Raw genomic sequence first — 56,167 nt, forward strand, 5'->3', positions numbered from 1 at the left:
GCCGTCGAGCGCCGGCAGCCAGGCGCAGCCCGCCAGCAGGGCCGCGGCGCCGGCCGGCAACATCCAGCGCGCCCGGCCCGACGCGCCGTCGGCCCGCGCGGCCAGCCCCGAGACCACCGCGCCCACGGCCGAGGTGGGCATCAGCAGCAGCCCGGCGACCGCCGCCGTCAGCCCCCTGCCCTGCTCCAGCCACTGCGTCCAGCCGTACAGGAAGCCATAGGTGGCCATGAAGGTCACCGCGTTGCGCAGGTAGGTGACCAGCAGCGGCCGGTTGCCGGCCAGGTCGCGCAGGCTGCCGCCGCCGCCCGCGCCGGAACGCTCGTACGGCTCGTCGCGCGGCAGCCACAGCAGCGCCGAGACCACCCCGGCCACGGCCATCGGCAGGTTGACCAGGAAGATCCAGCGCCAGCCGCCGAGCGCGTCGAGCAGCCCGCCGAGCGGCGGCCCGAGCACCATGCTGACCTGCCCGGCCATGGCCAGCGCGCCCATCACCGAGGCGGGCGCGGCGCCGCCGGACCGCTGCGACCTGCGGCGGACCATGCTCATGGCGGCCGGGTAGGCGGCCGAGGTGCCGAGGCCGATCACCACGCGGGCGGCCACGAGCAGGCCGAGGGTCGGCGCCCAGTAGCCGAGCAGCCCGCCGGCCGCGACCGTGACCAGCCCGGCCAGGTAGACGCGGCGCGGGCCGAGCCGGTCGGCCAGCCGGCCCAGCACCGGCTGGCCGACGGCGGTGGCCAGGTACAGGGCCGACACCAGCCAGGAGGTGGCGTCGGCGCCCACGCCGAAATGGTGGGCGATGGGCACGAGCGCGATGGCGATGATCGAGGAGTTGATCGGGTTGAGCAGCGAGCCGACCGAGACCGCCGTGACGAAGCGGGGGCCGAAGGCGGCCTGGCCGGGCTCGCTGTCCGGCCGCGGCGGCGCGGTCACAGCTGGTACTTCTCCTCTAGCTTCTCGTAGATGTCGATCTTGTAGTCGATGGCGGCCAGGTCGTCCTTGAGCTGGTCGATGCGCTTGGCCACCTCCTCGCGGTGGGTGAGCAGGATCTGCTTGCGCTCGGCGGTGGTGCTCTCGCCGGCGCGGACCAGCTCGGCGTAGCGGCGGACGTCGGCGATGGACATCCCGGTGCCGCGCAGCCTGGTCAGGAAGCGGATCCAGGCCAGATCACGTTCGGTGTAGCGGCGGTGCCCGTTGCCGCCGCGCGGCGGCGTCTCCCGCATCAGGCCGGCTTTCTCGTAATAGCGCAGCGCGTGGGCGCTGAGGCCGGTCTCGGCTGCGACTTCCGCGATCGTCAGGCTCTGACTCATACCGATCATTGTCGCCCTTCGAGCGCGATCCAAGTCAAGTGCATTCGCCGGAATTCCGGTGAATGCGGGTTCGGACTTGACGGAATGGGACCGGCTACCTCCATACCGCCCGGTCACCGCCGGGCGGCGCGTTGACGCGTTTTCCGGCTGCTGAACATGATTCATCCGTAGCGCCGGACGAAATGGTGGTGCCAATGGCGAAGAGCGAATTCGTGAGATTCCTCGGCGACCTCCGGGAGAATCCGCAAAGACGCGCTGAGTATAGCGCGAGAAATCTCAGTCAATTGTTGTTCCACGCCTCCGACGAGGGCTTCCGGTTCACCGCCGAGGAGCTGGTGTCGGTGGTCGGGGCCCTGGAGATCGAGGTCATCGTCGCCAAGGACGGCGAGTCCGTCGACGGCGGCAGCACGCTCTGGCGGCACATGTGGGGCAGGCGTTACCTGGACTACCTGCTCGATCACGTGGTGGCCAGGTTCGGCGAGGAGGAGCTGCGCGGGTTCGCGGCCGACGAGAGGCGGCCGGTGGCATGAGCGGGACGAACCTGATCGCGTTCCTGCGCCTGGCGGGCTCGCGCGCCGACGTGCTGGAGTCGCTGAAGGACAAGAGCAAGGCGGAGGTCGTCGCCGCTGCGGCCGAGCACGGGCTGCCGTTCTCCGAGGACGACTTCAACGGCGTGGTGTGGGAGCTGGAGGAGCGCCTGGCCGACCTGCGCGGCGACGCCTTCGACGCCACCTTCCCGCTCTGGCGGACGATGTGGGGTCAGCACTACCTGGAGTTCCTGGTCGGCGACCTGCTGCCCGCGCTGGAGCGGGCCCGGCTGCTGGAGCCGTCGTGAGCGCCTACGACTACATCGTGGTGGGCGCGGGCAGCGCCGGCTGCGTCCTGGCCAGGCGGCTGCTGGACGCGCTGGGCTGCCGGGTGCTGCTGCTGGAGGCCGGCGGCCCGGACGACGCCGAGTGCGTGCACCGGACCGACGTCCCGTCGATCACGTCGATGTGGGGCTCGCCGGAGTTCGTGTGGGACTACGCCAGCACCCCGCAGCGGGAGCTGGGCGGCCGCGTCGTGCCCATCCCGCAGGGCCGCGTGACGGGCGGCGGCAGCTCGGTCAACGCCATGATGTACGTGCGGGGCAACCGGCGCGACTTCGACGGCTGGGCCGCGCTGGGCAACGACGGCTGGTCCTACGACAAGGTGCTGCCCTACTTCAGGCGCTCGGAGGACTACCCGGGCGGCTCGCCGGAGTACCGGGGCGGCGGCGGCCCGCTGAAGGTCGTGGACTACGGCTCGCCGTCGGACGCCTCGCGCGCCTTCGTCCGGGCGGCGATCGCCCGCGGCCGCGCCGACGGCACGGGCGACTACAACGGCCCCCGGCAGGAGGGCCTGGCCTTCTTCTACCAGTCCACCCGGGACAAGGACGGCCGCCGCTCCAGCACGTCGGAGGCGTTCCTGCGGCCGGTGCTCGGCGAGCCGAACCTCACGCTGGAGACCGGCGCCGTGGTCACCCGCCTCACCGTCGAGGGCGGCCGGGCCACGGGCGTGGAGTACGTCAAGGACGGCCGTACGCACCGGGCCACGGCCGCGCAGGAGGTCGTCGTGGCCTGCGGCGCGCTGGGCTCGCCGGCGCTGCTGCTGCGCTCGGGCCTCGGCCCGGCCGCGCACCTGCGCGAGCACGGCGTCGAGGTGGTCGCCGACCTGCCGGGCGTGGGCCGCAACCTGCAGGACCACGTGCTGTTCGGCATCGGCTACGAGAGCCTGCGCGAGCTGCCCTTCCCCGAGCTGCTGGCCGAGGCGGGGCTGTTCACCAACGTCCTGGGCGGCGACGGGCCGGACCTGCAGTTCTTCTTCGGCCCGGTGCAGTTCATCGACGACCGGTACAGGACGGACGGCCCGGGGTTCACCTTCGCGCCGATCCTGCTGCAGCCGGAGAGCAGGGGCGAGGTGCGGCTGCGCCCCGGCGACCCGCTGCGTCCCCTCGTCGACCCGCACTACCTGGAGGCCGCCGCGGATCTGCGGCTGCTGACCGAGGCCGTCGTCCTGGCCAGGGAGCTGGTCTCGGACGCGGCCTTCGACTCCCTGCGCGGGCGGGAGCTGGCCCCCGGGCCCGGCGTGACGAGCCCGGCCGCCCTGGCCGAGTACGTGCGGGCCAGCGCCTCGACCGTGTGGCACCCGGCCGGCACCTGCCGGATGGGCCGCGACGACGAGGCGGTCGTCGGACCCGACCTGCGGGTGCGCGGCGTGGACGGGCTGCGCGTGGCCGACGCCTCGGTCATGCCGGTCATCACCCGGGGCAACACCAACGCGGCCACGATCATGATCGCCGAGAAGGCCGCCGACCTGGTCGCCGCATCGGCGCGGAGGTGAGCTGAGATGACACAGAGCTTCGACTTCGTCGTCGTCGGCGGCGGCACGGCCGGATCGGTCATCGCCGCCCGGCTGAGCGAGCTGCCCGGGGCCAGCGTGCTGGTCCTGGAGGCGGGCGACACGAAGGTCACGGACGCGGTCGAGGACCCGAGCCGGTGGAACGAGGTGCTGCTGACCGAGCTGGACTGGGCGTACATGAGCGAGCCGCAGCCGGGGCTCGGCGGGCGCCAGGTCTACTCGGCGGCGGGCCGCGGCCTGGGCGGGACGTCGAACGTCTACCACATGATCCACACGCGCGGCCGTCCGGCGGACTTCGACGCCTGGGCCTACGACGGCTGCCCCGGCTGGTCCTACGCCGACGTCCTGCCCTACTTCCAGCGCCTGGAGGGCCAGCGGGACGCGACCAACCCCACGGCGGGCCACGACGGCCCCATCAAGATCGTCAACGCCCGGGACATGGGCAACCCGGTCTCCCAGACGTTCGTGGACGCCTGCGTGGAGCTCGGTTACCCGCAGGTCGAGGACTTCAACGCCGACAGCTTCGGCGTCAGCTGGCACCACGTCGACATCGACGTCGACAAGGGCACCCGCTGCGGGGTGCGCGCCTCCTACCTGGAGCCGGCGCTGGAGCGGCTGAGCGTCGAGGTGGGCGCGCTGGCCACCCGGCTGCTGTTCGAGGGCGAGCGCTGCGTGGGCGTGGAGTACCTCAAGGACGGCGAGCTGCGGACCGTCCGGGCCGAGCACGAGGTGATCGTCAGCGCGGGCGCGATCCAGTCGCCCAAGCTGCTGCAGCTGTCCGGCATCGGCGAGGCCGGGGCGCTGGCCGCGCTCGGCATCCCGGTGGTCGCCGACCTGCCCGGCGTGGGCGCCAACTTCCACGACCACCCGCTGGTCATCGGCCCGATCGGGTACATGGAGGAGGCCGCGCCCGACCCGCGCGGGCAGGTCACCGAGGTCGGCCTGTTCTGGGGGTCGGAGCCGGGGCTGCCGGTGCCCGACATGGAGATCTGCCTGGTGCACCGGGCGCCGTTCGGCGACCAGTTCTTCGCCAACGTCATCAAGCGGGTGGAGACCGGGCAGCCGCTCACGCCGGTGCGCGAGCTGGTCGACCCGAAGATCGTGCTCACCCTGCCGGGGCTGGTCCGCCCGCTGTCACGGGGCAGCGTACGGCTGGCCGGCACCGACCCGACGGCCTACCCGCGGGTCAGCGCGAACTACTTCGCCGAGCGCTCGGACCTGGAGCGCACGGTGACGATGGTGCAGATCGCCCGCGACATCTACGCCAGCTCGGCCTTCCGGCGCGACTGGGGGCTGACCGAGGTCGCGCCCGGCCCGGACGTGCGCACCCGGGAGCAGCTCAGCGCCTGGGTGGTGGAGAACGTCGGCTCGTACTACCACTTCGCCGGCTCCTGCAAGATGGGCTCGGACAGCCTCGCCGTGGTGGACACCCGGCTGCGGGTGCGCGGCGTCGAGGGGCTGCGCGTCGCCGACGCCTCGATCATGCCGACGATCGTCTCGGCCAACCCCCACACCACCACCGTGATGATCGGCGAGCGCGCGGCCGAGTTCGTCGCGGCGGACTTCCTCCCGGCCCGACAGGAGGCCACGCGATGATCCACCAGTTCATCTTCGGCGCCCCCAAGCCCGGCTTCACCGCCCAGCAGTTCCAGGACTACTGGGTCAACGTGCACGCGGTGAAGTTCGCCAGCAAGATCAAGCAGATCAGGCAGTACCTGGTCGACACCCGCATCCCCTTCGACGGCGACGTGGGCCGGCCGGCGCTGCCGCACCAGGGCATCGCCGAGATCTGGCTGGCCAGCGCCGAGGAGCAGCTCGCCTCGCTGCAGAGCGAGGAGTTCCTCCAGGGCGCCCGGCTGGACGAGCCCAACTGGGCGGCGTTCTGGTCGACGATCGTGGTGGACACCGTCGCCCACGAGCTGGTGCCCGGCCCCAAGCCGCGGCCGGACAGCTGGGTGAAGGTCACCACGCTGATCAAGCGGCGGCCCGGCCTGCCGCTGGACACCTACCGCAAGCAGTCCCTGGAGTCCTACGCCGCCGCGGTGGCCGGGCTGCCGGGCCTGCGCAGGCACCTGCACTGCCACACCGTGGACGGCGCGTACACCTTCGGCGAGGCCGGCTTCGACGCCGTGGACCAGCTCTGGTTCGACGACGTGGACGCGCTGCGCGCCGCGCTGGCCTCGGCCCACCACGCCCGCCGGGTCAAGCCGGAGCTGGAGGCGATCGCCGACCCGGCCCACGTGTTCTCCATGACCTGCAAGGAAAACTGGATCATCCCCGGGGAGTCGGCATGACCAAGCGCGTTCTCGTGATCCTCTCGGAGTTCGGCTACTGGGGGGAGGAGCTCGTCGGCCCGCTGTCGGCCTTCGACGAGCGCGGCTACGACGTCGTGTTCGCCACGCCGACCGGCAAGCAGCCGCACGCCCTGCCGCCCAGCATGGACCCCGACTACGTCGACCCGCCGCTCGGCCGCTCGGTCACCACGCCCGAGGTGGCCAAGCTGACCCGCGACCTGGACGAGTCGGGCCGCCTGGCCAACCCGCTCAACCTGTCGGCCTGGGCGCCCGAGCGTCCCTACACCAGCAGCCCCGACTACCTGCGCCGGCTGGAGTCCTACCACCGGGCGGTGGCCAAGCTGGAGGCCGAGCTGGTGCCCTACGACGCGGTGCTGATCGTGGGCGGCAGCGGGCCGATCGTGGACCTGGCCAACAACGAGCGGGTGCACGAGATCGTGCTCGCGTTCGTGCGGGCGGGCAAGCCGGTGGCGGCCGAGTGCTACGGCGTGGCCTGCCTGGCCTTCGCCCGCGACTGGGAGGACCGCAAGAGCATCATCTGGGGCAAGCGCGTCACCGGCCACTGCAAGGAGTACGACTACAAGGACGGCACCGGGTTCCTCGGCGTGCCCGACTTCAACATGGGGCCGCCGCCGTACCCGCTGGAGTACATCCTGCGGGACGCCACCGGGCCGCAGGGCCGCTACATCGGCAACTTCGGCAGGGAGACCTCGGTCATCGTGGACTTCCCGTTCGTCACCGGACGCTCCACGCCCGACTCGTTCCTGACCGGGCAGAAGATCGTCGAAGTGCTCGAGGGCGGCCTGCGCCGCTTCGGCTGGTGATGGCGGGCCATGGCCAGGGACGGCAACACCGCGATCATCGAGCAGTTCCTCAGCGACGGCATCACGTACATGTTCGGCAACCCGGGGACGGTCGAGCAGGGCTTCCTCGACGCGCTGGAGGGCTTCGAGGACTTCCACTACATCCTCACCCTGCAGGAGACGGTGGCGGCCGGCATCGCCGACGGGTACGCCCGCGCCACGGGCGGCCCCGCGCTGCTGCAGCTCCACAGCGGTGTGGGGCTGGGCAACGCGATCGGCATGCTGTACCAGGCCAAGCGGGGGCACTCCCCGCTGGTGGTGGTCGCCGGTGAGGCCGGGGTCGGCTACGACGCGATGGACGCCCAGATGGCCGCCGATCTCGTGGCCATGGCCCGGCCCGTCACCAAGCACGCCATGCGCGTGATCGACCCGGGCTCGGTGCTGCGGGTGCTGCGCCGGGCGGTCAAGATGGCGATGACGCCGCCGCGCGGCCCGGTGTTCGTGGCGCTCCCGCTCGACGTGCTGGACCAGCCCAACCACGAGCCGGTCCAGCCGTCGGTGGTGCCGCACTCGGCCGCGCTGCCCGCCCCCGAGCTGGTCCGCCGGGCCGCCGGGCTGCTGTCCGGCGCCCGGTCGCCGATCATCCTGGCCGGCGACGGCGTGTCGGTCTCCGGCGCGCAGGCGGAGCTGACCCGGGTGGCCGAGCAGCTCGGCGCGGACGTGTGGGGCGTGGAGTTCTCCGAGGCGAACATGGACGGCCGGCACCCGCTCTTCCGCGGCCAGCTCGGCCACATGTTCGGCCAGGTCAGCGCGGACGCCGTCAAGGACGCCGACGCCGTGCTGGTGGTGGGCACGTACCTGTTCCCCGAGGTGTTCCCGTCGCTGAGCAGCCCGTTCGGCGAGGACGCGCGGATCGTGCACATCGACCTGGACTCGTACGAGATCGCCAAGAACCACCCGGTCACGCTGGGCCTGGTGGCCGACCCCCGGCTCACGCTGGCGGCGCTGTCGGCGGAGCTGGAGGGCACGCTCAGCAAGGCCGACCGGCAGGCGGCGGCGGCCCGGCTGGCCCGCCGGACGGCGGCGCCGCGCCCGGCGCCGGCCGAGGACTCGATACTCAACGCGTTCATGCGCGAGCTGGCGGCGCGGGCCCCCGAGGACGTGATCGTCTTCGACGAGGGGCTGACCGCCTCCGGCGTGATCGGCTCCTACTTCCCGCCGCGCGGGCCGGGGAGCTGGTTCCTGACCCGCGGCGGCTCGCTCGGCGTGGGCATCCCGGGGGCGATCGGCGCCAAGCTCGCCCATCCGGACCGCACGGTGATCGGCTTCACCGGCGACGGCGGCAGCATGTACACCTTCCAGGCGCTGGCCACCGCCGTCCGGTACGACATCGCCGCCAAGTTCGTGATCTGCAACAACCACAGCTACCGGCTGCTGGACAACAACATCGAGGAGTACTGGCGCGGCCGGGGCATCCCCGGTCACCGCTTTCCTCGCTCCTTCGACCTCTCCTACCCCGACCTCCAGTTCACCGACCTGGCCAGAGGCTGCGGCGTGGACGGGCTGCGGGTGGAGAAGGCCGACCAGATCGAGGAGGCCGTCGAGCGGCTGCTCGGCCACGACGGCCCCTTCCTCATCGACCTCGTCACCGAACCGGGGAGGCCATTGTGAGCGGCATCGAGCCACGGGCCGGCGCGGCGCTGAACGGCCGCAAGATCGCTGTCCTGATGGAGAGCGACTACGTCGAGCCGGAGATCTTCTACTACGAGCGGCGCTTCGCCGAGGCCGGCGCCGAGGTGCACTTCATGACCCGCCTGTGGGGGCAGCCGTCGATCACCTTCATCGGCCACGAGTGGCGGGTGCCGTTCACCGTGGACCGCGGGTTCGAGGGCATCAGCGACCGTGAGCTGCGCTCCTACGCCGCGGTGATCGTGCCCTCGGGGATCGTCTCGGACCGGCTGCGCTTCACCGACGACGTCAACCGGCTGGCGCCGGCCACCGCGTTCGTGCGGCGGGCGCTGGAGGAGCCGTCGATCATCACGGGCGTGATCTGCCACGGCCTGTGGCTGATGGCCGCCGCCCCCGAGACGATGCGCGGGCGCAAGGTCGTCGCGCACAACAACCTCGTGGGCGACGTGCGGAACATGGGCGCCGAGTACGTGGACCAGGACGTGGTCATCGACGGCAACCTGATCACCGGGCGCAGCGTGTACCACTGCCATCTGTTCGCCCACACCATCATCGGCCAGCTCGCCGAGACGCTGTAGGAGCAACGATGAACTTCACCTTCATGGACACCGTGGCCGGGCGGGTCGAACGGTTCGACGCCGGCTCCGGCTCCTTCCGGCTGGCGACCATCGACGGCCGTACGGTCGAGGTGCGCCTGGACGGCGAGGTCTCGGCCGAGGTGCTGCGCAACCTGGGCGAGCCGTACGTGGACGCGGGCGACCACGTGCGCGACATGCTGACGCCGGGCCGCCACCTGTTCGTCTACGGGATCTTCTACCCCGAGGGCGAGGAGCCGGTCTTCTCGGCCAAGCGGCTGATCTTCCTGGGCCGCGGCTCCGGCGAGTACCGGTTCGAGCAGCCCGACTGGTGGATCAACCAGCTCGACGAGATCGCCGCGTTCTACCGCCGCGCCCAGTTCGGGCAGGGGCCGGTCGACTTCCGCGACTACCGGACGATCCTGCGCCTGGGCGGCGACAAGACCGCCAGCCACGTGCAGGAGACCGACACGATCTCGCGGCTGGTGTACGGCATGGCCTCGGCGTACCTGCTGACCGGCGACGACGCCTACCTGGAGGTCGCCGAGCGCGGCACCCGCTACCTGCGCGAGCACATGCGCTTCGTGGACCCCGAGAACGACGTCGTGTACTGGTACCACGGCATCAAGGTGGACGGCGAGCACGAGAAGAAGCTGTTCACCTCGGAGTTCGGCGACGACTACGACGCCATCCCGATGTACGAGCAGATCTACGCCCTGGCCGGCCCGACGCAGACCTACCGGGTCACCGGCGACAAGCGCATCGCCTCCGACGTCAATGCCACGCTGCGGCTGTTCGAGAAGTTCTTCCGCGACCACCGGCGCGGCGGCTACTACTCGCACGTCGACCCGATCCTGCTCAGCCCGCACCACGAGTCGCTCGGGCCGAACCAGTCGCGCAAGAACTGGAACTCCATCGGCGACCACGCCCCGGCCTACCTGATCAACTACTACCTGGCCACCGGCGACCAGCGCCACCTGGAGATGCTGGAGCGCACCTTCGACACGATCGTCGAGCACTTCCCCGAGCCGTCGAGCCCGTTCGTCAACGAGCGCTTCCACGACGACTGGAGCCACGACCTGACGCACGGCTGGCAGCAGGACCGCGCGGTCGTCGGGCACAACCTGAAGATCGCCTGGAACCTCATGCGCATGCACGGCGCCCGCCCCAAGGACGCCTACCGGGACCTGGCCGAGCACCTGGCCCGCACCATGCCGGCGGTCGGCAGCGACCAGCAGCGCGGCGGCTGGTACGACGTCGTCGAGCGGCACCGGGCCGAGGGGCAGCGGTGGCACCGCTTCGCCTGGCACGACCGCAAGGCGTGGTGGCAGCAGGAGCAGGCGATCCTGGCGTACCTGATCGTGGCCGGCGAGCTGGGCGGTGACGACCACCTGGAGCAGGCGCGCCAGGCGGCGGCCTTCTACAACGCCTTCTTCCTCGACCACGACGAGGGCGCGGTCTACTTCAACGTGCTGGCCAACGGCCTGCCGTACCTGCTCGGGACCGAGCGGTTCAAGGGCAGCCACTCGATGAGCATGTACCACTCCTCCGAGCTGTGCTATCTGGCGACCGTCTACACGCGGCTGCTGGTCACGCGGCAGCCGCTCACCCTGCACTTCAAGCCGGGCCCGGACGCCGAGCGCATCCTGCGCGTCGCGCCCGACCTGCTGCCGGCCGGGCGGGTGCTGCTCACCGAGGCCGAGGTGGACGGCAAGCCGTACGAGGTGCTGGACCCGGTGGCGATGACCGTGGAGCTGCCGGAGTCCACCGAGGCGCTGCGCGTCAAGGTGACGCTGACCCCGGTGCAGGAGTGAGCGTGCCGGCCATGGAGATCACGACGGACACGATCGGCCCGGTCACCGTGATCGGGCTCGCCGGCCAGCTCGACAGCAGGTCGGCCCCGGCGGCGCAGGAGCGCATCCTGTCGCTGCTGCCGGACAGCCGGCCGGTGCTGCTCGACCTGACCGGCGTCAGCTACCTGTCCAGCGCGGGCCTGCGCACGATGTTGCTGGTCTACCGGCAGGCGCGGACCCTGGACAGCTTCATCGCCCTGGTGGGCCTGTCGGACGAGCTGCGCGGGGTGATGGCGGCGACCGGGTTCCTGCGCTTCTTCGTCGTCGCCGACTGCGTGGCGGACGCGCTGGAGATCGTCCGGGCCGCCGAGCCGCGGGAGGAGGCCACATGAGTGTGGAGACGCAGGGCGTGCCGGGCCGGATCGACTCCTTCCCGACGGCCGAGCTGGCCGGGTTCGGGGTGCGGGCGGGCCATCCGATGCCGTTCGGCGCCACGCTGGTGCCCGGCGGGGTGAACTTCTCGGTCTACTCCAGCGGCGCGAGCGCGGTCTCGCTGGTGCTGTTCCGGCGCGGCGAGCGGGAGCCGTTCGCCGAGCTGCCCTTCCCCGGCGAGTACCGGATCGGCGGCGTGTGGGCCATGACCGTGTTCGGCCTGGACCACGAGGGCGTCGAGTACGGCTACCGCGTCACCGGCCCCGAGACGCCCGCCCCCGGCGACCGGTTCGACCCGGCCAGCATCCTGGCCGACCCGTACGCCAGGGTCATGTCGGGCCGGGACGTGTGGGGCGCCGAGGTGGACTGGGACGACCCCTACCCCTACCGGTCGGTGCTGGTCTCCGACGACTTCGACTGGGAGGAGGACCGGCCGCTGCGCGTCGCGCCGGAGGACCTGGTCGTCTACGAGCTGCACGTGCGCGGCTTCACGGCGGACCCGTCCTCGGGGGTGTCGGCGCCGGGCACGTACGCGGGGCTGATCGAGAAGATCCCCTACCTGAAGGCGCTCGGCGTCAACTGCGTGGAGCTGATGCCGGTCTTCGAGTTCGACGAGTTCGACATGAGCCGGGTCAACCCGGTCACCGGCGAGCGCCTGTACAACTACTGGGGCTACTCGACGCTGGGCTTCTTCGCACCCAAGGCCGGCTACGCGGCCACCGGCCGGTACGGCATGCAGTCCGACGAGTTCAAGAACCTGGTCAAGGAGCTGCACCGGGCCGGGATCGCGGTGGTGCTGGACGTGGTCTTCAACCACACGGCCGAGGGCAACGAGAACGGCCCGACCATCCACTTCCGCGGCCTGGACAACGCCACCTACTACATGCTCACGCCGGAGGGCTACTACTACAACTTCAGCGGCACCGGGAACACCTTCAACTGCAACCACCCGGTGGTGCGCGACTACGTGCTCGACTGCCTGCGCTACTGGGCCGGCGAGTACCACATCGACGGCTTCCGCTTCGACCTGGCCGCGATCCTGGACCGCGGCCAGGACGGCGCGCCGCTGGCCAACCCGCCGCTGATCGAGACGCTGGCCCACGACCCGCTGCTGCGCGACTGCCTGCTGATCGCCGAGGCGTGGGACGCGGGCGGCCTGTACCAGGTGGGCTCCTTCCCCGGCTACCAGCGCTGGTCGGAGTGGAACGGCCGCTACCGCGACGCGCTGCGCCGCTTCCTGAAGGCCGCCCCCGGCTCGGCCGGCGAGCTGGCCACCCGGCTGGTCGGCTCGCCCGATCTGTACGCCTCCCGCGGCACGCTGGCCTCGGTCAACTTCGTCACCTGCCACGACGGGTTCACGCTGGCGGACCTGTTCGCCTACGACGGCAAGCACAACGAGGCCAACGGCGAGGACAACCGCGACGGCAACGACGACAACCAGAGCTGGAACTGCGGCGCCGAGGGCCCGACCCAGGACGCCGAGGTGCTGGCGCTGCGCGGGCGGCAGGCCAGGAACGCGATGCTGCTGCTCCTGCTCAGCCAGGGCATCCCGATGATCCTGGCCGGCGACGAGGTCGGCCGCACCCAGCAGGGCAACAACAACGCCTACTGCCACGACGGCCCGCTGTCGTGGTTCGACTGGGGCCTGACCGAGCGCAACGGCGAGCTGCTGCGGTTCGTGCGCGAGTGCGTCGCCTTCCGCGCCGCGCACCCGATGGTGCGCGACCGCCGCCACCCGTGCGGCGACGAGGGCGCCGGCGGGCTGCCGCAGGTGTCCTGGCACGGCGAGCGGGCCGGCGAGCCCGACTGGTCGCCGGACAGCACGCTGGTGGCGATGCTGCGCAGCGGCCCGGCGGCCGGCGGCGGCGCGGAGCACCTGTACCTGGCCGCCAACACCCACTGGCAGGCGCGGGAGCTGGAGCTGCCCGCCCTGCCGGACGGCGCGGTGTGGCACCTGTTCGCCGACACCGCGGCCGCCGCCCCCGGCGACGTCCACTCACCGGGCCAGGAGCCGCCGCTGGCCGACCAGCGGCGGATCGTCGTCGGCCCGCGGGCCGCGGTCGCGCTGGTCGGCCGCGCCCCTCACTGAAATCCCCGAAGGAGATCCCATGTCGTTCAACGCGATCCTGACCCACGACGGCAGCACCGCACTGATCACGCTGGAGGGCGAGCTGGACGCCCTGACCGCCGAGACCTTCAGGAGGGAGGTGGAGCGCGCGGCCGAGGCCGCGGCCGAGCTGCTCGTGCTGGAGATGTCGCAGCTCAGCTACATGTCCTCGGCGGGGCTGCGCGGGCTGGTGTTCGCCCGGCAGAAGCTGGCCGACGACGTGCGCATCGTGCTGGTCGGCGCCAACGACGCCATCGAGCAGACCATCCGGCTGGTCGGCTTCCACCACAGCGTGGACTTCAGCGATGCGATCCCCGAGTAGGCAGGCGATGGAGCGGCTCAGGCGCCCCGCCGAGCCCGAGTCGCTGGACGAGCTGATGGCCTACGTGCAGACGCTGAGCGCGCTCGGCGGGCTGACCCGCACGCGCGCCCACTGGCTGCGGCTGGCCGCCGAGGAGCTGATCGTCAACATCATCACCCACGGCCACCGCGACCGGCCGGGCGAGCTGGAGCTGACCGGCGGGGTGGAGCCGGGCCGGGTGTGGCTGCGCCTGACCGACTCGGCGCCGCCGTTCGACCCGACCGCCTACGAGGCCGTTCCCGACCTGGACCGGCCGCTGGGCGAGCGGCGGCCGGGCGGGCTGGGCGTCTACCTGGCCCGTACGGTCGCCGACCAGGTCCGCTACGAGTACAGCTCGGGTCGTAACCAGACGACCATCATCATGAACCGCGTCTAGGAGGTACCGATGGATGCGGAGGTGACCCTCGTCGTCAGTGGCCCATCACCAGCAGCGGAAGAGCTGTGCCTGCTGCTGGCCGCCGACGGCGCTCCCGTGGCCAGGCGCACCCCCGAGCAGCTGCTGGCCGAGGCGCCTCCGCCCACCGGTCTGCTGCTGGTGAACGCGAGCCTCGACGTGGAGGTCGTGCGCGAGGTGACGCGGGTCGTCCAGGCCGGCGCGCGGCCGCCCGTGGTGGTCGCGTTCACCGACGGCGACCTGCGTCAGCTCGAACCGCACGTGCTGGCGGGGCTGGACTACGTCGTCCCGCCCTTCGTGCCGGAGCTGCTGCACCGCAGGCTGCGGGCGGGCCAGGTGTTCGGCCGTTTCCCGGGCGCCGAGGAGGAGGCGCTGCTGAAGTACGAGCGCGAGCTGCAGATCGGGCGGGAGATCCAGGCGGGCTTCCTGCCCGACGCGCTGCCGGCCCGCGCCGGCTGGCAGCTCACGGTCCGGTTCCAGCCGGCCAGGGAGGTCGCGGGGGACTTCTACGACGCCCTGGAGCTGCTGGGCGGGTCGCGGATCGGGCTGGTGGTGGCCGACGTGTGCGACAAGGGCGTCGGCGCCGCCCTGTTCATGGCCCTGATCAGGACCCTGCTGCGGCACACCGCCGCGCACGTGGGGACCGGCGAGGCCGACACCGTCCAGGACGACGCCACGCCGCTGCTGCGCGCGGTGATCGCGACCAACGACTACCTGACCGCCAACCACCTGCGCCAGGGCTACTTCGCCACGCTGTTCTTCGGCGTGCTCGACCCGGTCACCGGCGCGCTGGTCTACATCAACTGCGGGCACAACCCGCCCATCATCCGCCACGCGGGCGGCGGCCACACCCTGCTGCGTCCCACCGGGCCGGCGCTGGGGCTGGTGCCCGACTCCGTCTTCGAGGTCGGCAGGGCCCACCTGGACCAGGGGGACCTGCTGTTCGCCTACACCGACGGCGTGCCCGAGGCCAGGGACGAGTCCGGCCGCTTCTTCAGCGAGGAGCTCATGCTGACCCTCGTCTCGCAGCCCGCCACCGGCGCGGACGACCTGCTGGACAGGCTCGAACGGGAGATCAGCGCGCACATCGGGTCCGCCGAGCAGTTCGACGACATCACCATGATCGCTCTACGTAGGACACCCACGGGGAAGTACGGACAATGAACGAGATCGCCGGAATCGCATTGGCGGGCGGACAGGGTCTCAGGGCCCGGCCGCTCACCCTGGAGGCCCCCGGCCACCTGCGGAGCAAGGCCACGGTCTGCTTCGCCGGACGGCCGGTCATCGAATGGCAGATCATGGCCCTGCGCGACCAGGGGGTCAGCGACTTCTATCTGATCGCCAACGGCCGGGAGAACCGCTACCAGGCCAAGGACGTGCTCGGCCACGGCGAGGGGCTGGGCGTGCGGGTGCGCTACTCGCGGCCCCGGATGGACTGGACCAACACCGGTTCCGGCGAGGCGACGCTGAGCAGCCTGGACTACTGGGAGCTCGACGGCCTGGCGCTGGTCTTCCCGACCGACTCGCTGTTCGAGTTCGACCTGGACGAGCTGGTCCGCCGCCACCGCGACAGCGACGCGGTGGTCACCGTGGCCGTGGTCGAGCGGCCGGCCGAGGAGGTGGCGGGCAAGTACGGCACGATGGTCACGGACGCGTCCGGGCAGATCCGGCGTTTCGTGGAGAAACCACCGCTGGCCGAGGTGCACGCCCTGGCCGCCGACCCGGCCCGGGTGCCCGTCAACGCCGGGCTCTACCTGGTCGACTGCGGGCGGCTGCGGAAGCTGGCCGGGGAGCCGGCGCTGGCCGAGCTGGCCCGCCACCGGCTCGACTGGGGGCACGACCTGCTCCCGTGGCTGGTGGAGGCCGGGCACCGGGTCGGCATCGCGCCCATCGCCAAGCTGGGCGACCTGGGCAACCTGCGCGACTATCTCGGCACGCTGACCGACGCGCTGAGCGGCGGCTACCCGCACGTGCTCAAGGGCATGCTGCGGGCCTACCCGGGCAACGTGCGCATCCACGAGTCCTCGCTGCGCCAGCGGGACGCGACGTCGGGCATGACGCTGGCCGAGAAGATCAGCGCGGGCCTGGTCAGGATCGGGCCGAACGTGCACATCGGCCGGGACGTCGAGATCGGCCCCGGCGTGGTCGTCTCCGACTCCGCGATCGGCGACGGCGTCGACCTGCACACCGGGTGCCGGCTGCAGCGGGTGGCCTGCCTGGACGGCGCGATCATCGGCCCCTGGGCGCGGCTCACCGACACCCACGTGGGGACGATGGTCACCGTCGAGTCGTTCGTGGACTGCGTGACCGTGCTGAGCGGCTACAGCGCGCTGGGCAACGGAGTGACGGTTCAGGCCGGCGTGCGGCTGTCCGGGGTGACGGTGTACCCGGGGCTGACCGTGCCGGCGCACTGCGAGGCCGCCGCCGGCACCTCGTTCGAGACCATCGCCGACCTGCAGGACGCGTGAGACATGACTGAGACGCTGGTGTTGACCGAGATCTCCGAGATCGCCGCGGGCCGCGTGCCCGTCGTGGGCGTCCGGCCCGTCGTGGCGGGCGGGTGCCGGCCCGCGCGCGCGGTGCCGGGCGAGCCGTTCGAGGTGTCGGCGACGCTGTTCCGGGAGGGGCACGGCGTGGTGGGCGCGAACGTCGTGCTCACCGACCCCGACGGCAAGCAGGCCGCCTGGATCCCGATGGCGGCCGTCTCCCAGGGCTCCGACCGGTACGCGGCCGAGGTGTCCGCCCACCGGGAGGGCGAGTGGACGTTCCGGGTGGAGGCGTGGAGCGACCCGGTGGCGACCTGGCTGCACGTGGCCGAGGTGAAGATCCCCGCCGCGATCGACGTGGCCGTCACGATGGAGGCCGGCGCCCGGCTGCTGACCAGGGCCGCCGCCCAGCCCGAGGTGCCGCCCGCCGACGCCCGGCTGCTGCGCGTGGCCGCCGCGACGCTGCGCGACGGCGAGCTGGACCCCGAGGCGCGGCTGGCGATCGCGCTGGCCGAGCCGGTGCTGCGGACGCTGGCCCGCCGGCCGCTGCGCGACCACGTGACGGCCGGTGAGGACCTGCCGCTGCTGGTGGAGCGCGAACGGGCGCTGTACGGGGCCTGGTACGAGTTCTTCCCCCGCTCCGAGGGCGCCGTGGTGGATCCCACGGGATGTCACCCGCCGCGCTCGGGCACCTTCCGGACCGCGGCCGAACGGCTGCCCGCCGTCGCGGCGATGGGCTTCGACGTGGTCTACCTGCCGCCGATCCATCCGATCGGCCGGACCAACCGCAAGGGGCCGGGCAACTCGCCCATCGCCGGGCCGCACGACCCCGGCTCACCGTGGGCGATCGGCTCGGCGGCGGGCGGGCACGACGCCGTCCACCCCGACCTGGGGACGATCGACGACTTCGACTTCTTCGTGGCCAGGGCCGCCGAGCTGGGCCTGGAGGTGGCGCTGGACTTCGCGTTGCAGTGCTCGCCCGACCACCCGTGGGTACGGGAGCATCCGCGGTGGTTCGAGCACCGGCCCGACGGCAGCATCGCCTACGCCGAGAACCCGCCCAAGAAGTACCAGGACATCTACCCGATCTGCTTCGACGCCGACCCCGGCGGCATCCTGGCCGAGTCGCTGCGGGTGCTGCGCCACTGGATGGGCCACGGGGTGCGGATCTTCCGGGTGGACAACCCGCACACCAAGCCGGTGTTCTTCTGGGAACGCCTGATCGCCGAGATCAACCGCACCGACCCGGACGTCGTCTTCCTGGCCGAGGCGTTCACCCGACCGGCGATCATGCACACGCTGGCCGCGGTCGGCTTCCAGCAGTCCTACACCTACTTCACCTGGCGCAACGCCAAGCCGGAGCTGGAGAGCTACCTGGGCGAGCTGGCCGGGGAGGCGGCGGCGTACATGCGGCCGAACCTGTTCGTCAACACGCCGGACATCCTGCACGCCTACCTGCAGGAGGGCGGGCCGGCCGCGTTCCGGGTGCGGGCCGCGCTGGCCGCGACGGCCTCCCCCACCTGGGGCGTGTACGCCGGGTTCGAGCTGTGCGAGCGGGAGCCGGCCGCGCCGGGCAGCGAGGAGTACAAGGACTCGGAGAAGTACCAGTACCGGCCGCGCGACTGGTCGGCGGGCGGCACGCTGGCGCCCTTCCTGGCCGCGCTGAACCGGGTCCGCCGCCGCCATCCGGCCCTGCGCCTGCTGCGCAACCTGCGTTTCCAGCACGCCGACGACGACGCCGTGCTCTGCTTCGCCAAGCAGGCGGGCGAGGACACCGTGATCGTCGTGGTCAACCTCGATCCGCACCACGTGCGGCAGGCCACGGTGACGCTGGACCTGCCCGACCTCGGACCGTCCTTCCGGGTGCGCGACGAGCTGACCGGCGAGGTCTACCAGTGGGGGGCGCGCAACTTCGTGCGGCTGGACCCGTCCAGGCAGCCGGCGCACATCCTGACGGTGGAGCGGTGATGGACGTCCTGACCGGCGGGGGGCCGTCCGTGCTGGGCGAGCTGGACCTGCACCTCATCGGCGAGGGCAGGCACGAGGAGCTGTGGCGGGCGCTGGGCGGGCGCACCCGGACGGTGGGCGGCGTGGCGGGCGTCTCGTTCGCCGTGTGGGCGCCGGGCGCGCGCGAGGTGCGGCTGGTGGGCGACCTGAACGGCTGGGACGGCGCCGGGCACGCGCTGCGCCGGGCGCCCGGCGGCGGCCTGTGGGAGCTGTTCGTGCCCGGGGCCGGCGACGGCTGCCGGTACATGTACGACATCACCGGCGCGGACGGCCGGACCCGGCGCAAGGCCGACCCGCTGGCCCTGGCGGCCGAGCACCCGCCGCGCACGGCGTCGGTGGTGTTCACCTCGCGGCACCGCTGGCGCGACGGCGCGTGGCTGGCCGCCCGCGGCGACGGCCCGGCCCGCGAGGCGCCCATGAGCGTGTACGAGCTGCACCTGGGCTCCTGGCGGCGCGGCCTGACCTACCGCGACCTGGCCGAGCAGCTTCCCGGGTACCTGCGCGGCATGGGCTTCACCCACGTGGAGCTCATGCCGGTGGCCGAGCATCCCTTCGGCGGCTCGTGGGGCTACCAGATCTCCTCCTACTACGCGCCGAGCTCCCGCTACGGCACCCCGGACGACTTCCGCGCCCTGGTCGAGGCGCTGCACCTGGCCGGGATCGGGGTGATACTCGACTGGGTGCCCGCGCACTTCCCGCGCGACGACTGGGCGCTGGCCCGCTTCGACGGCGGCCCCCTGTACGAGCACCCCGACCCGCTGCGCGGCGAGCAGCCCGACTGGGGCACGCTCACCTTCGACCTGGGCCGCCCGCAGGTGCGCAACTTCCTCATCGCCAACGCCCTGTACTGGTGCGAGGAGTTCCACGTCGACGCCCTTCGCGTGGACGCCGTCGCCTCGATGTTGTACCTGGACTACTCCCGCCCGGACGGCGCCTGGCGGCCCAACGCGCACGGCGGCAGAGAACACCTGGAGGCGATCGCGTTCCTGCGGGAGCTGAACGACACCGTCCACCGGCGCTGTCCCGGGGTGCTGACGATCGCCGAGGAGTCCACGGCGTGGGAGGGGGTGACCCGGCCGACGTCCGCCGGCGGGCTGGGGTTCGACTTCAAGTGGAACATGGGCTGGATGCACGACACGCTCGGCTACATGCGGCGCGACCCGGTGCACCGGCCGTACCACCATCACGCGCTGACGTTCGGGCTGACGTACGCGTACGCGGAGGACTTCGTGCTGCCGCTCAGCCATGACGAGCTGGTGCACGGCAAGGGCTCGCTGGCCGGGAAGATGCCGGGCGACGAGTGGCAGCGGCTGGCGAACCTGCGCGCGTACCTGGCCTTCATGTGGGCGCATCCGGGCAAGAAGCTGCTGTTCATGGGCCAGGAGTTCGCGCAGCGAAGCGAGTGGTCCCATGACCGCGAGCTGGACTGGGCGCTGCTGCGCGACCCGCGGCACAAGGGCGTGCGCGACCTGGTCAGGGACCTGAACCGGCGCTACGCCGCCACCCCCGCGCTGTGGCGGCTGGACTGCTCCCCCGGCGGCTTCACCTGGATCGACGCCGACGACGCCGGTTCCAGCGTCTACTCCTTCGTGCGCTGGGACCGGTGGGGGGCGCCGCTGGTGTGCGTGAGCAACCTGTCGCCGGTGCCGCGGCACGGGCACCGGCTGGCGCTCCCCTCCGGCGGGCGCTGGCACGAGGCGCTCAACACCGACGCCGCCTGTTACGGCGGCGGGAACCTCGGCAACCTGGGCTCGGTCACCTGCTCGGAGGGGGGTGCGGTCGCCGAGGTGCTGCTGCCGCCGCTGGCGACGCTCTGGCTGGTCCCCGGAGAGGAGGCGTCGGAGCGTCAGCGGTGAGGCGGCCATGGCGGAGGAGGCGTCAGAGCGTCAGCAGTGAGGCGGCCATGGCCTTGTTCACCGCGTCGAGGCGGGAGGTGGCGTCGAGCTTGGTGAAGATGTTGCGCAGGTGACGCTTGACCGTGCCTTCGGCGATCATCAGCCGGGTGGCGATCTGGGCGTTGCTGAGGCCCTGGGCGGCCAGGGACAGCACGCTCAGCTCCCGCTCGGACAGCTTCCCGGCGCGCGGCCTGCCGGACATCATCAGGCTCTCCCGCGACACCGACAGGACCACGCGCTCGGCGTCCGCGCAGACGCCGCGGATGGCCTGCACCAGCTCCTCCCGGCCGACGCTCTTGAGCAGGTAGCCGCGCACGCCGTGGGCGATGAGCTCCTGCACCAGCACCGGGTCGTCGTACATGCTCAGCACGATGACGCGGGACCGGGGCGAGACCCGGTGGATGTGGGTGGTGGTGCGCACGACGCCGTCGCCGGGCATCTCCACGTCGAGCACCACGACGTCCGGCCGCAGCGCCTCGGCCGACTTCACCGCCGCGCGCGCGTCCCCCGCGGTGGCGACGACACGAAGGTCGGGTTCGAGCTCCAGCGTCTGCTTGAGCGTCTCCCGCAGGATCGTGTGGTCGTCGGCGATGAGGACGTCAATGCTGCCTTCTCTTTGCATCCGATGTTTCCTTCGGCCGCTCGTCCCGGACAGGCCGGACAGGGGCACGGAAGACGACCTCGGTGCCCTTCCCGGGGGTGCTCTCTATGGTCACCAGGCCGCCCAGAGCGACCCCGCGCTCGCGCATGGAGGTCAGGCCGTGCCCCTGTTTCGCGCGCCAGCCCGAGAAACCCCGGCCGTTGTCCCGCACAATTGCTGTGATCCGGTCGTGCGCAATCTTGACGCACACTTCGAGCAGGTCGGCGCCCGCGTGGGAGATGCTGTTGGTAATGGCTTCGCGTAATATCAGGAATAACTCGTCCCGAATGCGCGGAGGCAGGCCCTCGACATCGCCGATAAGGGTGATTCGATGCTCCAGCCGCGGGTCCACAATGGTCGTCATCAGCCGCACAAGCGCTTGCTCCATTCCCGGCCAATGGGCGTGAACGCGCAGGTCGGATATGACGTCTCGGATTTCCTGGTGGGCTCTCAGCAGCGCGGCCTTCGCCTCCTTCACATGCACCGGGAAACCGTCCGTACCACGTGCGTGACCGATTTCGGCGAGCTCCAGCTGCCGGCTCGCCACGCTGATCTCGTGGCCCACCCGATCGTGCAGGTCGCGGGAAATTCGCCGCCATTCCCGGGCGTCGCCGCGGCCGCCGTCCGTCGCCCCGGCCAGGGCCCCGGGAGAGCGGTCCGTACTGGCCTTGAGCCGGGCCACCATCAGGTCGAGGAGCTCTTCCGCCAACTCCGCGCACTCGCCGGGAGCGGCCCCGGAAGTTGATTCTTCAATTTCGCCGCACAGCTGTGCCAAGATCGCAGCCTTATGGGCCTCGATCCGTTCGGCTATCACAACCGTGGGCTGGATGTTGCACTGCACTGGTCATCCCCCGTAGTGTGTGTCGCCTTACTCAGTCACCGGCGCAGATCCCCGCATCATATGATCACATGATTCCGGCGGATGCAAGAGTGCACTCCAGACTCATCGGGCGGCAAGTCCTTTACCCGCACATCCTGACTGAGGCCGCGTGTGATGTAATACCGGGTTATCGATGAGCACCCGGTAGATGCCTCCGGGAGTACTCCCTTTAATACTCCCGGACAGCTCCGCTGCCACCTTGGTGTTACTCTCTTGTGCGAACCAAAACTTAACTGCGATCCTGACCGCGTTCGCCATTACGGATCTTCTCTAATGCAGGTGAGGGGCGGTCATGAGAGAACTCGCGGTGAACGAGCGTGAAGAGTTCGCAGAATTCTTCGGTACGATATTCGGTTCGCTGCCGCGCTCCGACCAGCGTAGCGCGGCCGAGTCGTACGTGCTGGGGCTGCTGCACGCGGGCGGGCGCAAGTCCATCCAGCGCATCGCCGACGAGGTGGGCGGCCCGCACAACGGCCAGTCGCTCCAGCAGTTCGTCAACCAGAGCCGCTGGGACCCGCGCCCGGTCCGCCGCACCGTCGCCGACGTGCTGGCGGCCGGCGCGCCCCCGGCCGCGTGGCTGGTGGAGGAGGTGGCCTTCGCCAAGCACGGCCGCTGGTCGGCGGGCGTCGAGCGCCAGTACGTGCGCGGCCTCGGCCGCACGGTCAACTGCCAGGTGGGCGCGGCCGTGCTGATGAGCTCGGGCGAGGCGGCCGTGCCGGTCAACTGGCGGTTGTGCCTGCCGCAGTCGTGGGAGGCCGACCACGACCGGCGGGCCCGGGCGCACGTGCCCGACCAGGAGCGGCACCGGCCCTTCGGCGAGCACGTGATCGACCTGGTCGACGACCTGACGCTCGACTGGGGCACGCCCGTCGCGCCGCTGGTGGCCGACCTCACCCACGTCCGGGGCGTCGCCGACCTGCTGCGCGGCCTGGAGGACCGCGGCCTCGACTACGTCGTCGAGGTCGACGCCCGCCACCGGGTCCGGGCCTCGATGAGCGTGGTGCGCGGGGGCGGCCCGCGGGCCCGCGTCACGCTGGCCGAGGCGGCGCAGGCCGCGGCCGGGGCGGAGCGGCGCACGGTGGCCTGGTGGGAGGGGCCGCGGGGGCGGTCGCTGCGTTCGCAGTTCGTCCTCCTGCCGGTCTCCGACGACCACGCGCGCTCGCGCAGGCTGCTGGTGGAGTGGCCGCTCGGCCGGCCGCGGCCGCGGGCGTTCTGGCTGACGAACATGTCCGTGCCGGCGCAGGAGCTGGTCGCGCTGGCCAAGTCCCGCTGGCGGGCCGCGCACGCCATCGGCGAGCTGGCGGGGGGCTTCGGGCTGTTCGACTACGAGGGCCGTTCCTTCCACGGCTGGCACCACCACGTCACGCTGGCCTCGGCCGCCTACGCCTTCGACGTGCGCTGGCGGCTGGCCGCGGGCGCCGAGCCCGCGCTGCTGCCCGCGTGAGCACCCGCACGACGTACGAGGAGTCACACCGCTCGATGAAGCCGAAAGCAGACAAGCAAGTCACCTGGGTCGAGCTCTTCTTCGACCTGGTGTTCGTGTTCGCCGTCACCCAGCTGTCCGACCTGCTCCACCGCGGCCACGGCTGGGGCAGCGTGGGGCAGGCCGTCGTCGTGCTGGTGCCGACGTACTGGGCCTGGGTGGGCATGGCGGTGCACGCCAACACCCGCGACGTCAACAACACCCCCGACCGGCTGGGCATCCTGGCGCTCAGCCTGTGCGGCCTGTTCATGGCGCTGGCCACCCCCCTGGCCTACGAGGAGCGCGGCCTGATGTTCGGCGCCGCCTACTTCGCCCAGCGCTCGCTGCTGGCCGCCCTGTACTTCCGCGGCCGGCCGTTCGAGCTGGTCAACCCCTTCACGCTCTCGGTGTGCGTGACCGGGCCGCTGCTGCTGGCCGGGGGCCTGCTGGACAGCGGCGCCCGGGTGTGGGTCTGGGCCGCGGCCGCCGCCATCGACCTGGCCGCGCCGGTGCTGACCCGCAGCCACCTGGTGCGGGTCAACTTCCACCCCCATCACTTACCCGAGCGGTTCGGCCTGTTGCTGATCATCGCGATGGGCGAGCCGATCCTGGCCATCGGCGCGCAGGCGTCGGCGGCGCGCCCGCTGGCCGTGGGCTCGATCGGCGCGGTCGCCGCGACGTTCGTGCTGGCCTGCGCGCTGTGGTGGGTGTACTTCATCTTCGCCGCCGAGTCGCTGCCCAAGGCCCTGGACGAGGCCGTGATCCGCACCGACCTGATCCGGCGGGTCTTCTCCTACGGCCATCTCGCCTTCATCGGGTCGATCATGGCGATGGCGGTGGGCATGGCCGAGGTCGTCTCCCATCCGGGCCAGGTCTTCGCCCCACCCGTGACCGCGCTGCTGTTCGGCGGCTGCGCCCTGTACTTCGCGACGTTCTGCTACGCCCGCTGGCACATCTTCGGCAAGTGGTCCGGGCCGCAGCTCGCCATGCCGGTGGCCAGCCTGGCGATCATCCCGATCGCGTTGCAGACGCCGGCGCTGCTGTCCGTGGCCGCCCTGGTGCTCGTGGTGATGACGTTCAACTTCCTGGAACATTCGCGGGCCAGATCCGAGTCCGACGCCTTGACTTAGCGCGCGCTCTAACCGGCAGGGTGAGGGCGGCGGCGCCCGTCGTGCGGGCCGCCACCAGGACCTGAGCCGGGTGGACAACTGAGGAGCGTCATGAAGAATCCCGCTGTTCGAGTCGCGGTCGCCTACCTGGTGTCCGCGGTCGTCGGCGCCGTGATCATCGGCTCGTTCGTCGGAGCGCTGCACCACCCGGTTCCGCACGGGGTGCCGCTCGCCGTGGTGGGTCCCGACGCCGCCCGGCTGGAGCAGGCCGCGGGCGGGGCCGTGGACGCGCGCCCGTACGCCGACGCGGCCGGCGCGCGGGCGGCGGTGCTCCGGCGCGAGGTCGAGGCCGCCTACCTGGCGGGCGAGGGCAGGCTGCTGGTCGCCAGCGCGGGCGGCGACACGGCGGCCCCGCACTTCACCGCCCTGATGCAGCGCGCCGCCGGACGGCAGCTCGCGGTCGAGGACGTGCGGCCGCTGGCCGAGGGCGACTCCTCCGGCGTGTCGGGCATGTTCTACGTGCTGGGCCTGCTGCTGACCGCGCTGGCGACGACCGTGCTCACCATGCGCATGCAGCCGATGATGCACCGGGGGCTGCGCCTCGCGGTGCTCGCGCTCGGCGCGGTGACCGGCGGCCTGGCGCTCACCTGGGTCGTCGACGGCCTGCTCGGCGCGCTCACCGGCGCCCCGCTCGGGCTCCTGGCCGTCTCCTGCGCGGTGATCTTCCTGGTCTCGGTGGCGGTGAACGGGCTGATGCGCCGCTTCGGGCCGCGCGGCGTGATCGCGGCGGCCGTGCTGTTCATCCCGATCGGCCTGCCGGCCAGCGGCGGCCCGTTCGGCGCCGCGTTCATCGAGCCCTGGTACGCGGCGCTCGGCTACGTGCTGCCCACCCGGTCGGCGCTCGAACTGGTGCGCAGCGTGGTCTACTTCGACGGCGCCGCCCTGGCCGTCCCGCTGACGGTGCTCGGGCTGTGGGCGGTGCTCGGCCTGGCGCTGATGGCGCTGCCGCCGCGCCCGATGCCCCGGCCCGCCGCGCCCGCCACGCCCGCGGTGCCCGTCGCCGGGGCTCACTGACCGCCGGACCGGCCACCGGCCCCTGGACCGGCGCGGCCGCGGGTGCGGGGGTCCGCGCCCGTGGTCGCGCCCTCAGTGTCAGGTCACGCGCTCAGTGTCAGGTCACGCGCTCAGTGTCAGGTCACGCGCTCAGGGGCAGCGCGAGGACCAGCCGTACGCCGGGCCGCAGCGGCTCGGCGCGCACCGATCCGGCGTGCGCCTCGGCGATCTGGCGGACGATGGCCAGGCCGAGCCCCGAACCCGGCAGGGAACGGGCCGACTCGGCGCGGTAGAACCGGTCGAACACGAACGGCAGGTCGTGGGCCGCGATGCCGGGGCCCTGGTCGGCCACCGACAACGAGCCCGCGGCGTCCACCCGTACCAGGACCACGCCGCCGGGCGGGCTCCACTTGATCGCGTTGTCCACCAGGTTGGAGACCGCCCGTTCGATCGCGTCGGCGTCTGCCGTCACCAGGCACTCGGCCAGCTCGCCGCGCAGCCGTACGTGCGGGGCGCGGGCCGCGGCCCTGGCCAGCACGCGTCCGGCCACCAGGTCGAGCCGCACGTCCTCCAGGTGCAGCTCGACGTCGCCGTGCCTGGCCAGCTCGACCAGGTCGTTGACCAGCACCCGCAGCTCCTCGGCCTGGACGCGGGCCTCGTGCACCAGGGCCGGGGCCTGCGGGTCGGCCGTGCCGCGCCCCTCCTCCAGCAGCTCCAGGTTCGTGGTGAGGCTGGTCAGCGGCGTGCGCAGCTCGTGGGAGGCGTCGGCGACCAGGCGCCGCTGGGCCAGCACGGACTCGCGCAGCGCGTGCGTCATCGTGGTGAACGAGCCGGCCAGGCGGGCCACCTCGTCCCGTCCGGCGCCCATGCCCTCCAGCCCGTCGGCGGTGAGGGTGCCGGTGGCGGTGACCCGCTCCACCACGGCCGTCAGCCGGGCGACGGGCCGCAGCGCCCGGCCGGCGAGCAGACGCGCGCCCGCCGCCGCCACCAGCGCGCCGCCCAGGGTCAGCGCGGCCAGCAGCAGCTTGAGCGCGTTCAGCGTCTCTTCGTCGCGGTCCAGCGGGAACGCCGTCCGCACCAGGACGCCCTTGCCCAGGTTGAGCGGGGCGGTGTAGAGCCGGTAGCGCACGCCGTCGTGGGTGACGTCCCGGAAGTAGGGGGGCAGCTTGCCGAACGCGACCGCCTGGTCCTGCTCGTCCAGCGGCACGAACCCCTCGGTCGGGCCGGTCAGCAGCGGGTCGGGGCAGAACTGCAGCAGCGTGTTGCCCACCGGGAGGGGCCTGGCCGGCAGCGGCGAGTCGGCGGCCTTCAGCGACTCCAGCAGCCGCGGCGCCTGCCCGGCGGCCAGCACCAGCTCCCCGTCGTGCTGGCCGGCCAGCCCCGCCGCGGCCGCCGGGTAGACCACCAGCGAGACCGCCAGCAGCGCGGCGGCCACCACGGCGGCGACCGTCAGCGCGACCCTGGTGCGCAGCCTCACGGCTCCTCCCGCAGCACGTACCCCAGGCCGCGGACGGTCTGGATCAGCCGCGGCTCTCCCCCGGCCTCCAGCTTGGCCCGCAGGTAGCTGATGTAGACCCACAACGCGTTCGAGGACGGCCCGAAGTCGTACCCCCAGACCGAGTCGAAGATCACCTCGCGGCTGAGCACCCGGCCCGGGTTGCGCAGGAACACCTTCAGCAGGGTGTACTCGGTCCTGGTCAGGTCGAGCGGCCGGCCGCCGCGGCTGGCCCGGCAGGCGGCCGGGTCCAGCTCCAGGTCGGCGTGGCGGAGCAGCCCCTGCGCGGGCGCGCTGCGACGCAGCAGCGCGCGCAGCCTGGCCCGCAGCTCCTCCAGCGCGAACGGCTTGACCAGGTAGTCGTCGGCGCCCGCGTCCAGGCCCGCGACCCGGTCGCCGACCAGGTCGCGGGCGGTGAGCATCAGGATCGGGGTGCGGTCGCCCGCGGCCCGCAGGCGGCGGCACACCTCCAGGCCGTCCAGGCCGGGCATCATGATGTCCAGCACCACCGCGTCCTGACGTCCGCCGCCGGCCGCCTCCAGGGCGCGCAGGCCGTCGGCGGCGACGCTGACGTCGTAGCCCTCGCGGGTGAGCGCGTGGGTCAGGGAGCGGCGGACCGCCTCGTCGTCGTCGGCAACAAGGACGTGCATGGTGCCACTCTCCCCTCCGCACCCCCGGCTGAGGAAGATCGGTGCCGGTCTCTATGCGGGCTCGGCACCGGCCAGCGCGCGTTTGACGTTCCGCAGCGCCTGCTCCAGCCGGTCCGGCGTGACGCCGAGGTGCTCGGCCACCGCGCCGAACCCGGCCGAGTCCGGGTCCACGCGGCCCTTCTCCGTCAGGGCGTCTAGCTCCTTGACGGCGCGCAGGGCGCGGTCGTACCCGACGCCCAGCTCGGCCGCGAGCGCCTTGGCGAACGCCTCCTGGGAGATGCCGTTGTCCTTGTTGTCCGGTTTGCCGGGCTTTCCTGGGTGGTCCGTCTTTTCGGGGCCGCAGCCGGGCCTGCCGTCGCGCGGCTTACCGCCGCCGGGGTCCTTCCGCACGTCGGTCCGTACATCGGTCCGGACGCCGGCCTTCACGCCGGCCTTCACGTCGGCGGTCTTCTCACCCGCGTGGTCCTTGGCCACGTCGGCGGGCGAGCACGTCGACGAGACCTGGGCACACGGGCCGGCCGCCGCGGCCGGCACCGCCCCGGAGGCGGCCAGCGTCAGGGCCGCCGCCGTCCCGAGGGCCAGCGCGGTCTTTCGTGGATTCATGTCGGTTGCCCTTCTGGCGGCCGGTCCCCGGTGGCCCGGCCCGCTGCGGCAACTCAACCGCGGCCACCTTCACCCCACCGTCGGGGAACCTTAGGAACGCCATAGAAGCCGTCGGGAACCTTCAGGAACGCCGTGGAAGGCGCGCCGTCGCGTCCCGCGCGCCGGACCTGCGTCCCGCGAACGGGTTCGGGCGGCGGGGCATTGTGCCAGGCGCCCGGGGAAGAGACCGATCCGCCCAGCGGAAGGGAAGGCGAGGACCCGTGAGACTTCTGGTGATCTGCAACCGGCAGGCCGGCGGCGTCGGCGACGACAGCACGCGGGAGGTGCTGCGGCTGCTGCGGGCGGAGGCCGACGTGCGGGTCTGCGACGGCGACGCGCGGGAGGCCGCGCGGTCGCACGACGACCGGGTCCCGGTGGTGATGGGCGGCGACGGGAGCGTGCACGCGCTGGTCGCCGCGCTGCTGGAGCACGGCCGCCTGGACGCCGGCCCGGTCGGGCTGATCCCCATGGGCACCGGCAACGACCTGGCCCGCACGCTGGGCATCCCGCTCGACCCGGCCGAGGCGGCCCGCGTCGTGCTGGCGGGACACGAACGGCCCGTGGACCTGCTGATCGACGACGACGGCGGCATCGTGGTCAACGCCGCGCACCTCGGCGTGGGCGCGCACGCCGCCGAGCGGGCCGCGCCGCTGAAGCCGCTGCTCAGCCGGGCCGCGTACGCGGTGGGCGCGGTGCTGGCGGGCGCGGGGACGGGCGGATGGCGGCTGCGGATCAGGGTGGACGGCGCCCAGGTGTGCACCGGCCGCCGCCGCGTCCTCATGGCCGGCGTCGGGAACGGCGCCACGATCGGCGGCGGCACGCCGCTGACCCCGGCGGCCCGGCCCGACGACGGGCTGGCCGAGGTGGTGGTCTCCTACGCCACGGGACCGCTGGCGCGGCTGGCCTTCGCCACCGGGCTGCGCCGCGGCCGCCACCCCGCCCGCCCCGACGTGCAGACCTTCCGGGGCAGGCGGATCACCGTGGCGGGCGGGCCCGTCCCGGCCAGCGTGGACGGTGAGCTGGAGCAGGTGGCGGAGCGGCGTACCTGGATCGTGCGGCCGGCCGCCTGGCGGGTCCTGGCGCCGCCGGCGTCCTGACCGGTCAGTGCTCCGGGTGCAGGGACTGGCCGAGGTACATGGCGGTGAGCATGGTGAACAGGTACGCCTGCAGGAACATGACGAAGATCTCGAACGCGGTCAGCAGGCACGTCATGAACACGCCCAGCACGCCCACCGCCACGCCGCCCACGGTCGGCCGCTCCACCAGGAACCAGTAGCCGACCGCGCTGAAGAAGGCCAGCAGCGTGTGCCCGGCGAACATGTTCGCGAACAGCCGCACGGCATGGGTGAACGGCGCGGTGACGAAGATGTAGAACAGTTCGAGCGGCGCGTACAGGGTGATCGCCAGGGCCTTGGGCAGGCCCTCGGGGAACATCGCGTTCCTGAGGTAGCCGGCCAGGCCCTGGTGCCTGAAGCCGAGGTAGAGCTTGAGCAGGTAGACCACCCCGGCCAGCACCCAGGGGAAGGCGACGTGGGCGGTGACCGGGAACTGGAGCAGCGGGATCACGCCCATCACGTTCCAGAGCAGGATCAGCAGGAAGAGCGTGAGCAGCAGCGGCATCCAGCGGTCGGCGTCGGCGCCCAGCGACGGGCGGGCGATCTGGTCGCGGACGAACAGGTAGGCGTACTCGCCCGCGTTCTGCAGGCCGCGCGGCACCAGCCTGGGCCGGGAGAAAGCGCCCCAGGCCAGCGCGCACACCACGAGCACGCCGGCGGCGGCCAGCAGCACCGGCTTGGTGAGCCAGAGCGGCGCGCCGTCCCACAGCGCGGGGTAGTCGAACAACTCCGGTCCGGGCGGGCGGAAGTCGTCGGAGGGCATGGCGAAGCTCCTCTTGAGAGGTTGCGGGGTTACGGGCTTGCGGGGTTACGGGTAACCGGCTCGCGGGGTTCCCGGGTTGCGCGCTTGCGGGCTTGCAGGGTTGCGGGCTTGCAGGGTTGCGGGGTGGCCGGGGGGTCAGAGCCAGCCGCGGGACTCGGCGACGCGGGCGGCCTCGGCGCGGTTGCGCGCGCCGGTCTTGGTGATCGCCGAGGACAGGTAGTTGCGTACGGTGCCCTCGGTCAGGAACAGGGTGCGGGCGATGTCGGCGACGGTCGCGCCGCCGGAGGCGGTCCGCAACACCTCGGCCTCGCGCTGGGTGAGCGGGCTCGGCCCGACGGTCAGGGCGGACACCGCCAGCTTGGGGTCGATCACCGTCTCGCCGGCCATCACCCGCCGCACGGCCGCGGTCAGCTCGGCCACCGGCGCGTCCTTCACCACGAACCCGGACACGCCGGCGTCGAGGGCGCGGCTGAGGTAGCCGGGGCGGCCGAACGTGGTGACGATGACCACCCGGTGGCCGCGCAGGCGTTCGGCGACCTCCAGGCCGGACATGCCGGGCATCTCGATGTCGAGCAGGACCACGTCGGGGCGGTGCTCGGCCACCGCGGGCTCGACCAGGTCGCCCCGGCCGACCTCGGCCACCACCTCGATGCCGTCCTCCAGGGCGAGCAGCGCGGCCAGTCCGCCGCGGACGAGGTCCTGGTCGTCGGCGATGAGGACGCGGATCACGGCACCTCCAAGGGCACTCGGGCGTGCAGCCGGTAGCCGCCGCCGGGCAGCGGCCCGGCCTCCAGACGTCCGCCAGCGGCAGCGATCCGCTCAGCCAACCCAGTCAGCCCATTGCCCCCGGCACCCCCGCCCCTCTGAACCACCGCTCCCCCAGCCCCGACCCCGCCGGCCGCGCCCCCTTCAGCCCTGCCCCCTTCAGCACCGGCCCCTTCAGCACCGGAGAGGCCCCCCTCAGCCCCGGATCCGCCTCCGTCGGCTCCGATGCGGGCGGCACCGCCCCTGCCGACAAAGCCTCCGTCCCCCGTGAACCCGGCCCCTTCGGCCCTGGGACCGAGTCCTTCGGCGCGGGACCCGCGCTCTGCGGCTCCGGGGGTGGCGGCACCGCCTCCGTCGGCCACGTCTCCGAAGGGCGCAGGCCCGGCCTCCTCGGCTCTGGTCCCGAGCCCTTCGGGTCCGGGGTTGGGGGTGTCGTCGCTGTGGGCCGGGTATCCGGCGGAGTCGGGGCCGGGGCCGTCGTCGCGGATCTCGACGGTGGCGGTGTGGTCGTTGACGGCGAGGTCGATGTGGCAGTGGCGGGCTCGGCTGTGGCGTACGACGTTCGTGGCGGCCTCCCGTACGGTCCAGGCCAGCAGCGTCTCGGCGGCGGCCGGGACGGGCCCGGCGGCGGGCGAGACCTCCAGCCGGATCCCGGCCAGGTCCAGGCTGTGGGCCGCCGTGCGCAGCTCGCCCGACAACGAGGGGGCACGGTAGCCGGCGACGGCGTGGCGCACCTCGTCGAGCGCCTGACGGGCGGCGCGTTCCACGTCGGCCATCTCGCGGGCGGCCCGTTCGGGGTCGGTACGGGCCAGCCGGGCGGCCAGCTGGCTCCTGATGGTGATCGAGGTGAGCGTGTGGCCGAGCGTGTCGTGCAGGTCGCGGGCGAAGCGCAGGCGTTCGTTGTCCACGGCGAGCCGGGCGACGTGGGCGCGGGCGGCGTCGAGCCGGGCGACCATCTCGCCCAGATGCTTCAGGCTCGCCACCGTCACCGCCTCGACCAGGATCACCAGCGGCACCCACCAGACCTGCTCGAACGGCCGCCCGTACGCCGTCAGCGCGGCCACCACCACGACCATCGTCACCGCCGCCGACACGGCGAAGGGGACCCGCGAAAGGCAGCCGGACAGGGCGCTGACCACGAACACGAACCCGACGTACGCCCACGGCGCCCGCAGCACCGGCAGCAGCGCCAGCGCGGCGGCCACCAGCCCCACCGGCGCCCAGGTCAGCGTCGCCGCGCCCAGGGCGCTGAGCGCCCGCCACATGATGCGCAGCCAGCACGCCACGAAGAGCACGACCGCCGCGACCACCCACACCACGGCGAGCACGCCGGGACGCGTGGAGAAGAACGACCACAGCGGCCACACCACCAGCAGCAGCCACCCGCACGACCCGGCGCGCGCCACCGTCCGGCCCCGGCCGAACTCCACCTCCCGCACCGCCGCCTCACCCGTCACAGGGCCCGACGGTAACGCCCGGCGGCCGGCGCGGCGACCGCGGGGAGCCGCCGTCCTTGAGTTTCAGCATGGGACCAGCCTGCTGGGGGTGGCGGCGCCGGGTGTAGTGCCGACAGTCAGAGACGCCTCCATGACAAACGTCATGGTCGACTCCGGTCGGAAGCGGCACGCCCGGGATGGGGTGCGCGGTTCGTCAGCACGAGCACGCCCGCGGTGACGAGCCCCGCCGCGTGCAGACACAACGCGGGAACGATGCCGACGACCTCGCCGAGCACCCCGGCGGCCGCCATGCCGAGCAGCGAGGTGACGGCCTGGGCACTCGCGAGCAGCCCGATGAGGCCGCCCCGGCGCTCGTCGGTGGTGGCCGTCTGGGCCAGCGTCGCGAACCCGGCCATCGCCGCCGCCGCCGGGACACCGGCCAGCGCGATCAGCACGAGGGCGGGCCACAACGCGTCGAGGGCGAGGGGGTAGGCGAACAGCGCCAGGTCGAGCAGGCCGAACGCGACCGTGCCCCAGCCGAGGAGCACCCGTGGCGCGGGGTCGCGCCGGTGCAGGGCCACGGCCAGCCCACCGGCCAGCCCGCCGACCGCCTGCACCGACAGGAACAGCCCGTACGCGTCGCCCTGGCCGCCCAGCACGTCGGCCACGAAGGGGGCGGCGAGCGTGGCGAAGATCCCCTCGCCCAGCCCCGTGATCACCATGTACGCGACCAGCAACCGGATGCCGGGATTCCCCATGGCCGACCGCAGCCCGGACGCCCACTGGGCCCGGACGGACGGCGCCCGCGCCACGACCGGCGACCTGGCCGGGACACGCAGGGTCGCCTGCAGGACCGCGGAGATCCCGAAGCTGGCCACGTCGAGCAGGACGATCGCGGGCAGCCCGCCCGCCGTGACGGCGACGCCGCCCAGCATCGCCCCCAGCAGCCGGGCGAGCTGACCGCTCTGGCCGTGCAGGGCGTTGGCCCGGACCAGCCCGGACGCGGGCACGAGCTGCGGGATGAGCGCCCGTTGCGCCGGGGCGAGCAGGGTGCCGAGCACGCCGGTCCACAGGGCGACCGCGTAGACGATCCAGACCTGGGCGGGGCCGCGCACCGCCAGCAGGGGCAGCAACCCGAGCCCGAGCAGCACGTCGGTGACGACCAGCAACCGGCGGCGGTCCCAGCGGTCGGCCAGCACCCCGGCCACGGACCCGAGCAGGACGTGGGGCAGCCGGGAGACCAGCAGCATGATCGCGGTGGACAGCGTGGAGCCGGTCAGACGGTAGACGTGGAACGCCAGCCCGGTGCTGATCACCCAGTCGCCCGTCTGGGACACGACGGACGCGACCAGCAACCGCCCGAACCCCCGCCCGCCGCCGGGCGACACCCACCCGCCACCGCCCCGCGCCGGCCACCACCGCACCCCGGCCTGCCGCGCCGGCCACCACCGCAGGCCGCCGTCCCGCGCCGGCCGCCACCGCAGGTCGGCCTGCCGCGCCGGCCGCCGACGAGCCGCGCCCTCCCGGCCCGGCGGCTCCTCGGCCGTCCGCCCACCGGCCTGGCCGGTCTCCCCCGCCGGGGAGCGTCGCTCAGTCACCGGAGGCCGTCGGGGCGAGCGGGATCACCATCTGCGTCACCAGCACGGGCCGGGCCCCTTCCGGACGGGCCGCCGCGTCGTCCACGCGGGCCATCAGCGGCCGCAGCAGATCGGCGACGGCCTCGCCGAGCGCCGTGATCTCCTGCGGGGTGACGTAGAGGTAGGTGTTGCCGACGCCGCCGACGCCCCGCCAGGGCTCCTCCTCGCCCCGCCGCGCCTCCTGCCACTCCACCAGCCGCGACAGCGCCCGCTCGGCCAGGACCTGCTCCAGCAGACTGCGGGCGGCCGACCGCTCGGACCCGGTGACGTCGTCGTCCCACACCTGGACGCTCGCGGTCACCTTCCAGGGCCGCTCCCGCTCGTCGCGCGCCTCGGCCTGCTCCACCAGGCCGTATTTGGCCAGTTGCCGCAGGTGGTAGGAGGCCAGCGCCTGGCTGATCCCGACCTCGCGGGCGGCGTCGGCGGCGGTGGTCGCCCCCGACCGCAACAGCAGCTCGTGCAGCGCCAGCCGGACCGGATGGGCGAACGCCCGCATCGCGGCCGGATCGTCGAGCACCAGCCGCCGCCCCGCAGATTCCAAAGACATGCTTGGAATGTTCCGCCACCCGCCCCGACGATGTCAAGGATTCCTTTGGAATGCCGGCCGGATACCGCCGGGGTACCGCCGGCGGTTACCTCCGGGGTAATCGACGGCGTTCAGGCGGGCCGCGAGACTGGGGGCATGAAGAGGGACACGCGGGACATCGTGCAGGAGTTGTTGCGGCGGATCGGCGAGGGCGATCCTGAGCGGGTGGCGGAGTTGTTCGCCGAGCCGGTCGACTGGCAGCTCAGCTGGCCCGTCGAGGGGCATCCGGCGGTGCCGTGGATCCGGCCCAGGTCCGGGCGGGCCGAGGTGGCCGAGCACTACCGTTCGCTGGCGGCGCATCACGTGCCGGAGCTGAACGGCACCACGGTGCGGCAGATCCTGGTCGACGGGCCGGACGCCGTGGTGCTGGGGCAGATCGTGCAGACCGTGCGCGCGACCGGCGCCGCCTACACCACCCCGTTCGCGCTGCACCTGACCGTCGAGGGCGGGCTGATCACGCGCAGCCACATCTACGAGGACAGCCTGACGGTCGCGGAGGCCATGACCGCCAAGGGGTGACCCCTTGGGAATGCCGGTGGCGGGCGACGGCGACGGCGACGGCGACGGCGACGGCGACGGCGACGGCGACGGCGACGGCGACGGCGGGATCCTCGCCCGATGATCCGCATTCGACAATGTCCGCCACCGTTTTGCCCCTCGACCGGCGCACGGACCACGTCGTCCCGCCCAGTGCGGGTTACCGTGATCGCCACAGTCCGTACGGCCGGAGGGATGGGATGGACGGCCGCGCCCCGCTCCCCCTGCGCGTCAACGGCCGGCCGCACGAGCCGCCGGCGGACCCGCGCGTGTCCCTGCTCGACTTCCTGCGCGAGCACCTCCGGCTGACCGGCACGAAGAAGGGCTGCGACCAGGGGGCCTGCGGCACCTGCACCGTCCTGGCCGACGGCCTGCGGGTCTACGCGTGCCTGCTGCTGGCCGTCCAGTGCGAGGGGATGGAGATCGTCACCGTCGAGGGCCTGGCGGACGACGAGGTGGGCGCGCGGGTGCAGGAGGCGTTCGTCCGGCACGACGCCCTGCAGTGCGGGTACTGCACGCCCGGCCAGGTCTGCTCGGTCGCCGGGCTGCTGGCCGAGCTGCGGGACGGCGTGCCCAGCGCCGCGACGCCCGACCTGACCGCTCCCCCGCGCGAGCTGACCGACGCCGAGCTCGGCGAGCGCATGGCGGGCAACCTGTGCCGGTGCGGGGCGTACCACCACATCGCCGCCGCCGTCCGGGAGGTCGCCGCGAGGTGAGGGAGTTCGCCTACCTGCGGGCGGCCAGTGTGGCGGAGGCCGTCGCGATGATGGCCGCGATGATGGCCGCGACGCCGCCGGACGGCGGCCCGGCCCGCTACCTGGCCGGCGGGACGAACCTCGTCGACCTCATGCGGGAGGAGGTCGAGCGGCCGGGCCGGGTGGTGGACATCTCGCGCCTGCCGCTGTCGGCCGTCGAGGACCTGCCCGGCGGCGGGCTGCGGCTCGGCGCGCTGGCCGGCAACACCAAGGTCGCGGCCGACCCGCGGGTGCGGCGCCGCTATCCGGTGCTCGCCCGCGCCATCCTGGCGGGCGCCTCGCCGCAGTTGCGCAACCGCGCGACCGTGGGCGGCAACCTGCTGCAACGTACGCGCTGCCGCTACTTCTACGACACCGCCGCCGCCTGCAACAAGCGCGTGCCCGGCGCGGGGTGCGACGCGCTGGAGGGCTTCAACCGCGCGCACGCCGTCCTGGGGGCGAGCCCGAGCTGCGTCGCCGTCCACCCCTCGGACATGTGCGTGGCCCTGGCCGCCCTCGACGCGACCGTCAACCTGACGGGGCCGCAGGGGACGCGGAGCGTGCCGTTCACCGGCTTCCACGTCCTGCCCGGCCGCACGCCGCAGGTGGAGACCGTGTTGCGGGACGGCGAACTGGTCACGAGCGTGGACCTGCCGCCCGCGCCGCCGGGGCGCGGGGCGTACGCGAAGGTCAGGGACCGGGCCGGGTTCGCGTTCGCGCTGGTGAGCACGGCCGTGCTGCTGCACGTGGAGGACGGCCGGATCGTGTTCGCGCGGGTCGCGCTCGGCGGGGTGGCGCACAAGCCGTGGCGCGCCCACGCCGCCGAGGACCTGCTGACCGGCGCCGTCCCGGACGCGTCCGCCTTCGCGCGGGCCGCCGGCGTGGCGCTGGCCGAGGCCCGCCCGCTGCGGCACAACGCCTTCAAGCCGGTGCTGGCCGCACGGCTGCTCCGCCGCACGCTCACCGAACTCGCGCGCCCGTCATAAAAGCGCCCGCAGTTGCGCGAATCGGCTGCGCGCCGGGCGGCCGGGGCGAGTAGGTCTGGTAGCCATGACGCTGATGACGTTCTACCCGCCCGTCGAGCCCTACGAGAGCGGCCTGCTCGACGTCGGCGACGGCCAGGAGATCTACTGGGAGACCTGCGGCGACCCCGGCGGCAAACCGGTCGTCCTCCTCCACGGCGGTCCCGGCGGCGGGCTGCTGCCCGTGCAGCGCCGGTTCTTCGACCCCGCCGCCTACCGGATCGTCCTGTTCGACCAGCGCAACTGCGGGCGCAGCCGCCCGCACGCCGCCGACCCCGGGGTTTCGCTGGAGGCCAACACCACCTGGCATCTGGTCGCGGACATGGAGCTGCTCAGGCGGCGGCTCGGGATCGACCGCTGGCAGGTGTTCGGCGGTTCGTGGGGGGCGACGCTGGCCCTGGCGTACGCGCGCCGCCACCCGAGCCGGGTGACCGAGCTGGTGCTGCGCGGCGTCTACCTGGCGAGCGCGGCCGACGAGGCGTGGGCGTTCACCGGTTCGGGGGCGGCCCGGCTGTTCCCTGCGGAGTGGGCGGCCTTCCGGGACGCGATCCCGCAGGCCGATCGGGACGACCTGCTCGGCGCGTACCACCGCCGCCTGTTCGACCCGGACCCCGAGGTGCACCTGCCGGCGGCGCGGGCGTGGGCGGCGTGGGAGCTGGCGGCCAACACGCTGCTGCCCGCGCCTCCCCCTCCGCTGACGGACCGGGAGGTGCTGGGCTTCGCCCGGATCGAGGCGCACTACTTCACCCGGCGCTGCTTCCTGCGGGAGGGCGAGCTGCTCGACGTGGCGGCGATCCGGGACGTCCCCTGCGTCATCGTCAACGGCCGCTACGACATGAAGACGCCGCCCGACGCCGCCTGGGAGCTGCACCGCGCCTGGCCGGAGGCCGAGCTGCGGATCGTCGAGGACGCCGGCCACGGCGGCGCCGAACCCGGCACGCTGCACGAGCTCATCAGGGCCACCGACGGCTACCGTCCGAACGCCCGTGCACCACAGGGTTCATGATCTACACTACGAACTTGTAGTGGTTTTGCAGGACTTGCTGGCCTTGCACACTTCTGCTCACCGTTGTTGACATGTCACCTCGTTCGCAGCCTGCCGCGGAGCAAGACGTGATCCGGATCGCCGTGATCGACGACCACGAGCTGATCCGCCATGGGCTGGAGTACCTCCTGCACCGGCACGAGGACCTGCAGGTGGTGCTGCGGGGCTCGTCCGTCGGGGACCTGCGCGGCTTCGACGCCGGGTACGACGTGCTGATCCTCGACCTCTACCTGGCCGAGGACCGGCCGTGCCTGGCCGCGGTCAAGGAGCTGTCGGCCGTCACGCGGGTCCTCATCGTGTCGGCCTCCGGACGGCCCGCCGACGTGCTGGCGGCGATCCGCTGCGGAGCCAACGGGTACGTCACCAAGGACGCCCCCTCCGAGCTCATCGTCGCCGCCGTGCGCACGGTGGCCGCGGGCGGCTTCTACCTGTCGGCGGGCCTGGCCGACATCCTGCAGAGCGAGCTGGACGACAACGCCCGCCCGCCCGCCGCGGCCGACGGCTCCGAGGACGGCTCGGACGGCGGCTCAGAAGGCGACGCCCGGCCCAGGCTGTCGGCGCGGGAGGAGGAGACACTCTCCTACATCGCCCAGGGCTTCACCCATGCCCAGGTGGGCCGCCGGATGGGCGTCAGCAAGGCCACCGTCGACACCTACGTCGAGCGCATCAGGGCCAAGCTGCAGGTCGGCAACAAGGCCGAGCTCACGCGCGCGGCGCTCAACCGGCTCGAACGCCGCGACCGGCCGTGAGCCCCCCGCGCCCGCCGCGCCCGCCCGGGACGGCGGTCGCCGGCATGGAGCGCAGCCGGGCCCTCACCATGGTGGTCGTCCGGGTGGGCGCGCTGGTGTTGTGCGGGTCGCTGGAGGTGCTGGGCGACGGGCGGTGGCTGACGCTCGGGCCGCTGCCGTACCTGCTGGGGGCGATGGGCGCGGTCAGCCTGCTGGTGTGCGTGGTCACGGCGGCCCGCGCCGCGCTCGCGCCGCGCGCGCTGCTCTGCGTGGACCTCGGCCTGGTGACGGCGGCGGTGCTCGCCGCCGGTCACTACGCGGGCTCGCGGGTGACCGACGGCTGGCCGGGCACGGTCCTGCCGTACGTGCTGCTCGTCGGCATCATGGCCGGCATCTCCTTCCGCACGTTCCCCGTCGTGCTGGCGTGGACGGCGGCGCTGGGCGGCGCGCTGGTCCTCGGGTACGTCCAGGCGGACCTGGCGTGGTGGGCCGGGCTGCCGCACGTCGCCGGGCTGACCACGAACGCCACGATGGCCGCGTACGTCATGCGCATCCTGTTCAGGACCGCCGGCGACCTGGACCGCGCCAGGGCCGAGGAGCTGCGCCGCTCGGCGCAGCTGTCGCAGGAGCGCGAGCGCGGCAGGACGGCCCGCGTGCTGCACGACCGCATCCTGCAGACCATGGAGGCGCTGACCCGCGACGGCTGGATCGCCGACGACTCGGTCAGGGCGCGGGTGGCGGAGGAGTCGCAGTGGCTGCGCGCCTTCCTGCGCGGCGACGACGGCGACCCGGCCGAGGACGTCGTGGCCGCCCTGGAGGAGGTCGTGCGGCAGGCGGTCGGCAGCGGGCTGCGGGTGGAGTTCAACGCGGGCCGGCTGCGTTCGGCGCCGGAACGCGAGGGCATGCCGGCCGAGGTCGTCGAGGCGCTGAGCGGCATCCTGCGCGAGGCGCTGACGAACGTGCGCAAGCACGCGGGCGTGCGGCACGCAGTGGTGCGGGCCGAATGCCGGTCCGGGACGCTGGCGCTGAGCGTGCTCGACCACGGCAGCGGCTTCGACCCGGACGCGCCGACGACCGGCCTCGGCATCGCCCGTTCCATCCGGGAGAGCGCCCGCGCGGTGGGCGGCAGCGCCGACGTCGAGACCGCTCCCGGCGAGGGGACGCTGGTGTCGGTACGCATCCCGCTGCCCTCGGCCGAATGACGTCCCGCCAACACACCACAGGTCGCATGACAGATCTGCGCGGGCCGGCCGCCCGCAGCCGCTCCGGCCCGGCCCGCGTCGGCAGTGGCATCCACCCACCCGTGGCAGCTACTCCGACCAGGTGCACGCGCCCGAGGTCCGGGCACGGGCCCAGCGATCAGTGACGGCTCTCGGCTGGGCGACGGGGAGACAAGCGTACGGGGAGTGACTGGATGGAGTTGGAGAACAGAGACGGAACGGGGACGAGGTCGCCGGCGGACACGGCCAGCCGCATGTCGGGGTAGCGATCGAAGAGCGCGGCCAGCGCGAGCGTGACTTCCAGACGGGCCAGTGAAGCGCCTGGGCAGGCGTGGGGGCCACCTCCGAAGGCCAGATGCCTGCTGGACGGCCGGCGCCAATTGAAGTCATCGGCATCGGCGCCGTGCTGGGCACGATCACGGCCGAGGAGGCTGTAGGGGGCCAGGATGGCGTCGCCGGCGGGGATGGTGACGCCCGCGAGGGTCAGGTCGGTGCGGGGGTAACGCGCCATGAAGTTGCCGATCGGTGCGTCCCAGCGCAGGACCTCCTCCACCACGGCGGCCCACGTGTCCGCCGGATTCGCCGCGGCCTGCTCCAGGACGGCACTGAGCTGATCCGGGTGGGTCAGCAGGGCGCGGACCGCGTTGAGGAGCAGGCTGAGGGTGGTTTCGTGACCGGCGGCGATCATCAGCCACAGCGTGCCGACGAGTTCGGCGTCGGTGAGCGCGTCAGGGTCGTCGCGTTGGAGTGCGATCAGGTCGGTGGTGAGGTCGGCTCCGGGTTCGTCGTGGTGCTGCCGGACGAGCTCCGTGAGAACGGTGGTGATCCCGGCCTGTGTCTGGATGACCTCGTGCGGGGGTGTGGTGGACCGGAAGATGGATTCGACCAGGTGGCGCAGGTGGAGACGGTTGCTCTCGGGCACGCCGACGAGTTCGCAGACGACGGCCATCGGGATGGGATAGGCGAAGTGCCGGCGCAGGTCGACGGCGCCGGTGCCGTCGGCGTGGGCGGGCAGCGCGTCGATGACCTCGGTGATGAGGGCGGTGATGCGGGGGCGCATCTCCTGCAGGCGCCGGGCGGTGAGGGTGCGGGTGACCGGCCGGCGCAGCCGTTGGTGGGCGGCGCCGTCGGCGGTGACCATGTTGGTGACCTTGAGCATGCCGGTGAGAGGCCAGTCGTCGGGGATGGCGCCGTTGCGGACGCAGGTCCAAAGGCGCCAGTCCTTGCTGATGCCGGGGTCGGTCAGGACACTGTGCAGGAGGTCCTGGTCAGTGATGGCCCATGCGGGGATCTCTCCGGGCAGCACGACGCGTACGACCGGTCCGGCGGCACGTAACCGGGCGGCTTCACCGTGGTGGTCGGCGCCGCTTTCGTCCAAGGTGATGACGGGGACCACGTGATCGCCGGATGCGGCCGCTGCGGCGTCGTCGGGGTTGGTGGCGGGAGTGGGCTGATGGGAAGCGGGCACCGAATCCTCCAGCACGTCGGGGTGGCGTGAGCGGCTGCGACGGGGCGGCCGCCGAGGGCGGTGGCGCGTGGGCATGTGGGTCATCGGTGTGTCCCGCCTCGGTACCTCATCGGCGCCTCGTCGATGCCCAGGCGTCCGCCGTTGACGCGGCCGGCCAGGTGTGGGTCGGTGAGCATCATCCTCAACGCTGGCGCGATCCAGATCAAGGTGGTCTCGTGCCCGGCGCCGATCGTCAGGACCGACCAGCCGAAGCCGGCGGAAGGGTGCGGATCAGCCGAAGCCGTTGGGGCACAGGAAGCTCTTGATCGACGCGGGCGCGCTCGCCACCAGCGCCGGGCGGCCCTCCAGGGAGCAGAAGTTGCTGCCGATCTGGGCGTCGAGGAACCGGGAGGCGTTCCGCCGGGCGATCAGGTCGATGGCGCCGACGCTCGGGGAGGACAGCTCGGCGGCGACCCAGGAGCCGACGCAGCGCTTGCGGGCGACCACGGCGTCCTGCGGGAGGCTGCCGCCGTTCAGCGCGGCGGCCTCGCGCAGGATCGAGCCCGAGGAGGCGCACGGCAGGGTGCGGGGCCTGCTCTTGGTGGGCGTCGCCTCGGGCGTCTTCTCCGGCGTGTCGGTCTCGGTCGGGGTGTCCTCCGGGGTGGGGGTCTCCTCGGGGGTCTCGCTCTCCTCCGGGGTGTCCGTCGGGTCCGGGTCCGCGGAGGTGGCGGGCGGGTCGGTGTAGGAGGAGGTGGGCCCGTCGTCCTGGGACGGCAGCGCGTCCGGCGTGCCGGCCGCGTTCAGCGCGAACGCCGCGCCGACCGCCACGACGGCGACGACCGCGCCCACGGCGGCCGCCACCGGCCACAACCGCGCCCGCCCCCCGGACGACGGCGGCGTCAGCGGTCCCTGCCCGCCGGACGAAGGTGGCCCCAGCGGCCCGTGCCCGCCGGGCGGGGGCGGTGTCAGGGGCAGTGTGCCGGGTGGAGGGGGCGGGGGTGTCAGAGGGAGCGTGCCGGACGAGGGCCGCGGCAGGAGGAGCGTGCCCGACCGGAGCGCGCCGAGCAGCTCCGCCGCCCCGGGACGCGCCGCCCTGTCCTTGGCGAGCGCCGCCCGGACCAGGTCGCGCACGCCCTCGGGCACCCCGGACAGGTCCGGATCGACGCTCATGACCCGGTAGGCGAGCACGTCGGGCGCCCCCGTGCCGAACGGCGGCCGCCCGGTCGCGGCGTAGACCATCAGCGCGCCCCAGGCGAAGACGTCGGCGGCGGCGTCGGCCTGGTCGCCCCGGTACTGCTCGGGGCTGATCCAGCCGGGCGAGCCGATGAGCGCGCCGGTGCCGGTCAGCCCGCTCTCGTCGAGGGCGCGGGCGATCCCGAAGTCCAGCACCTTCGCCCCGGACGCGGCCAGGATCACGTTGCCCGGCTTGAGGTCGCGGTGGACGATCCCGGCCCCGTGGATGTCGGTGAGCGCCTCGGCGATGTCCACCCCGAACGCGACCAGGCCGTCCGGCGGCAGCGGGCCGTGGTCGCGTACGTGCCCGGTCAGCGTGGGGCCGGGCACGAACTCGGTGGCCAGCCACGGCGGCGAGGCGGCGGTGTCGGCGGACAGGACCGCGACCGTGCACCGCCCGCGCACCCGCGACAACATCTCGACCTCGCGCACGAACCGGTCGTGGAAGTGCGGGTCGGCGGCCAGCCCCGGATGGATGACCTTGACCGCGACCCGCCCGCCGTCGGGCGCGACCCCGGCGTAGACCACGCCCATGCCGCCCGCGCCCATGCGGCCCACGATCCGGTAGGGACCGATGGGCTCGCGTTCGTCCATCTCCAGGGGGCCGAAGCCGCCGGGGTCGCTCATCGTGCTCCCGATCGCCGGATCTTCGCAACAGCGACGATCTTATTGACACATCGGTGTAAACCGCGCCCCCCTCAGGCGGTCGCCTCGTCGAGGAGCTCCAGGAGATGCCGGTAGGTCCGGCCGGTGGCGCGGGTCAGGCCCAGCTCGCAGGTGCGGTTGACCGAGGCGTGCGCGGCGCAGCCCGCCTCGGCCACCGACGCGGCCTCGGCGCGGGTGGCCGAGGCGGTCAGCTCGGGGTGCAGCAGGCCGCGGTCGCCGGCGAAGCCGCAGCACTGCCATCCGTCCGGGATCACGACCTGCTCGGCGACCGCCTCGGCGAGGCGGGTGACGGCGGCGTCCAGGCCGAGGCGGGTGGAGGAGCAGGTCGGGTGGAGCGCCAGCGACGGCAGGCGGCGCGCCTGCGGCAGGCGGGGCAGGACGTGCTCGGCGGTGAAGGCGACCGCGTCGACCACCTGGAGGCCGGGCACCAGGTGGGCGTAGCCCTCGGTGCAGGAGGCGGCGTCGCTCACCACGGGCAGCCGGCCGCCGTCGGTGGCGCGCGCGAGCACGTCCCGGACGCGCTCGCCCATGGCCTCGTGCCCGCCGGCGAAGCCCTTGGACGACCACGGGGTGCCGCAGCACAGGCTCGCGATCTTCTCCGGGACGTGCAGCGTCAGCCCTGCGCGGGCGGCCAGGCGCTGGAAGGCGGTCATCACGCCGGGGCCGCCGTCCGCGGGGGCGAACAGCGTGTTCAGGCAGGACGGCAGGTAGACGGCGTCGGCGTCGTTCGCCGGGGACGGGCGGCGCCTGGTGCCGCCGCGCGGCAGGTCGCGGCTCCACTGGGGGACGTCGTCCGCGCCGGCCAGGGCGCGGGCGGCGCGCGAGGCGGCCTCGGGCAGCGCGGGCGGGACCGCGGCGGCGGTGTCGAGGGCCAGGTTCATCGCGCGGGTGACGCCGTCCCAGTGGCGGGCGGCGCCCGTCCAGGCGCGGCGGGCGGCGCGGCCGTGGCGTTCGGCGCGCAGGCGTTTGGTCAGGTCGCCGGTGTTGATGAGGACGGGGCAGGCGGTGGCGCACATGCCGTCCACGGCGCAGGTGTCCACGGCGTCGTAGGCGTAGGCGTCCTCCAGTTCGCGAGCCAGGGCGTGGTCGCCGGCCGCCTGGGCCGCGGCCAGCTCGCGGCGCAGCACGATGCGCTGGCGCGGGGTGGTGGTCAGGTCGCGGCTGGGGCAGACGGGCTCGCAGTAGCCGCACTCCACGCAGCGGTCGACCTCGGGCTCGACGGTCACGACGGTCTTGAGGTCGCGCAGGTGGGCCTCGGGGTCGTCGGTGAGGACGACGCCGGGGTTGAGCGTGCCGGCCGGGTCGCACAGGCGTTTGACCTCGCGCATCACCTCGTACAGCTCGTCGCCGTACTGGCGGCGCACGAACGGGGCCATGACGCGGCCGGTGCCGTGCTCGGCCTTCAGCGTGCCGCCCCTGGCCAGGACGGCCTCCACCATGTCCTCGGTGAACTCGGCGTAGCGGTCGAGGTCGGTGGCGAAGCGCTCGTTGAGCATGAAGTGCAGGTTGCCGTCCTTGGCGTGGCCGAAGACGACGCTGCGCTCGTAGCGGTGCTCGGCGAACAGCCGGGTCAGGTCGTCGCACAGGTCGGCCAGCGCGGGCACGGGGACGGCGACGTCCTCCAGCAGGGCGGTCGTGCCGCTGGGGCGGGCGCCGGCGACGGTGGCGTACAGGCCCTTGCGGATGTGCCACAGCGCGGCCCGGCCGCCGGCCTCCCTGCTCAGCCGGGCGGGGGCGGCCAGGCGCAGCCCGGCGAAGACCCGCTCGGCGGTCCGCTCCCGCTCGGTGAGCAGTTCGGCGTCGGACTCCTGCCATTCGACCAGCAGCGCGGCGTGCTCGGCGACGGCCATCGCGCGCAGCGTCCCGTCGGCCTTGGGGTCGGTCTGGGCGACGCGCAGGGACTCGGCGTCCAGCAGCTCGACGGCGGCGGGCCCGGCGGCGACCAGCTCCGGCACCGTGGCCATCGCCTCGCGCAGCGTCGGGAAGACGAGCAGGCCGGTGGCGGCCAGGCGGTGGGCGGGGACGGTGCGGAAGACGGCCTCGGCGACGAAGCCGAGGGTGCCCTCGCTGCCGATGACCAGGTGGGCGAGGATCTGCGCCGGGCCGTCGTGGTCGAGGAAGCTGTTCAGGCCGTAGCCCATGGTGTTCTTCAGCGAGAACTGCTCCTGGACGCGCCGCACCGACTCGGGGTTGCCGCGGACGCGGTCGCGCAGCCGTTCGAGGCCGGCCGCGAGGTCGGGTTCCAGGGCGCGCAGCCGCTCGTCGGCGTCGGGGGCGCCGGTGTCCAGGACGGTGCCGCTCGGCAGCACCAGCGTCATCGACTCCAGCGTCCGGTAGGTGTTGGCGTGCGTGCCGCAGGTCATGCCGCTGGAGTTGTTGGCGACGACGCCGCCGATCGTGCAGGCCGACTCGCTGGCCGGGTCGGGGCCGAGCTTGCGCCCGTACGGGGCCAGGCGGGCGTTGACCTGCCGCAGCACCGCGCCGGGCTGGACCCGTACCCGGGCGCCGTCGTCGAGCACCTCGATCGAGCGGAAGTGCCGGCGGGTGTCCACGAGCAGGTGCTCGCTGACGCCCTGGCCGCTGAGGCTGGTGCCGCCGGAGCGGAAGGTCAGCGGCAGGCCGGTGCGCAGCAGCGCGGCGACCTGGCCGGCGCTCTCGGCCACCAGCACGGCCTGCGGGGTCAGCAGGTAGTGGGAGGCGTCGTGGGCCATGCCGAGCCGGTCGCTCGCGCGGGCGCGGGTGATCCCCGGGACGGCCGTCTCGACCGCCGCCAGAACGGCGGCGTCCGGCGCGTTCAGCCGTCGCGGTTCACGGTGGGTCATGCTCGTGCTCTCTTCCAGGTTCATTGCCGGGGATCGATGTGGATCTTGGGCCCCGGGCCGGCGCCGGGCGGTCGCCGTCCGGCCAGCACGCCGGCCGTCTCGGCCAGCCCGACCGTGGCGGCCACCAGCGGACGGGAGTCCACCGAGCCGCCGGCGTAGGCGTCGATGGCCCCGGCCAGCCCGGCCGAGCCGCCCAGGACGCCGACCGCGGTGACGTCCTTGAGCACCAGCTCGCGGGTGTCGAGCGTGGACGGCGTGCCGGCCAGGCCGATGTAGACGACGCGGCGGCCCGGTTCGGCCAGGTCGAGGGCGAGCGCGGGCATCGCGGCGGTGTTGGTGGCGTCGATGACGGCGTGCCAGGGCAGGGCGGGCAGCGTCGCGCGGGTGTGGGCGTGGCGGAACCCGAGGCCCGCGGCCAGGCGCAGGTCGGGCTCGGCGCGGCCCATGAGGTGCACCTCGGCCCCGCCGGCGCACGCGAACAGCGCGGCCAGCAGGCCGATCGTGCCCGTGCCCAGAACCAGCAACCGCTCCCCCGCCTCCAGCCCCGCCGCGCGGACGGCGCGTAAGGCGTTGCCACCGGGCTCGACCAGCGCGCCCGATGTAGCGTCCACCGTATCGGGCAGCCGGTGGAGCGCCGCGACCGGGACGGCGAGCCGCTCGGCCAGCGCGCCCGCGACGCCCCGGCTGATGCCGAGCTCGGCCAGGTCGGGGCACACGTGGTGGCGGCCCTGACGGCAGCGGTCGCAGCGCCCGCAGCCGAGCATGGTGTCGCCGACGACCCGCCGCCCCAGCCACCACGGGTCCACGCCCGCGCCCAGCTCCGCGACGCGCCCGCACCACTCGTGGCCGGGGCGCAGCGGGTAGCGGGAGCGGCCGGTGCGCAGGTAGCTCATCCCGCCGCTGAACAGCTCCATGTCGGTGCCGCACACGCCGGCGCGCTCGACGTCCACGACCACCTGGCCGGGCCCCGCAGAGGGGGGCTCGACCTCCTGGACCTCGGCCGCGCCCGGCCCGGTCAGGACGAGCGCCCGCACTACCGGGGCTCCACGACCCGCTGGCGCTGGCTGCCGAGCCCGTCGATGCCGAGCTCCATGACGTCGCCCGGCCGCAGCCAGATCTGCGGGTCGTGGCCCATGCCGACGCCGGGCGGGGTGCCGGTGTTGATCAGGTCGCCGGGCTCCAGCACCATGAACTGGCTCAGGTGGTGCACGATGACGTACGGGTCGAAGATCATCGTCTTGGTGCTGCCGGTCTGGCGGCGCACGCCGTTGACGTCCAGCCACATGCCCAGGTTCCGGACGTCGGCCAGCTCGTCGGGGGTGACCAGCCAGGGGCCGGCCGGGTTGAACGTCTCGGCCGACTTGCCCTTGCTCCACTGGCCGCCGCGTTCCATCTGGAAGGCCCGCTCGCTGACGTCGTTGACCACGCAGTAGCCGGCGATCGCGGCCGCGGCCTCCTCGGGCGAGTCCAGGTAGGAGGTGCGGCGGCCGATCACGATGCCGAGCTCCACCTCCCAGTCGGTCTTGGTGGCGCCGCGCGGGATGCGCACGTCGTCGTCCGGGCCGACCAGGGTGTTGGGCGACTTGGTGAACAGGATCGGCTCGGCGGGCACGGCCTGGCCGGTCTCGGCGGCGTGGTCGCGGTAGTTCAGGCCGATGCACAGGATCTGGTGCGGGCGGGCGATCGGCGCGCCGACGCGCTCGCCGGCGAACGCCTGCCGCGGGCCGGCGGCGACCCGCTCGGCGAGCAGGGCGGGGCCGCCCGCGGCGAAGAAGCGCTCGTCGAAGTCGGGGGTGAGGTCGGAGACGTCGACGTAGTGGTCGTCGTCCACGCGGACGACCGGCTTCTCGGCGCCGGGCGCGCCGATGCGCATGAGGTACAAGGGGATCTCTCCGGTTCTGTACGGGTCAGGGAAGGTGGCGCCTGGCGACGACGGCGCGGATGGCCGGCACGTCCTCGACGAGCACGCTCAAGGGGGTGCGGTAGGCCAGGCCGCTGATGCTGACCGCGCCGCTCGGCACGGTGGGCGAGGTCAGGTACGCCGGGACCGCCACGCAGTTGACGCCCGGCTCGTTCTCCTGGTCGTCGGCCGCGTAACCCTGCGCGCGGACGCGTACCAGCTCGGCGTGCAGCTCCTCGGCGGTGCCGACCGAGCGTTCGGTGGGCCGCTCCAGCCGCCGGTCGCCCACCCAGGCGCGCACGGCGGCCTCGTCCCGCAGCGTCCCGGCCAGCAGCATCTTGCCGACGGCGGTGCAGTGGGCCGGGTTGCGCCCGCCGACGACCGAGGTCAGCCGGACCGCGCCGGACGGCGGGTCGAGCTTGGACCGGTAGACCACGGACGTGCCCTCCAGCACCGCGTAGTGCACGGTCTCGCCGTAGCGGTCGCACAGCGCCTGGAGGATCGGGGTGACCCGGACGTGGTCGGGCCGGGCCTCGTGGTGGGCGAAGGCCATGCGCAGGAACTCGTCGCCCAGCACGTACCGGCCGTGGCCGTTCTGGACGGCGAGCCCGGCGCGGCGCAGCGCGGCCAGGGCGCGGTGGGCGGTCGGCTTCGGGCTGGACACGGCGCGGGCCATCTCCTCCAGGCCGATGCCGTCGGGGTGCCGGGCGAGCTCGGCCAGCACGGCCAGCACGCGGTCGGCCCCCACCAGCTTGGCGTCACCGTCGGACATGTTCCGAAGGTTAGACCACCGTTCCGGAAAACGGAAGTTTGCCCCGATCCCGCCCATCGTTGACGCAACCAATCGGTTGCCATAATGTGGCAACCGATTGGTTGCTATTATTCGGAGGCCGCAATGAGTGTTCCTGTCGCGACCGTCGAGGCCGCCCCGCCGCGCCTCGACGGCAGGCAGCGGTTGATCGCGTTCGTCCTGCTCGGCGCCGGTTTCATGCTGGCGGTCGACTTCTCGATCCTGAACGTCGCCCTTCCCCAGACCGGCGCGGGCGTCGGGCTGAACCCGGCCCAGTGGCCCTGGATCACCTCGGCGTACGCGTTGCCGGCGGCCGGGTTCACCCTGGTGTTCGGCCGGACGGCCGACCTGTTCGGCCGGCGGAGGCTGTTCCTCGCCGGCATGGTCGTGCTGGCCGGGGCCTCCCTGCTCGGCGGCTTCACCGACGGGCCCGCGACGCTCCTGACCGCCCGGGTGCTGCAGGGCCTGGCCACGGCCATGACGGTCCCCGCCGCGTTGTCGCTGCTCACCACCACCTTCAAGGAGGGCCCGCTGCGCGCCCGCGTCCTCGGGCTGAACGGCGCCCTGCTGTCCGGCGGCTTCACCGTCGGCGCGCTGCTCGGCGGCGCCCTGGTCAGCCTGCTGAGCTGGCGGGCGGCGTTCCTGTTCAACGTGCCGGTCGCGGTGGCGATCGTGGTGCTGACGCCGTTCCTGATCCGGGAGAGCGTGCTGCCGGAGCGGGTGCGGCTCGACCTGCCCGGCGCGGTCACCGTGACCGGCGGCCTGCTGGCGGTGATCTACGCGGCCGTCGAGACGAACCTCCTGGCGGCCGTCGCGGGCGTGCTGCTGCTGGGCGTGTTCTGGCTGATCGAGCTGCGCGCGCCCGCGCCGCTGGCGCCGGTGCGCATCCTGCGGCGGCCCACGGTGAAGTGGGGGAACTTCGCCGGGTTCGTCATCTTCACGACGGAGCCGGCCATGATCTTCCTGGTGACGGTGTACCTCCAGCGGGTGCTGGGCCTGTCGCCTCTGGTCACCGGCCTGGTGTTCGGCGTCCCCGGGCTGGCCTCGGTGGTCGCCGGGGTGATCGCCGGGCGGTTCGTCGGACGCCACGGCAGCCGCCGCGTCCTGGTCGCGGGCATGACGGTCCAGGCGCTGGCGACGCTTCCCGCCGTCTTCCTCGGGACCGGCTGGACGGTGCTCGCGATCCTGGTCCCCGCGCTGTTCGTCGGGTTCTTCGGGCACGTCACCGCGATCGTCGCCTACACCGTCACCGGCACCTCGGGCCTGCCGGACGAGGAGCAGGGGCTGGCGACCGGGCTGACGTCGATGACGCAGCAGGTGGCCGTCACCGTCGGCATCCCGCTGCTCGGCGCGGTCGCCGCCACGCGCGCCGGGGAAATGGCCGGCATCCGCCTGGCCCTGCTGGTGGACGTCGCGGTGACGCTCGCCGCCGTCGTCCTCGTCTCCTACGGCCTGCGCCGGCACGCACGCCCGGAGCGGTGACCGTCCACCTGTCGCCACGAGGTGTGGCAACCTTTTCCCTGCCGCATATGGAGGTCGTCATGGGATTCCCCGATCGGGTCGAGCGCACCGTCGAGCTCGCCCATCCGCCAGGCAAGGTGTGGGCGGCGCTCACCACCCCCGAAGGGCTGGCCGCCTGGTTCGGCCAGGAGGCGGCGATCGAGCTGCGTCCCGGCGGGCCGGCGCGGCTGAGCTGGAGCGACGGGCACACCGTCGACCTGCGCGTGGAGCGCGTGGAGGAGCCGTCGGTGTTCGGCTTCACCTGGCCGGTCTTCGGCATGCCGGAGGGCGACCCGCGCCGCACGTACGTCGAGTTCACCCTCGAACCGGCCGGCACGGGCACCCGGCTGACCGTCGTCGAGACCGGCTTCGCCCAGTTGCCGGACGACCACCACCGCAAGGCGTACGACGCCCACACCGAAGGGTGGGCGAGCGAGCTGGGCGAGCTGGCCGGGCACCTTGACGCCGCATGACATCGAGGCGGTCGCCGAGCAGGTCTTCGTCGCGCTGGCCGACCCGAGCCGGCGCGCCGTCCTGGCCGAGCTGGCCGCCCGGGGCCCGGCCACGGCGACCGACCTGGCCGCCCGCCTGCCGATCACCCGGCAGGCCATCGCCAAGCACCTGACGCTGCTGGGCGAGGCCGGTCTGGTGACGGCCGAGCCCGGTGAGCGCCGCCGCGTCCGCTACCGGCTGCGCTCGGCTCCGATGCGGGTGGCCCAGCAGTTCCTGGCCGCGCTGGCCAGCGACTGGGACGGCCGCCTCGACGCCCTGCGCGACCACCTCGACGGCTGACCGCCCGTCCCCCCGCTCACGCGGCCCGGCGGGGACGGGTGAGCCAGGAGAACGACCCGGCCATCACGAGCGCGACCAGCCCGCCCGCGACCATCGCGGTCGAGACCGAGAAGGCGTCGACGACCGTGCCGCCCAGGAGCGCGCCGAGCGCGAAGGTCGCCTGGAACGACGAGGTGAACACGACGGTCGCCGCCTCCGGCGCGCCGGGCGCGGCCCGCAGGAACCACGCCTGGGAGCAGACCGGCACTCCCCCGTAGGCCAGCCCCCACACCACCAGCAGCACGACCGCGCCCGCCGGCGAGCTGCCGGCCAGGGGCAGCAGCAGGGTGGCCGCCGCGATCAGGCCGCCGCAGACGGCGAAGGCCAGGCGGGGTGCGGTGGCCACGGCCCGGCCGGCCAGGAAGTTGCCCGCGATGCCCGCCGCGCCGTAGGCCAGCAGGACGGCGCTGACGGCGGCCGGGGACAGCCGGGTGACGTGCTCCAGGAAGGGCGTGACGTAGGTGTAGGTGCCGAAGTGCGCCAGCACGACGAGGAACGTGCCCAGCAGCGCGATCCCGGTGCCGCGCACCCGCAGCAGGTCCAGCAGGACGCGCGCGCCGGTGACCTGGCGGGCGGGCAGCGGCGGCAGCACGCGCAGCAGCGCGACCAGCACGAGGACCGAGAGCCCGGCCAGGACCAGGAACGCCGTCCGCCAGCCCGCCAGGTGGCCGATGAAGGTTCCGGCCGGCACCCCGAGCACCGAGCCCAGCGGCACGGCCGAGAAGATCACCGCCGTCGCGGCGCCCACGGCGGCCGGCGGCACCAGCCGGGACGCCAGCCCCGCCGCGATCGACCAGAAGCCGCCGATGGTGAGCCCGACGAGCACCCGCGAGGCCAGCACCACCCAGTAGGCCCCGGCCACGGCCGCCAGCACGTCGGCGGCGGCCAGCACCGCCATCAGGACGCAGAGCATCACCCGGCGGTCCAGCCGGGCGGTGGCCACGGTCAGGACGGGCGCCGCGACGGCGGCCACGAAGCCCGGCAACGTCATGGTCAGCCCCGCGGTGCCGTCGGTGACGCGGAAGTCGGCGCCGATGGTCGTCAGCAGGCCGATGGGCAGGATCTCGCTGGTGACGATGGCGAAGATGCCCAGGGTGATCGAGGCGACCGCGAGCCAGGAGACCAGCAGCGGGCGCGGCGGGGCGAGGGTGGTGGTGGCCATGGTTCCGTTCCAGGACAGGGGTTGATCTACGGCGAACCAGCCAACCAGCCACGACGTCCCCGGCACCGGCCGATTTCGGACCACACCGTCAACCGCCCCCGGCCCACACCATCAGCCCTCGGACCACACACGGTCAGCCGCGCCCCGGACCGCGCTGTCAGTCGGCGTGCAGCGCGGTCCGCAGGCCGGCGAGCAGGTCGGGGGTCGCGGCGCCCGGCGTCCTGAGCCGGACCGAGAGCAGCCGCCCGTTCCACCGGGCCGGGACGCGGTACCGGCCGGAGACGGGCAGCCCGAGGTCGTGGCCGAGCCGCAGCCCGGCCCCGCCGTGCTGGAGCGCGACCGGCAGCAGGCCGTCGAACGCCAGGGTGCCCACCACGACCCCGCCCTGCGACAGGTGGAAGGCCGAACCCGCGGGGCCCGTGGTGTGGACGACGTCCACGGACTGGCGGCCGGCGGGCAGCGGGCGGTCGGCGGTGAGCTCCAGCGGCTCCCCGGCGCGGGAGAACGTGAAGGCCAGGCGGCCTCCGGTGACGTACAGGGCGAAGCCGCCGTTCCAGTCGCCCAGCGCGAACAGCACGCCTTCGGGCTCGCGGGCCGCCTCGATCTCGGCCGTCCAGCGGAAGCCGCCGAACAGCAGCGGCAACGACTCGTCGCACACGGGCGAGGCCCCGGGCCGGAACGTGCGGTCGTCGCCGGGCGGCCAGGCCGGCCCGATGAGCGCGCCGAGGCGGGCCACGAGGTCGTCGTACAGCGGCAGGACGTTGTTGCGCCCGGCCTCCCGGTCCCACAACCGCCGCAGCTCGGCGACCACCTCCGGATGCCCGGCGGACACGTCGGCCGCCTCGGAGAAGTCGGCCGCCAGATCGAACAGCGCCCAGTGGTCGGCGTCGAGGTCGCGGCTGCCGGTGAGCAGTTCCTCCTCGTCCAGGACGCCCGTGGACACGTGGTCGGTGGTGACCTTCCAGCGGCCGTGGATGAGGGAGCGCGAGCCCAGCATCTCGAAGTACTGGGTGGTGCGCGGCGCGGGCGCCCCGGGGTCGGCGAAGGTGGCCAGGAAGCTGGCCCCGTCGACCGGCTGCTGCTCGATCCCGTCCACGACGTCGGGCGCCTGGATGCCGATCGCGTCCAGCAGGGTCGGGAACAGGTCGTTGACGTGCACGATCTGGTCGCGCACCGCGCCGCCGCCGCCGATCCGGGCCGGCCAGTGCACGATGAGCGGCGTCCGGGTGCCGCCGAGCCAGGTGTAGCGCTTCCACAGCCGGAACGGCGTGTTCCCGGCCCACGCCCAGCCCCACGCGTAGTGGTTGTAGGTGCGCGGCCCGCCCCAGTCGTCGTGGTGGGCCAGGTTGTCCTGCGGGGACTCGCGGATGCCGGCGGAGAAGCGGTGCTCGTTGACGCTGCCGTCCACGCCGCCCTCGGCGCTGGCGCCGTTGTCGGAGAAGATCACGATGATGGTGTCGTCCAGCCGCCCGGTCTCCTCCAGGTGGGCGATCAGGCGGCCGAGCTGGGCGTCGGCGTGGGTGAGGAAGCCCGCGAAGACCTCCTGCTGGCGGGCGTACAGGCGGCGGCGGTCGGCGGTGAGGCCGTCCCAGGCGGGCACCCAGTCCGGGCGCGGGGTGAGCACGGTGCCGGGCGGGACGACGCCCGTCGCGGTCTGGCGCCGGAAGATCTCCTCCCGCCAGGCGTCCCACCCCTGGTCGAAGCGGCCCCGGTAGGGCTCGCTCCACTCGGGCGGGACGTGGTGCGGGGAGTGCGTGGCGCCGAGGCCGAGGTGGAGGAAGAAGGGTTTGCCCGGGGCGGCGTGGCGCTGGTCGTCGAGGTGCCGGACGGCCTGCGTGACGAGGTCCTCGGTGAGGTGGTAGCCCTCCTCGGGGGTGGCGGGCGGTTCCACGTGGTGGTTGTCGCGGACGAGGTTGGGCGCGTAGTGGTTGGTGTCGCCCTGCAGGAAGCCGTAGTAGCGCTCGAAGCCCTGGCCGAGCGGCCAGTGGCCGAACGGGCCGGCGGCCGAGCGCTCGTAGCGCGGCGTGAGGTGCCACTTGCCGATGGCGATGGTGGAGTAGCCGTGGTCGCGCAGGATCCGCGGCAGGGTCGCGGCCGAGCGCGGGATGCGGGCGGTGTAGCCGGGGTGGTCGAGCGGGATGTCGGCGAGGAAGCCCATGCCGACGGCATGGTGGTTGCGTCCGGTGAGGAAGCAGGCGCGCGACGGCGAGCACAGGGCCGTCACGTGGAACCGGTTGTAGCGCAGGCCGCCGGCCGCGAGCCGGTCGATGTGCGGCGTGGCGATGCCGGAGCCGAAGCAGCCGAGCTGGGCGAAGCCGGTGTCGTCCAGGACGACGGCGAGGACGTTCGGAGCGTGCTCCGGCGGGCGGCCGGCCCGCCGGAAGATCGGTTCTGCGGTCACGGCGAGGCTCCTGCCAGGAGAGGCGTACGGTCTTGGACAGCAGACGGCACGAGAGTAAGACAGGTTGTCTTAATTCGCGACGATACCTCGGTGATCCGGAAAAGGTGGGAATGCAGGCCAAAGAGAAGATTCTCCTGGCGGCCGAACGGCTCTTCGCCGAGCGCGGCCTCGACGTCTCGCTCCGGGAGATCGCCGTCGCGGCCGGGCAGGGCAACCATTCGGCCGTCCAGTACCACTTCGACGGCAAGGCCGGCCTGATCGACGCCCTGTACGCCCACCGCATGACCCCCCTCAACGAGCGCCGCCGCGAGCTGATCGGCGACCTGCGCGCCCGCGGCCTGGAGGAGGACCTTCCCGCCCTGGTCGCGGCGTACCTGGCCCCGCTGGCCGAGCACGTGCTCGCCCACCCGGGCACGAGCTGGTACCTGCGCTTCACCAGCCGTTACGTGTTGTCCGGTGGCTACCGCTCCTGGCCCTACTCCAGCGACCACCATCCCGGGGTCGCCGAACTGGCCGTGCTGCTGCGGCGGCGGCTGCCCGGCCTGACGCGGGAGCGCCTGCGGGTGCTCAACCTGCACGTCGTCGTGGTGCTGGCCGACCTGGAGCAGCGCCTGTGCGACCCCGCCTTCGACGCCGGGCGGGCGACGGCGGCCGTTGCCGACCTGCGCGTCACCGCCCAGGCCCTGCTCACCGCCTGACGTCCGGGAGGGCCCGCGCCGGGGCGGAAGGCGTCCCGGCCCGCCACGCGGGCCGCCGGGCACGCGGAACGCCCGGGGCGACCGCCCCGGGCGTTCCGGTCAGGCTCAGGCCAGGTCGAACCGGTCGAGGTTCATGACCTTGTCCCACGCCGCGACGAAGTCACGGACGAACTTCTCCTTGGCGTCGTCGCCGGCGTAGACCTCGGCGACCGCGCGCAGCTCGGAGTTCGCGCCGAAGACGAGGTCGGCGCGGGTGCCGGTCCACCGCACCTCGCCGGTGGCGGCGTCGCGGCCCTCGAAGACGTTGGCGTCCTCGGTCGAGTGCCACGTCGTGCCCAGGTCGAGCAGGTTGACGAAGAAGTCGTTGGTCAGCGTCCCCGGAGTCGTGGTGAGGACGCCGAGCGTCGACTGCCGGTGGTTGGCGCCCAGCACCCGCAGGCCGCCCACGAGGACGGTCATCTCCGGCGCGCTCAGCGTCAGCAGGTTGGCCCGGTCGAGCAGCAGGTACTCGGCCGGAAGCCGGTTGCCCTTGCCGAGGTAGTTGCGGAACCCGTCGGCGACCGGCTCCAGCGCGGCGAACGACTCCACGTCGGTCTGCTCCTGCGTGGCGTCCGCGCGTCCCGGCGTGAACGGCACCTGGACGTCGAAGCCGGCCTCCTTGGCGGCCCGCTCGACG

The 56,167-nt window shown here is 73.3% G+C and carries 52 protein-coding genes (2 of these 52 only partly in view); 31 read left to right on the plus strand and 21 right to left on the minus strand.

All coding sequences use genetic code 11. The annotated features are described in order from the left end of the window. Positions 1-930, minus strand: partial view of an MFS transporter gene (locus tag ACFYUV_RS48405; protein ID WP_387682275.1) — the 5' portion only. Its footprint begins 321 nt before the window's first position; only the first 930 of its 1,251 coding nucleotides appear in the window; the start codon lies at positions 928-930; its stop codon lies off the left edge, out of view. Continuing rightward, the gene (locus ACFYUV_RS48410) at positions 927-1,307 is read right to left on the minus strand and encodes a MerR family transcriptional regulator (protein WP_352330857.1); all 381 of its coding nucleotides are present in this window, start codon (positions 1,305-1,307) and stop codon (positions 927-929) included. Before ACFYUV_RS48410 ends, ACFYUV_RS48405 begins: the two co-directional genes overlap by 4 nt. A gap of 284 nt (positions 1,308-1,591) precedes the next feature. Here ACFYUV_RS48410 and ACFYUV_RS48415 point away from each other — a divergent pair, with 284 nt between their 5' ends. From ACFYUV_RS48415 to glgB, 17 genes are read left to right on the plus strand one after another with little or no spacing between them, the layout of a single operon-like run. Continuing rightward, entirely contained in the window at positions 1,592-1,837 is a 246-nt protein-coding gene (locus ACFYUV_RS48415; protein WP_387682278.1) for a hypothetical protein, read from the plus strand. Further along, a complete protein-coding gene (locus ACFYUV_RS48420) occupies positions 1,834-2,142 on the plus strand; it encodes a Nif11 family protein (protein WP_387682281.1) in 309 nt (102 codons plus the stop codon). The genes ACFYUV_RS48415 and ACFYUV_RS48420 overlap by 4 nt, the downstream gene beginning before the upstream one ends. Beyond that, positions 2,139-3,668 (plus strand): GMC family oxidoreductase, encoded by a 1,530-nt coding sequence (locus tag ACFYUV_RS48425; RefSeq protein ID WP_387682284.1) that lies wholly within the window; start codon positions 2,139-2,141, stop codon positions 3,666-3,668. The genes ACFYUV_RS48420 and ACFYUV_RS48425 overlap by 4 nt, the downstream gene beginning before the upstream one ends. A 6-nt stretch (positions 3,669-3,674) precedes the next feature. After that, positions 3,675-5,282 carry a GMC family oxidoreductase gene (locus tag ACFYUV_RS48430; protein ID WP_387682287.1) on the plus strand — a complete coding sequence of 536 codons (1,608 nt, stop codon included), beginning with the start codon at positions 3,675-3,677 and terminating at the stop codon, positions 5,280-5,282. Beyond that, positions 5,279-5,980 carry an EthD domain-containing protein gene (locus tag ACFYUV_RS48435; protein ID WP_387682289.1) on the plus strand — a complete coding sequence of 234 codons (702 nt, stop codon included), beginning with the start codon at positions 5,279-5,281 and terminating at the stop codon, positions 5,978-5,980. The genes ACFYUV_RS48430 and ACFYUV_RS48435 overlap by 4 nt, the downstream gene beginning before the upstream one ends. Continuing rightward, positions 5,977-6,804, plus strand: a complete 828-nt coding sequence (locus ACFYUV_RS48440) for a type 1 glutamine amidotransferase domain-containing protein (RefSeq protein ID WP_387682292.1) — start codon at positions 5,977-5,979, stop codon at positions 6,802-6,804. Before ACFYUV_RS48435 ends, ACFYUV_RS48440 begins: the two co-directional genes overlap by 4 nt. Positions 6,805-6,813: 9 nt before the next feature. After that, on the plus strand, positions 6,814-8,454 hold the full coding sequence (locus ACFYUV_RS48445; RefSeq protein WP_387682295.1) for a thiamine pyrophosphate-binding protein: 1,641 nt from the start codon (positions 6,814-6,816) through the stop codon (positions 8,452-8,454). Then, positions 8,451-9,050 (plus strand): DJ-1/PfpI family protein, encoded by a 600-nt coding sequence (locus tag ACFYUV_RS48450; protein ID WP_387682298.1) that lies wholly within the window; start codon positions 8,451-8,453, stop codon positions 9,048-9,050. The genes ACFYUV_RS48445 and ACFYUV_RS48450 overlap by 4 nt, the downstream gene beginning before the upstream one ends. An 8-nt stretch (positions 9,051-9,058) precedes the next feature. Then, positions 9,059-10,861: an AGE family epimerase/isomerase gene (locus tag ACFYUV_RS48455; protein ID WP_387682301.1), complete on the plus strand. Its 1,803-nt coding sequence runs from the start codon at positions 9,059-9,061 to the stop codon at positions 10,859-10,861. Between the two features lie 11 nt (positions 10,862-10,872). After that, positions 10,873-11,232, plus strand: a complete 360-nt coding sequence (locus ACFYUV_RS48460) for an anti-sigma factor antagonist (protein WP_387682304.1) — start codon at positions 10,873-10,875, stop codon at positions 11,230-11,232. Continuing rightward, positions 11,229-13,361: a glycogen debranching protein GlgX gene (gene glgX, locus ACFYUV_RS48465; RefSeq protein ID WP_387682307.1), complete on the plus strand. Its 2,133-nt coding sequence runs from the start codon at positions 11,229-11,231 to the stop codon at positions 13,359-13,361. The genes ACFYUV_RS48460 and glgX overlap by 4 nt, the downstream gene beginning before the upstream one ends. Before the next feature lie 19 nt (positions 13,362-13,380). Next, positions 13,381-13,701, plus strand: a complete 321-nt coding sequence (locus tag ACFYUV_RS48470; protein WP_352329001.1) for an anti-sigma factor antagonist — start codon at positions 13,381-13,383, stop codon at positions 13,699-13,701. Beyond that, entirely contained in the window at positions 13,685-14,116 is a 432-nt protein-coding gene (locus tag ACFYUV_RS48475) for an ATP-binding protein (RefSeq protein WP_387682309.1), read from the plus strand. Before ACFYUV_RS48470 ends, ACFYUV_RS48475 begins: the two co-directional genes overlap by 17 nt. 9 nt (positions 14,117-14,125) lie before the next feature. Further along, positions 14,126-15,298, plus strand: coding sequence for a PP2C family protein-serine/threonine phosphatase (locus ACFYUV_RS48480; protein WP_358297562.1), 1,173 nt, complete (start codon positions 14,126-14,128; stop codon positions 15,296-15,298). After that, positions 15,295-16,602 carry an NDP-sugar synthase gene (locus ACFYUV_RS48485; RefSeq protein WP_358297565.1) on the plus strand — a complete coding sequence of 436 codons (1,308 nt, stop codon included), beginning with the start codon at positions 15,295-15,297 and terminating at the stop codon, positions 16,600-16,602. The genes ACFYUV_RS48480 and ACFYUV_RS48485 overlap by 4 nt, the downstream gene beginning before the upstream one ends. 3 nt (positions 16,603-16,605) lie before the next feature. Beyond that, entirely contained in the window at positions 16,606-18,588 is a 1,983-nt protein-coding gene (locus ACFYUV_RS48490) for an alpha-1,4-glucan--maltose-1-phosphate maltosyltransferase (protein ID WP_387682311.1), read from the plus strand. Further along, positions 18,588-20,483: a 1,4-alpha-glucan branching protein GlgB gene (glgB, locus tag ACFYUV_RS48495; protein ID WP_387682314.1), complete on the plus strand. Its 1,896-nt coding sequence runs from the start codon at positions 18,588-18,590 to the stop codon at positions 20,481-20,483. The genes ACFYUV_RS48490 and glgB overlap by 1 nt, the downstream gene beginning before the upstream one ends. 22 nt (positions 20,484-20,505) lie before the next feature. Here the strand turns inward: glgB and ACFYUV_RS48500 are convergent, their stop codons facing one another. Both ACFYUV_RS48500 and ACFYUV_RS48505 read right to left on the minus strand, forming a co-directional pair. Next, entirely contained in the window at positions 20,506-21,144 is a 639-nt protein-coding gene (locus ACFYUV_RS48500) for a response regulator transcription factor (protein ID WP_358297574.1), read from the minus strand. Next, entirely contained in the window at positions 21,122-22,003 is an 882-nt protein-coding gene (locus ACFYUV_RS48505; RefSeq protein ID WP_387682317.1) for a sensor histidine kinase, read from the minus strand. The genes ACFYUV_RS48500 and ACFYUV_RS48505 overlap by 23 nt, the downstream gene beginning before the upstream one ends. A 331-nt stretch (positions 22,004-22,334) precedes the next feature. Between ACFYUV_RS48505 and ACFYUV_RS48510 the strand changes: the two genes are divergently transcribed. The 3 genes from ACFYUV_RS48510 (at position 22,335) to ACFYUV_RS48520 (ending at position 25,687) form a co-directional block, all read left to right on the plus strand. After that, entirely contained in the window at positions 22,335-23,486 is a 1,152-nt protein-coding gene (locus tag ACFYUV_RS48510) for an IS701 family transposase (protein WP_387682320.1), read from the plus strand. Positions 23,487-23,521: 35 nt separating this feature from the next. Continuing rightward, positions 23,522-24,634 (plus strand): low temperature requirement protein A, encoded by a 1,113-nt coding sequence (locus tag ACFYUV_RS48515; RefSeq protein WP_387682322.1) that lies wholly within the window; start codon positions 23,522-23,524, stop codon positions 24,632-24,634. A 90-nt stretch (positions 24,635-24,724) separates the two neighbouring features. Beyond that, positions 24,725-25,687 (plus strand): hypothetical protein, encoded by a 963-nt coding sequence (locus tag ACFYUV_RS48520; RefSeq protein WP_387682325.1) that lies wholly within the window; start codon positions 24,725-24,727, stop codon positions 25,685-25,687. Between the two features lie 121 nt (positions 25,688-25,808). Here the strand turns inward: ACFYUV_RS48520 and ACFYUV_RS48525 are convergent, their stop codons facing one another. The 3 genes from ACFYUV_RS48525 to ACFYUV_RS48535 are packed head-to-tail and all read right to left on the minus strand — an operon-like array spanning position 25,809 to position 28,414. Further along, positions 25,809-27,143, minus strand: coding sequence for a sensor histidine kinase (locus ACFYUV_RS48525; protein ID WP_387682327.1), 1,335 nt, complete (start codon positions 27,141-27,143; stop codon positions 25,809-25,811). Continuing rightward, entirely contained in the window at positions 27,140-27,811 is a 672-nt protein-coding gene (locus ACFYUV_RS48530; RefSeq protein ID WP_358297590.1) for a response regulator transcription factor, read from the minus strand. Before ACFYUV_RS48530 ends, ACFYUV_RS48525 begins: the two co-directional genes overlap by 4 nt. Before the next feature lie 51 nt (positions 27,812-27,862). Next, the gene (locus ACFYUV_RS48535) at positions 27,863-28,414 is read right to left on the minus strand and encodes a hypothetical protein (protein ID WP_387682330.1); all 552 of its coding nucleotides are present in this window, start codon (positions 28,412-28,414) and stop codon (positions 27,863-27,865) included. Positions 28,415-28,674: 260 nt separating this feature from the next. Here ACFYUV_RS48535 and ACFYUV_RS48540 point away from each other — a divergent pair, with 260 nt between their 5' ends. Next, the gene (locus ACFYUV_RS48540; RefSeq protein ID WP_387682333.1) at positions 28,675-29,550 is read left to right on the plus strand and encodes a diacylglycerol/lipid kinase family protein; all 876 of its coding nucleotides are present in this window, start codon (positions 28,675-28,677) and stop codon (positions 29,548-29,550) included. A gap of 4 nt (positions 29,551-29,554) precedes the next feature. On the opposite strand, the gene atpB is transcribed toward ACFYUV_RS48540, so the two are convergent. The 5 genes from atpB to ACFYUV_RS48565 all read right to left on the minus strand — a co-directional run bounded on the left by atpB (position 29,555) and on the right by ACFYUV_RS48565 (position 34,716). Continuing rightward, the gene (atpB, locus tag ACFYUV_RS48545; protein WP_364420372.1) at positions 29,555-30,331 is read right to left on the minus strand and encodes a F0F1 ATP synthase subunit A; all 777 of its coding nucleotides are present in this window, start codon (positions 30,329-30,331) and stop codon (positions 29,555-29,557) included. A 135-nt stretch (positions 30,332-30,466) separates the two neighbouring features. After that, a complete protein-coding gene (locus ACFYUV_RS48550; RefSeq protein WP_358297601.1) occupies positions 30,467-31,060 on the minus strand; it encodes a response regulator transcription factor in 594 nt (197 codons plus the stop codon). Beyond that, positions 31,057-32,553 (minus strand): histidine kinase, encoded by a 1,497-nt coding sequence (locus ACFYUV_RS48555; protein WP_387682337.1) that lies wholly within the window; start codon positions 32,551-32,553, stop codon positions 31,057-31,059. The genes ACFYUV_RS48550 and ACFYUV_RS48555 overlap by 4 nt, the downstream gene beginning before the upstream one ends. A 140-nt stretch (positions 32,554-32,693) precedes the next feature. Beyond that, the gene (locus ACFYUV_RS48560) at positions 32,694-34,130 is read right to left on the minus strand and encodes an MFS transporter (protein ID WP_387682340.1); all 1,437 of its coding nucleotides are present in this window, start codon (positions 34,128-34,130) and stop codon (positions 32,694-32,696) included. Further along, the gene (locus ACFYUV_RS48565) at positions 34,123-34,716 is read right to left on the minus strand and encodes a winged helix-turn-helix domain-containing protein (protein WP_387682343.1); all 594 of its coding nucleotides are present in this window, start codon (positions 34,714-34,716) and stop codon (positions 34,123-34,125) included. The genes ACFYUV_RS48560 and ACFYUV_RS48565 overlap by 8 nt, the downstream gene beginning before the upstream one ends. A 135-nt stretch (positions 34,717-34,851) precedes the next feature. Here ACFYUV_RS48565 and ACFYUV_RS48570 point away from each other — a divergent pair, with 135 nt between their 5' ends. The 6 genes from ACFYUV_RS48570 to ACFYUV_RS48595 all read left to right on the plus strand — a co-directional run bounded on the left by ACFYUV_RS48570 (position 34,852) and on the right by ACFYUV_RS48595 (position 40,023). Continuing rightward, positions 34,852-35,274 (plus strand): nuclear transport factor 2 family protein, encoded by a 423-nt coding sequence (locus ACFYUV_RS48570; protein ID WP_387682346.1) that lies wholly within the window; start codon positions 34,852-34,854, stop codon positions 35,272-35,274. A gap of 218 nt (positions 35,275-35,492) precedes the next feature. Further along, complete coding sequence (locus ACFYUV_RS48575; RefSeq protein WP_352365132.1) at positions 35,493-36,008, plus strand: 2Fe-2S iron-sulfur cluster-binding protein; 516 nt, start codon at positions 35,493-35,495, stop codon at positions 36,006-36,008. After that, complete coding sequence (locus tag ACFYUV_RS48580) at positions 36,005-37,012, plus strand: FAD binding domain-containing protein (protein ID WP_387682349.1); 1,008 nt, start codon at positions 36,005-36,007, stop codon at positions 37,010-37,012. The genes ACFYUV_RS48575 and ACFYUV_RS48580 overlap by 4 nt, the downstream gene beginning before the upstream one ends. 70 nt (positions 37,013-37,082) lie before the next feature. Further along, positions 37,083-38,054 (plus strand): prolyl aminopeptidase, encoded by a 972-nt coding sequence (gene pip, locus ACFYUV_RS48585; protein WP_387682419.1) that lies wholly within the window; start codon positions 37,083-37,085, stop codon positions 38,052-38,054. A gap of 107 nt (positions 38,055-38,161) precedes the next feature. Then, positions 38,162-38,842, plus strand: a complete 681-nt coding sequence (locus tag ACFYUV_RS48590; RefSeq protein WP_387682352.1) for a LuxR C-terminal-related transcriptional regulator — start codon at positions 38,162-38,164, stop codon at positions 38,840-38,842. Further along, a complete protein-coding gene (locus ACFYUV_RS48595) occupies positions 38,839-40,023 on the plus strand; it encodes a sensor histidine kinase (RefSeq protein WP_387682355.1) in 1,185 nt (394 codons plus the stop codon). Before ACFYUV_RS48590 ends, ACFYUV_RS48595 begins: the two co-directional genes overlap by 4 nt. A gap of 157 nt (positions 40,024-40,180) precedes the next feature. Here ACFYUV_RS48595 and ACFYUV_RS48600 read toward each other — a convergent pair whose 3' ends face one another. The 6 genes from ACFYUV_RS48600 to ACFYUV_RS48625 all read right to left on the minus strand — a co-directional run bounded on the left by ACFYUV_RS48600 (position 40,181) and on the right by ACFYUV_RS48625 (position 48,881). Beyond that, positions 40,181-41,509 (minus strand): cytochrome P450, encoded by a 1,329-nt coding sequence (locus ACFYUV_RS48600; protein ID WP_387682358.1) that lies wholly within the window; start codon positions 41,507-41,509, stop codon positions 40,181-40,183. A 270-nt stretch (positions 41,510-41,779) separates the two neighbouring features. Continuing rightward, positions 41,780-43,348: a serine/threonine-protein kinase gene (locus ACFYUV_RS48605; protein WP_387682361.1), complete on the minus strand. Its 1,569-nt coding sequence runs from the start codon at positions 43,346-43,348 to the stop codon at positions 41,780-41,782. Positions 43,349-43,419: 71 nt separating this feature from the next. Next, positions 43,420-46,209 carry an FAD-binding and (Fe-S)-binding domain-containing protein gene (locus tag ACFYUV_RS48610; protein WP_387682363.1) on the minus strand — a complete coding sequence of 930 codons (2,790 nt, stop codon included), beginning with the start codon at positions 46,207-46,209 and terminating at the stop codon, positions 43,420-43,422. Positions 46,210-46,229: 20 nt separating this feature from the next. Beyond that, positions 46,230-47,243, minus strand: coding sequence for a zinc-binding dehydrogenase (locus tag ACFYUV_RS48615; protein WP_387682366.1), 1,014 nt, complete (start codon positions 47,241-47,243; stop codon positions 46,230-46,232). Further along, on the minus strand, positions 47,243-48,091 hold the full coding sequence (locus tag ACFYUV_RS48620) for a fumarylacetoacetate hydrolase family protein (RefSeq protein ID WP_358011110.1): 849 nt from the start codon (positions 48,089-48,091) through the stop codon (positions 47,243-47,245). The genes ACFYUV_RS48615 and ACFYUV_RS48620 overlap by 1 nt, the downstream gene beginning before the upstream one ends. Before the next feature lie 25 nt (positions 48,092-48,116). Continuing rightward, positions 48,117-48,881: an IclR family transcriptional regulator gene (locus tag ACFYUV_RS48625; protein ID WP_387682370.1), complete on the minus strand. Its 765-nt coding sequence runs from the start codon at positions 48,879-48,881 to the stop codon at positions 48,117-48,119. A 123-nt stretch (positions 48,882-49,004) separates the two neighbouring features. Here ACFYUV_RS48625 and ACFYUV_RS48630 point away from each other — a divergent pair, with 123 nt between their 5' ends. From ACFYUV_RS48630 to ACFYUV_RS48640, 3 genes are read left to right on the plus strand one after another with little or no spacing between them, the layout of a single operon-like run. Beyond that, positions 49,005-50,381 (plus strand): MFS transporter, encoded by a 1,377-nt coding sequence (locus ACFYUV_RS48630; RefSeq protein WP_387682373.1) that lies wholly within the window; start codon positions 49,005-49,007, stop codon positions 50,379-50,381. Positions 50,382-50,440: 59 nt separating this feature from the next. Beyond that, complete coding sequence (locus ACFYUV_RS48635) at positions 50,441-50,872, plus strand: SRPBCC domain-containing protein (protein WP_387682376.1); 432 nt, start codon at positions 50,441-50,443, stop codon at positions 50,870-50,872. After that, positions 50,859-51,191, plus strand: coding sequence for an ArsR/SmtB family transcription factor (locus tag ACFYUV_RS48640; RefSeq protein ID WP_387682379.1), 333 nt, complete (start codon positions 50,859-50,861; stop codon positions 51,189-51,191). The genes ACFYUV_RS48635 and ACFYUV_RS48640 overlap by 14 nt, the downstream gene beginning before the upstream one ends. 16 nt (positions 51,192-51,207) lie before the next feature. Here ACFYUV_RS48640 and ACFYUV_RS48645 read toward each other — a convergent pair whose 3' ends face one another. Then, the gene (locus ACFYUV_RS48645) at positions 51,208-52,392 is read right to left on the minus strand and encodes an MFS transporter (protein WP_387682381.1); all 1,185 of its coding nucleotides are present in this window, start codon (positions 52,390-52,392) and stop codon (positions 51,208-51,210) included. 157 nt (positions 52,393-52,549) lie between these two features. Then, a complete protein-coding gene (locus ACFYUV_RS48650) occupies positions 52,550-54,793 on the minus strand; it encodes an arylsulfatase (protein WP_387682384.1) in 2,244 nt (747 codons plus the stop codon). A gap of 110 nt (positions 54,794-54,903) precedes the next feature. Here ACFYUV_RS48650 and ACFYUV_RS48655 point away from each other — a divergent pair, with 110 nt between their 5' ends. Beyond that, positions 54,904-55,491 (plus strand): TetR/AcrR family transcriptional regulator, encoded by a 588-nt coding sequence (locus ACFYUV_RS48655; protein ID WP_387682387.1) that lies wholly within the window; start codon positions 54,904-54,906, stop codon positions 55,489-55,491. Between the two features lie 105 nt (positions 55,492-55,596). On the opposite strand, the gene katG is transcribed toward ACFYUV_RS48655, so the two are convergent. After that, on the minus strand, positions 55,597-56,167 hold the 3' portion of the coding sequence (gene katG, locus ACFYUV_RS48660) for a catalase/peroxidase HPI (RefSeq protein ID WP_387682390.1). It continues 1,658 nt past the right edge of the window; only the last 571 of its 2,229 coding nucleotides appear in the window; its start codon lies off the right edge, out of view — the gene reads right to left on this strand; the stop codon is at positions 55,597-55,599.

The sequence above is a fragment of the Nonomuraea sp. NPDC003560 genome, from assembly GCF_042878785.1.
Lineage (GTDB): Bacteria > Actinomycetota > Actinomycetes > Streptosporangiales > Streptosporangiaceae > Nonomuraea.

Excerpts from the sequence above, each read along its gene's own strand:
- ACFYUV_RS48605 (WP_387682361.1), bottom strand. The coding sequence starts at position 43,348 with ATGAGCGACCCCGGCGGCTTCGGCCCCCTGGAGATGGACGAACGCGAG.
- glgB (WP_387682314.1), top strand. The coding sequence starts at position 18,588 with ATGGACGTCCTGACCGGCGGGGGGCCGTCCGTGCTGGGCGAGCTGGAC.
- ACFYUV_RS48530 (WP_358297590.1), bottom strand. The coding sequence starts at position 27,811 with ATGCACGTCCTTGTTGCCGACGACGACGAGGCGGTCCGCCGCTCCCTG.
- ACFYUV_RS48435 (WP_387682289.1), top strand. The coding sequence starts at position 5,279 with ATGATCCACCAGTTCATCTTCGGCGCCCCCAAGCCCGGCTTCACCGCC.
- ACFYUV_RS48410 (WP_352330857.1), bottom strand. The coding sequence starts at position 1,307 with ATGAGTCAGAGCCTGACGATCGCGGAAGTCGCAGCCGAGACCGGCCTC.
- ACFYUV_RS48655 (WP_387682387.1), top strand. The coding sequence starts at position 54,904 with ATGCAGGCCAAAGAGAAGATTCTCCTGGCGGCCGAACGGCTCTTCGCC.
- ACFYUV_RS48625 (WP_387682370.1), bottom strand. The coding sequence starts at position 48,881 with ATGTCCGACGGTGACGCCAAGCTGGTGGGGGCCGACCGCGTGCTGGCC.
- ACFYUV_RS48445 (WP_387682295.1), top strand. The coding sequence starts at position 6,814 with ATGGCCAGGGACGGCAACACCGCGATCATCGAGCAGTTCCTCAGCGAC.
- ACFYUV_RS48420 (WP_387682281.1), top strand. The coding sequence starts at position 1,834 with ATGAGCGGGACGAACCTGATCGCGTTCCTGCGCCTGGCGGGCTCGCGC.
- ACFYUV_RS48440 (WP_387682292.1), top strand. The coding sequence starts at position 5,977 with ATGACCAAGCGCGTTCTCGTGATCCTCTCGGAGTTCGGCTACTGGGGG.
- atpB (WP_364420372.1), bottom strand. The coding sequence starts at position 30,331 with ATGCCCTCCGACGACTTCCGCCCGCCCGGACCGGAGTTGTTCGACTAC.
- ACFYUV_RS48475 (WP_387682309.1), top strand. The coding sequence starts at position 13,685 with ATGCGATCCCCGAGTAGGCAGGCGATGGAGCGGCTCAGGCGCCCCGCC.
- ACFYUV_RS48500 (WP_358297574.1), bottom strand. The coding sequence starts at position 21,144 with ATGCAAAGAGAAGGCAGCATTGACGTCCTCATCGCCGACGACCACACG.
- glgX (WP_387682307.1), top strand. The coding sequence starts at position 11,229 with ATGAGTGTGGAGACGCAGGGCGTGCCGGGCCGGATCGACTCCTTCCCG.
- ACFYUV_RS48470 (WP_352329001.1), top strand. The coding sequence starts at position 13,381 with ATGTCGTTCAACGCGATCCTGACCCACGACGGCAGCACCGCACTGATC.
- ACFYUV_RS48460 (WP_387682304.1), top strand. The coding sequence starts at position 10,873 with ATGGAGATCACGACGGACACGATCGGCCCGGTCACCGTGATCGGGCTC.
- ACFYUV_RS48630 (WP_387682373.1), top strand. The coding sequence starts at position 49,005 with ATGAGTGTTCCTGTCGCGACCGTCGAGGCCGCCCCGCCGCGCCTCGAC.
- ACFYUV_RS48635 (WP_387682376.1), top strand. The coding sequence starts at position 50,441 with ATGGGATTCCCCGATCGGGTCGAGCGCACCGTCGAGCTCGCCCATCCG.
- ACFYUV_RS48515 (WP_387682322.1), top strand. The coding sequence starts at position 23,522 with ATGAAGCCGAAAGCAGACAAGCAAGTCACCTGGGTCGAGCTCTTCTTC.
- ACFYUV_RS48565 (WP_387682343.1), bottom strand. The coding sequence starts at position 34,716 with ATGTCTTTGGAATCTGCGGGGCGGCGGCTGGTGCTCGACGATCCGGCC.
- ACFYUV_RS48430 (WP_387682287.1), top strand. The coding sequence starts at position 3,675 with ATGACACAGAGCTTCGACTTCGTCGTCGTCGGCGGCGGCACGGCCGGA.
- ACFYUV_RS48570 (WP_387682346.1), top strand. The coding sequence starts at position 34,852 with ATGAAGAGGGACACGCGGGACATCGTGCAGGAGTTGTTGCGGCGGATC.
- ACFYUV_RS48485 (WP_358297565.1), top strand. The coding sequence starts at position 15,295 with ATGAACGAGATCGCCGGAATCGCATTGGCGGGCGGACAGGGTCTCAGG.
- ACFYUV_RS48520 (WP_387682325.1), top strand. The coding sequence starts at position 24,725 with ATGAAGAATCCCGCTGTTCGAGTCGCGGTCGCCTACCTGGTGTCCGCG.
- ACFYUV_RS48455 (WP_387682301.1), top strand. The coding sequence starts at position 9,059 with ATGAACTTCACCTTCATGGACACCGTGGCCGGGCGGGTCGAACGGTTC.
- ACFYUV_RS48535 (WP_387682330.1), bottom strand. The coding sequence starts at position 28,414 with ATGAATCCACGAAAGACCGCGCTGGCCCTCGGGACGGCGGCGGCCCTG.
- ACFYUV_RS48490 (WP_387682311.1), top strand. The coding sequence starts at position 16,606 with ATGACTGAGACGCTGGTGTTGACCGAGATCTCCGAGATCGCCGCGGGC.
- ACFYUV_RS48480 (WP_358297562.1), top strand. The coding sequence starts at position 14,126 with ATGGATGCGGAGGTGACCCTCGTCGTCAGTGGCCCATCACCAGCAGCG.
- ACFYUV_RS48610 (WP_387682363.1), bottom strand. The coding sequence starts at position 46,209 with ATGACCCACCGTGAACCGCGACGGCTGAACGCGCCGGACGCCGCCGTT.
- ACFYUV_RS48510 (WP_387682320.1), top strand. The coding sequence starts at position 22,335 with ATGAGAGAACTCGCGGTGAACGAGCGTGAAGAGTTCGCAGAATTCTTC.
- ACFYUV_RS48645 (WP_387682381.1), bottom strand. The coding sequence starts at position 52,392 with ATGGCCACCACCACCCTCGCCCCGCCGCGCCCGCTGCTGGTCTCCTGG.
- ACFYUV_RS48575 (WP_352365132.1), top strand. The coding sequence starts at position 35,493 with ATGGACGGCCGCGCCCCGCTCCCCCTGCGCGTCAACGGCCGGCCGCAC.